This is a genomic window from Clostridium aromativorans, from assembly GCF_020908015.1.
GTDB classification, from domain to species: Bacteria; Bacillota; Clostridia; order Clostridiales; family Clostridiaceae; genus Clostridium_B; species Clostridium_B aromativorans.
In genome coordinates this window covers 115,343-173,013 of the sequence record NZ_JAJJPB010000004.1, presented here as the reverse complement: position 1 = coordinate 173,013, position 57,671 = coordinate 115,343, and the positions used below count along the sequence as shown (strand labels likewise).

Sequence of the window (57,671 nt, the reverse complement as noted above, 5' to 3'; positions counted from 1 at the left end):
AAAAAAGCACCTAATATTTATGCAGTATTGGCCGGCTTTTTAACTTTAATGGGAATAGGATTTTTGAGTCTGCAGCAAAATATATCCATAAGTTTTGGAGACAGCCTTACACTGCTTTTTACAGTTGTTTATTCTTTCCAGATAATTTTGATTGGAATCTATGCTAAGAGGGATATAAATCCTATACATTTAACAACGGTACAATTGTTATCCGCAGGTATATTTACGTTGATAAGTGCGTTGATATTCGAGCCCCATATGCATGTCCCGGATAGCAGAGGAATAGCTGGAATATTGTATCTCATAATATTTAATACGACTATTGCATTCTTAGTACAAAATGTAGCGCAGAAGTATACATCTGATACCCATGCTTCAATAATATTGTCACTGGAATCAGTCTTTGGATGTTTTTTATCTATACTTTTGATGGGGGAGGTATTTACAAAAAAAATGGTCATTGGATGCATAATCATATTTATTGCAGTAATTTTATCTAAGACAGATAGACTTCATTCTTTGCCAGGCAGGCAATCGAGTGATTCTTAGGTTCAGATTGTCGATCTGCAGAATTTTATGGAATATATATAATAGATATAAAAATATTGGGCAAATTATAAATGGGTATTTTTAAGATAGATTTAATAATAGTGCTATACTATCATTGTATTGAGAAAAAATTATAGATTCTGGAGGTGGAAATCAACTGTGTTGAATAAGGGTATAAAATTGGATTTAAGCAAAGTTGCTCCATACGTACAGGAAAAAGAAATTATGAACATGCAGTCAGATATATCAATTGCCCACAATATGATAGAAAATAAAAATGGAAGAGGAAATGATCAGCTGGGATGGGTTGACTTACCTGTATATTATGATGAAAATGAATTTAGAAGAATAAAAATTGCGGCACAAAAAATAAGGGAAAAATCTGATGCCTTAATAATTATAGGAATAGGGGGTTCATATTTAGGAGCTAGAGCAGCTATAGAAATGCTTTCACATAGTTTTAACAATATACTACCAAAGGATAAAAGAAGGAATTTGGCTGTATTTTATGCAGGTAATAATATGAGTTCAACCTATATGTATGATTTGATTCATATTGTAGAGGAAATGAATTTATCTATAAATGTTATTTCAAAATCTGGAACGACCACAGAGCCAGCAGTTGCATTTAGAATATTTAAAAAATTGCTTGAGAGAAAATATGGGAAAGAGGAAACTAGAAATAGAATATATGTAACTACAGACAGTAAAAAGGGTGTTTTAAGGGAAATAGCAGATAGAGAGGGATATGAGACATTCACCATACCAGATGATGTAGGTGGAAGATATTCTGTACTCACGGCAGTAGGACTTTTACCAATAGCGGCTTCAGGTATAGATATAGACGAAATGATTAGGGGTGCAGGAGATGCACGGTTGGAATGTAGAATAGAAGATCTTCAAAAAAATCCTGCATATCAATATGCAGCAGTTAGGAACATACTGTATAAAAAAGAAAAAATCATTGAAATGATAGTAAATTTTGAGCCCTGTCTTCACTATTTCGGAGAATGGTGGAAGCAGTTATTTGCGGAGAGTCAGGGTAAGGATAACAAAGGTATATTTCCCGCTTCGGTGGATTTTTCTACAGATCTCCATTCAATGGGTCAGTATATACAGCAGGGTTTGAGAATAATGTTTGAAACTTTCATAAATGTAGAAAAGCCTAGAAGGGAGATATTCATAGAAAAAGATAATGAAAATGTTGATGGAATTAATTTCCTGGATGGAAAATCTATAGATTTTATAAATCATCAAGCTTTTAAAGGAACAGTTTTAGCCCATAATAAGGGAAACGTACCGGTAATAGTTTTAAATGTACCTGAATTAACTGCCTATTACTTTGGGTATATGGTATATTTTTTTGAAAAATCTTGTGGAATTGGCGGTTATTTGATGGGAATAAATCCATTCGACCAGCCGGGAGTTGAGACCTATAAGAAAAATATGTTTGCCTTCCTCGGAAAACCAGGTTATGAATATAAAAAGAAGGAATTGGAAGGAATACTTGACTGACAATTTAAATTCACCTGCTTTACTGTGCTGTTGTACATAAGGCAGGATTATTTTTACTAAAGTGCAAACATGAAATAATAAATTTTTTCAGTGCCGATGAAAATATCCAGCCAAGTCTGAATTTTGATGCTTAGAAATGGTACTTATAATCTGCGTTGACAGCTGATTTCATCATGTCTATAATAATAGGTAAAATCGGGTTTTATTTACTTAATAGGAGGAAATTTTTATGAAGAAGGTGTTTATTAAGTCCTTAGTAATATATACGATCTTGTTTTGTTTGCTAAATTACGTCAATACTTCAGAGCTTAATCCCATATCAATAATAAAGATGTTGATTATTTCTATCTTGTGTGCGCTGGCACTTTCCGGCCTTACTGTTTTACTGAAAGCCAATTTTTTAAAAAATAATAAGGATAAATTGAAGAGCAATAAAAAAAGTCAAAAAAAATAGAGGAGATAGCAATTGTAAATATGAAAATATTAGTAGATGCGGATGCTTGTGCAGGTAAGGATATAATAGAAAATGTTGCCAGAAAAAACAATGTTCCGGTGAAAATGTACTGTGATTTAAATCATGTTTTAGATTCTGACTACAGCAGTGTGGAATATGTAGACAGTGGATTTCAAAGTGTGGATATGTATCTTATAAACAACACTGAAAAAGGAGATATAGTAGTAAGTCAGGATTATGGGGTGGCAGCCATGGCTCTTGGCAAAAATGCCTATGCCATAAGTCCTAAAGGATATATATACAGTAATGATAATATAGATAAGCTCCTTTTTGAAAGGCATATATCTTCTAAGGTGAGAAGATCAGGAGGAAAGACTTGCAATCCAAAAAAACGGACAAAAGAGGATGATCATAGACTTGAAAAAAATTTACTTGAGTTGATACATTCATTTCATTGATATTCAGTGATTATCTTAAATTATTCCCTTGTATAGAAATAAATACATAAAAAATACTATTACAAAATATGGAATTATAGTATAATATAAGTTAGAAAAATCTGATCAAAGGAATTATTATACGTAGGGGATGATTTAGATGAATGAGCTGGCTATAAACTGTAATTTAAAAAGTCCGCAGGCGAAAGAGTCAAAAGTTATTATCAATGTGGATAATAACTTAAAGCAAAAGCTTGTTTATAAGTATATGATAGGATGTAATGGTGTATGGGATATCTTGAAGGATTTTACGAACGAGGAAAAAATTGAGTGGATTCCTGAGAAAGATGGAAAATATATATTGATGGTGCAGGCTAAAAAAGTAGGAGGAAATAAGAGCTTTGATTATGTATCTAAGATGGATTATATAATAGGAAAGGCAGAGGAAAAGTTAATAAGCGGCATTTATATAGATAAGGACAAGCTTAAATTAGGAGACAAGCTTAATATAACAGTGGATACTACTAGATTTCCCCTTTTGTTCAGGTATTGGATAAGAATAGAAGATGAATGGGAAATGATAAAGGATTATTCGGCAGATAATGTACTTTCCTGGGTGGTTAAAGGCGAAGGAAAGGGTGAAATACTGGTAGAATGCAAGAATATAGATTCTAAAAATGATTTTGATGATTTTCAAAGTGCAAAATTTCAGGTATATTCTTTAAAAAATGTGGTAATAACTGATTTTAAATGCTTGACTTCGGACCTTCTCGAAGACTCAGAACTGATTTTTCAGATAGATTCAGATCATGATAGTGATAGGACAATACTCTATAAATTTTTTAAAATAAGTTCTAATGGAGAAACAGAGTGCATTCAAAATTATTCTACAAAAAGGATAGTAAGTTATGTAGAGAAAAAAAGTGGTGAATATAGACTTTTATGTCTGGCAAAAGATATATATTCCATGAATAAATTTGATGACAGGGCTGTTTTGAATTTTAGAGTCAAAAAATACAATAAAATCTATATAAAAAATTTTATTGCAGACATGAACTATCCTCAGTTGTGCGGAGTAAAGATAACTTTAAAAGCAGAGGTCATAGGTGGAAGGGAACTTTTATACAGGTATGTGATTGAGGGAAATTACAGTGAAGATTCCGGGTATACTACCTGTGACAGTTATGTATGGGAAAGCAAACAACCAGGCAGATATAAACTTATCCTAATGGTAAAAGATAGATCTTTTCAGGGAAATTATGAGGCTATAGAATATCTAAATTATATTATAGATGAAAGAAGTAGAGAACCAGTTAAAATTGAGGGAATGATCTTAAATGTAGATAATCCTGTATTAAAGGGTAAAACTATTAAGATGAAGGTGAATGCTTCTGGTGGAGTGGATCTCAAATATGGATTTTTAATAAGGAAAGAGGGGACTGAATTAAAAAATATAGATTATAGCAAAGATAATTTTATGGAATTTACTCCAGAGGAAAGTGGAAAGTATGAGCTGGAAGCGAGGGTAAAAGACCAATATTCCGATAGAGAATATGATTGTCATTCAATAAAAAGTATAGAGGTTTTTGACTATATTCCTGCCGTAATTGATTACATACTATATCCTGTGAAAGAGCTTTTCTTAGTAGGAGATGAAATTGTTATAAATTCTGTGGTGCAAAACACTAAAAATGTTGTTATAAAGTATGTACTCAATATAAATAACCATAAAGTGGAGGAAACAGATTTTGTTCCTCAGAAAATATATGCTTTTGTTCCCAAATACGGCGGTGTATACAGATTGGAAATTTTTGCAAAAAATGTTAAAAGTAAAAAAGAATTTGATTGTAAAAAAGAAGTATGTGTAGAAGTCAATGAAGCGCTCCCTATAACTAATACAAGAATAACCTGTGATAATTTGAAATTTAAATGTAGTATACCTGTGACCTTTACGGTTCATAAAGAAGGTGGAAAAGATGTTATGTATGAATTTTACGTCATGGAAAAGGGGGATTGGAATTTAGTACAGGACTACAGCAAAAAAAATTATTATACTTATATTCCTTTTAATAGAGGAGAGTATAAAATATTAGCCCTTTGTAAAAGTCAGCGCAGTAAAGTTTCCTATGAGGACTACAGCATATTCTCTTTTAAGACCGAATAGCGGCAGACTTAAGTTTATATACTTTAATACGATAAAAGAAGAGTAATAGAGTAATATATTTTTAGGCGGGTGAAATAATGAGTTTAAATAATATAAATTCTACAGATCAGGATAAGAATATCCAAAAAGTTTTACAGCTGGAGTTTATGACAGAAATATTCAAGCAGGCCTTTGAAAACCAGGATTCATTTCAACTTGTTATGGAAAGTTTGACAAAAGCATTGTCAGACAGCAGTGGAAATATAGATATATCCAAACTTTCTCTGGATGATGAGGACTTGAGCAAGCTGGGATATGGAGGCGGACAAAGACTGAATAATATCTACAATAGTGTAAGAGATGACGTAAAAAGTGGAAATTCGAGTATTGATGAAGCGGTGGAGAGTGCTTCCAGAAAATACGGTGTGGATAAAAATTTGATAATGGCAGTTATAAAACAGGAATCCGGTTTCAATCCGCAGGCCAAATCTTCTGCAGGAGCCATGGGACTCATGCAGCTTATGCCTGGGACGGCTAGTGAATTAGGTGTGACAAATCCCTATGATGTAGAACAAAATGTAGATGCTGGAACGGAGTATCTGAGAAATATGCTCAATATGTTTGGAAATTCCAAAGAACTAGCTCTTGCGGCATATAATGCGGGACCTGGAACTTTAAAAAATAGAGGCGTAGATAGCAGCTCGGATATTGTCAAGCTGCCCTATGAAACTAGAAATTATGTGCAAAAAGTTATGCAATATTATGGATAATTAAGTATATAGATTTAAATTTATAATTGTAGAATACAGAACTGCCGGATATACTGTGAAAAGCGTTCTGTATTTTTATGCATTAATTTATTCAATTATATGAATCTTTAATAGCTTGATTTTAAGTGGAAAATACTATAGTATTAACGAAAAAAGGAGTCAGTAAAGTGGATAGATTGGATAAGATATTGGCCAATTTGGGATATGGCACTAGAAAAGAAATAAAATCAATAATAAAAAATGGAGAAATTAAAATAAATGGGGCAGTTGTAAAAGATAATTCTGTGAAAATAAATCCCTATGAGTGCAGTATAGAAATTTCTGGAGAAAATGTAGATTATAAAAAATACATATATATTTTGATGAATAAGCCTTGTGGAGTTGTATCTGCAACTTTTGATAATTTTGATGAGACGGTTATAGATATTCTGGAGCCTAAATACCAGTCTTTTAAACCCTTTCCTGTAGGAAGACTTGATAAGGATACCAGGGGATTACTCATAATTACCAATGATGGAAAGTTAAATCATAGATTGATATCTCCAAGGAGCCATGTGGATAAAGTATATTATGCTGAAATAGATAGGCCTTTAAATGAGTCCGATGTTGATAAATTTGGAAAAGGTATAGTATTAAAAGACGGATATAAGTGTATGTCTGCTGCTTTGCACATCATGGAATCTACTCAGGACGGTTCCAGGGCAGAGGTGACTGTACAGGAAGGAAAATTTCATCAAGTTAAGAAGATGTTTAATTCTTTGGGCAAAAATGTAGTTTATTTGAGAAGAATACGGTTTGGCCCAATAAAATTGGAGGATAGTTTAGAGGAAGGGGAATATAGAGAATTGTCTAAAGAAGAAATAGAAAGTATAAAAAAAATTTAGCCGTGAAATTTTTTAATGCATATTTATGTAATTATATAGATGACCCCATATAAAATAATTCATATTCTACTTGATATTTTGTTTTAATTTTACTATAATGAATATGCAAGAATAAATAAAAGGAATAATAGCCCCCTTTTTATTTATGAGCAAACAGTCCATGCCCCAATGGACTGTTTTTATTTTATACAATTATACTTTTTTTACATATACTGAAATTTTATCAATAATAATTAATGGAATGTATTTATTTGAATAATAAATACAATATAATATGCTATATTGTAAAAATATCTACAGTTTTATAGATTAATATTTTAATACGTGATAAAATTAAATAAAAGATGTGTTTATAAACATACATGAATAAGGAGTGGCGTTCATGGGAGAATATAGATCCAAATTAGAAAGTAAGCAGATGGATTATCTATGTGAGGCGGTATTGTGCTTAAAAACAAAAGAGGAATGTTATAGATTTTTTGATGATATATGTACGATAAACGAAATAAAATCTTTGGAACAGAGACTTCAGGTAGCCAAAATGCTCAGCAATAAAAAGACATATTTAGATATTGCAGCTGCAACAGGAGCCAGCACTGCTACGATAAGCAGAGTGAATAGATGTCTTAATTATGGAAGTGATGGGTATAAAATAGTATTGGGAAGGCTTAAGTAAAATATTTTTAGTATAAGTAAAATTTTTAGATGTGTTGATGGGGGTCAGCACATTTTTTATGTCTTATATGATTAAAGTACTGCTAAAATGTTATAATATTAGACATGAAGCAGATATACGTATACAGTTTAGATTAAAGATATAGATCTATATCTATAAATAGGAGTGAATTTTATGGATTTGAAAAATCTTTTGAACCGGGAACAGTATGAAGCAGTAGCAGCGGTAGACGGTCCACTGCTGATCTTAGCTGGAGCAGGATCAGGTAAAACGAGAGTCCTTACCTATAGAGTGGCCCATATGATTAAAGATTTAAATATATATCCTTCAAAAATATTGGCCATAACTTTTACCAACAAGGCTGCCGGAGAGATGAAAGATAGGATAAAGGAACTTGTTGGAGATGAAGTGGAAGGTATGTGGATATCTACGTTTCATTCAAGCTGTGTGAGAATATTGAGAAGAGAAATAGATAAACTTGGATATAATAAAAATTTTGCCATATATGACAGCTATGATCAGAAGGTGCTTATAAAGCAGTGCATGGAGGAATTGAATATAAATGACAAGGATATAACAGATAGGGAGATAATAAATAAAATTAGTGGACAAAAGGATATTTTAGTATCTCCGGAGCAGTTCAAAAGAGAAAATGAGGGAAATTTTAGAATTAATAAAATTGCAGATGTCTATTTGTTGTATCAAAAAAAGTTAAAAGATAATAATGCTTTGGATTTTGATGATCTTATATATAAAACTGTGCAGCTTTTTAAGGAGCATCCGGATGTACTGGAGTTTTACCAGAGAAAATTTGAGTATATAATGGTGGATGAGTACCAGGATACTAACAGGTCCCAGTATGAATTTGTCAAATTATTGGCTCAGGGGCATAAAAATATATGTGTAGTTGGAGATGACGATCAATGTATTTATGCCTGGAGAGGAGCGGATGTGAGAAATATTTTGGATTTTGAACAGGATTATCCAAATGCGAAGGTGATAAAGTTAGAACAAAATTATAGATCAAAGGGGAATATATTAAAGGCGGCCAATGATGTTATAAGCAATAATTCCAATAGAAAGAAAAAAGTGCTTAGGACTGAAAGTGAAAATGGAGACAAGATAAAATTGTACAGGGCTTATTCTGATCTTGAGGAAGGAAGATATGTGGCATTTAAGATAAGAGATATGGTGAATAGAGATGAAAAAAGACAATATAAGGATTTTGCGGTGCTTTACAGAACCAATGCCCAGTCACGTATTTTTGAAGATGCTTTTATGAAATCCAATATACCTTATAGAATAATTGGAGGACTTAAGTTCTATGATAGAAAAGAAATAAAAGATATTATGGCATATCTGAAATTTATAAATAATCCACTGGATGATATAAGCTTGAGGAGGATAATAAATGTACCCAAGAGGAATATAGGAGATTCTACAGTACAAAAGATACAGGGTTTTGCCAATTCTATGGAAGAATCTCTGTACAATGTGATTTTGGATGTGGACGAAGTATCAAATTTATCCAAGAGAAGTATTAATTCTATAAAAAAATTTGTAAGTATAATAAACAGCTTTATCAAAAGTAGGGATAAAATACCTGTTTCCAGTCTCATAAGGGAAATACTGGATATAACAGGATATTTGGATGAACTCAAAGACAGCAAGGAGGCAGACAGTATAAGTAGGGTGGAAAATCTTAAAGAACTCGTATCGGCTGCTTCTGAGTTTGAAACTACTTCAGAAGATACTTCACTTTCTGCATTTTTGGAGAAAGTGACCCTTGTTTCAGATATAGATAATTTTGATGACAATGCTGATTCTGTTGTACTCATGACTGTACACAGCGCGAAAGGGCTGGAATTTCCGGTAGTATTTATGGTTGGGATGGAAAATGGAATATTTCCGGGAATGCAGTCGTTGGATAGTGCCAAGGAAATGGAGGAGTCCAGAAGGCTCTGCTACGTGGGTATAACCAGGGCAAAAGAACAGCTTTATATGACTTCTGCTGAAACAAGAAGGGTATTTGGCAGGACAGTTTCATATCAGCAGTCTGATTTTGTAGATGAAATATCCCGCGAACTGAAGGAATATGATACTGTAAAGGAAAATAATATTAATAGTTATTCAAATAGGGTTTTGAATAATAATGCTTTTTTATGGAAGAAAAAGGCGGTTTCTAGCAATTTATCAGAGGCTGCAGGAATTTCTGCTGAAAGAGATGTTCCTGGTGACAAGTATTTAAAGCCTGAAGGTATAAAAGAGGGTATAAAGGTAAGACATAGTAAATTTGGGGTAGGAACTATTGTCAGCATATCAAAAAGTGGAAGTGACATAAAGCTCACTATAGTTTTTGACAAAATGGGAATAAAAAATTTGATGTATGGGATAGTGCCATTGGAAGCTGTATAGGGTGTACTCCCAGTTTACTTATGAGGTGATCTGATGAATGATGATATTGTGCATAAGATGAATGAAATTATAAAAGAGTTAAATAGATATGCCTACGAATACTATGTTGAGGATAATCCGAGTATTTCCGATAAAGAGTATGATATGAAATACGATGAACTTGTAAAATTGGAAAGGGATACTGGAATTGTTTTTCCCTATTCTCCTACACAGAGGGTGGGGGATACTGTGCTGTCTCAGTTTCAAAAATACATACATAAAGGCAGATTGTGGAGTCTTGACAAAGCTCAGAGCGTAAATGCCATAGAAGAGTGGCACAGGAGAAATGAAAGAATTGTAAATAATTATAACTTAACTCATGAGGATAAATTGCCAGAGCTTAAATATGTGCTGACTAAAAAGTTTGATGGACTTACGATAAACTGCACCTATGATGAAAGAGGAATGCTGATAAAAGCAGCTACTAGAGGCACGGGTATTGTTGGAGAGGATATAACTGCCCAGGCAAAGACCATAAAGTCTCTTCCCCTTAAAATAGACAATAACAGTCTGGTTGAAATACACGGGGAAGCTGTTATGACTAAAAAAGCTTTTGAACAGTACAATAAAAAAGCGAAGACTCCACTTAAAAATCTCAGAAACGGTGCTGCGGGGGCTCTTAGAAACTTGAATATAAAAGAGACGGCCAGGAGAAATCTTTCAGCCTTTTTTTATGATGTGGGATATAATGAAGGCAGACCCTTTAAAAGTTATGTGGAGATGATGAATTTTATAAGGGAAATGGGACTACCGCAGGACAGCTATCTTAAGATATGTACCAATATGGATGAGATAAAAAATGAGCTGGAGTATGTACACAGTATAAGAAATGAACTTCAGTATGATATAGATGGAGTGGTAATAGTAATAGATGATATGAGAACAAGAGAAATTCTAGGATATACCATTAAGTTCCCAAAGTGGGCCATAGCTTATAAGTTTGAGGCAGAGGAGATTACCACACAGCTTTTAGATGTTGAGTGGAATGTAGGTCGCAGCGGGAGGGTGACCCCTACAGCCATTTTGGAGCCGGTGGAATTAGGCGGAGCTACAGTAAAAAGGGCTACTTTGAATAATATGGATGATATAAGGAGAAAGGGAATAAAAATAGGATGCAGGGTGTTTGTAAGAAGATCCAATGATGTGATTCCGGAAATTACGGCGGTGGTGGAAGATGGTGAAGCGGATAAGACTGTGGATATAGAAGTCCCTGAAAAGTGTCCATACTGTGGTAGTAAACTTATAAAGGATGGTGTGCATTATTTTTGTGAAAATACGCTTTCCTGCAAACCTCAGATGGTAAAAAGCATAGTTCATTTTGGAAGCAGAGAGGCAATGGATATAGAGGGATTCAGCGAAAAAACTGCAGGGCAGCTTTTCGAAAAATTAAATATAAAATCCATAGCTGATTTGTATAGAATTCAAAAAGAGGATCTAATGACCTTAGATAAATTTGGAGAAAAAAAATCCCAAAATCTTATAAATGCCATAGAAAAAAGTAAAAATTGTGATCTGTCCTCATTTATATATGCCCTTGGAATACCGAATGTGGGCAAAAAAACTGCCACTGATCTGTGTAAAAAATTTAATAGATTGAGAGATATCCGAAAGGCTGAACTGGAAGATCTTGTATCAATTCCGGATATAGGTGAAACGGTGGCAAAAGGTATAATAGAATTTTTTAAACAGGACAATATAATAGAGAGCATAGATGAATTATTGAAATTAGGTATTAAACCACATTTTGAGAGTATTAATGTAGAGGAAAATGTATTTAAGGGAAAAACGGTAGTGGTCACAGGAACTTTAAAAAACTATACGAGAATGGGCATAAAAGAAAAATTGGAATCTCTAGGAGCTAAGGTTTCCGGCAGTGTAAGTAAAAAGACAGATTATGTCATAGCAGGTGAATCTACTGGAAGTAAATATGAAAAGGCAATTCAATTTGGAGTAAAAATAATTGATGAAAATCAATTTGAAAATATGCTGTGAATATTTACAAAACAATCGAAGAGAGTTAATATAAAAATAGTTTTGATTTATGATAAAATTAAACTTCAGGTAAAGAACCTGTGGAGGAAAAAATGAAAAGAACAATAAGTTTACTAGGATGGATAGGTGTTATATTCACTATTATTGCATTGGTATTGACACTTCTTACTACATATCATTTTACATATGTAAAGTATTTTAATGATTATTATATGCTGCAGTGGAGTATATTTGGTACTATGATAATATGGGCTGTGAATATGATCATTTTTAGAAGTAATTTTAAAAATATAGTATATCCTATAACTTGCGTGATAATAGCTTGTGTGACTATGTTTTTTATGTACATGAAGGTATTTTGATGTTTTTAAATAAGACAATCTTAAAGATTGCCTTATTTTTTTGATGTAAGCATATGTACATATTGAGTTAATTTTTCCAGCAGGTAATTTTTATATTTTAGCTGTGATAAGACTTGTTTGACAGTTATAAATCCCCAGATTAAGACGAATATGACAGTACACATAGTCAAAATACCTAAAACTTCTATTACAAGTAACATTTTACACTCCTCCGTATAATTAAAATCTTAAGGATACAAAAGCGCTTAAAACATACGTGAACATTATATCATAAAAAATTTATATTAAAAATATTATAATATAATCTGATTATTTTTGTAATAACTGACAATAATTTAAACTGTATTTTATTATCGTGAAAATAAGGAGATATATATGAAGAAACTTATTTATATAATGTGTATTATATTAATAATTTCAGTGGTTTCAATAACATTGATAGGAGGATCTCTGGAAAAAAAAGTTCAGCAAACTGAGAGCAATGATTATAAAAATAGTTTGGTATATAATTTAGGTGAATCGCCTAAAAATTTAATAATGCTTGATTCTGATAATATAAGGCAAAAGGATATACTTGCAAATACATTTGAGGGTCTGGTGAGTAGTGATGAAGATGGGAAAATAATTCCCGGTATAGCGGAAAATTGGAGTGTAGATGAAAGTGGAACCAGCTATACTTTTAAGATAAGGAAAAATGCTAAATGGAGCAATGGATCTAATATTACCGCCTATGATTTTGTGGACTTTTTTTCTAATATACTAAGCAAGGACATGGACAATATATATGCCCAGCAGCTGAATTGTGTATTTGGAGCAGAAGAATACAGGCAGGGTAAATGTGATTTTGGAAATGTTGCCATAAATGCTCTAAATGACAGAACGTTATGCATAAGGCTAAATTATCCCTGTAACTATCTCCTGAATATACTTGCACAGCCTATATACTCTCTTAGAAATATTGATTATAAACTCGTAGATTGGAAAAAGGATTATAAATCCATATTGTATTCGGGAAGTTTTGTCATAGACAGCATATCTCAGAATGGTGATATTACTTTAAAGAAAAATACCTATTATTGGAATAGATCACAGGTGAAAAGCAGCAAGGTAATACTTACGTTTTTAAAAACCAGTGAAAATGCATTGGCAGCTTTTGAAGAAGATAGGGTAAATATATTTACTAATCCCCCACTGGGAGAAATAAAAAATATAAAAAATAAAGTAAATTACATGACTTCACCTAATTTAAGCGGTAAAGGCATAGCTTTCAATATGAAAAAAGAAAATGTAGTAAATGACGTCAAATTTAGAAATTTTGTATCCATGGCTGTTGATAGAGAAAATATAGTAGAAAACATACTGTGTAATACTGCTGTTACAGCTAACTCCTATGTACCGAATTATGTAAGTAATGGATTGAACGGTAAATTTATGAATAAAATATTTTTTCAGGATAAGTCACAGGGGGAAAATGCTGCAGATATGATTAAAGGTTTGAATTATGGTGAAAATGAATCCCTCAAATTAATATATGTGGATAGTGTGGAAAATAAAAAAGTATGTGAGGACATAGCTGAGCGTATTGAGAAGATCTCTGGAATAGCAGTAAATTGTCAGGGATATGAATTGTCTAAATTCAAAGAGCAGTTGAGGGAGGGGCATTATGATATGGCAGAAATAGACTATGCAGGAGACTATGATTATCCACTTGCATTTTTAAATATGTGGAATTCCTCCCGGGCTTATAATTTATACGGATATAGAAATTTGCAGATTGACAGTAAATTGATGAATTCGTCCTTTAAAAAGGATGGAAATCAAAAAATAGAGATATTTAGAGATATCGAGAATGACTTAGCACGGGATATGCCTATGGTACCTTTATATTTTGAAAATACGGTTATTGTCTCAAAAACTTATGTTTCGGGTGTCTATGCGAATATAATGGGAAATATAAAGCTGGATAGGGCCTATCTGAATTATTAAAGGTCAGATAAAAAGGGATTGTCTTAAAATTTTTTAAAACAATCCTTCAAGTTTTTATCCTTGTGAATTTAAGGGGAAAGACCTTTATCTTTTATCTGATTCTTTGGAGAAAAGTATATACAGTTTGTTTTTGGAGATGAAAGATCTGTAATTGCAGTAATATGATTTAAAGTACATTTCCCGTTTTTCTCATGTATGCATCTTTCAGAACAGTTAATATCCATCATTGCCTATCACCTTCCTTATAAAGAACCAGATTGATTTTTATGTTTAGCTGTAAAATGCTTGTACTGGAGTGATATTATTATATCCTAAAGATAAAAAATTTATCCTTGGAAAGAGATTGGAATTTTGGGGTTTAAAAAATGCAGTACAATGAAAAATATAAACATATTTTTATATGTGTCAAAAGAAACTTTTACAGATTTAAATTTTTTCTTTTTCATGCTGTAAGTTACATACTTACAAAAAACTGGTGCTATTTCACAGGATTCAGGAGAGGGAATTGAGGATGTCCTGAAATTTTGTTCCTCTATTAGATCTTCTGATCTAAGAGAAAAATTCCTATATCGCTCTACATTGTTTAAATCGGGAGCTTCAGGCCAGCTTAAGATCATACCTGAATCTATAAGTTGACGTTTGAATATATCCAATACTATTAAATTGTTTTTATCTCTATTTTTGTACACTTCTACATTTATCAGAAAAGCCATTAGATACAGCATGACTTCCAGACAGGTAAATTCTACATTCTTTTTAGAAGTATCCTTTATAAACAATCCTTTTTCTGAATCATAAAGTTTTAAAAGTTTTTCAAGTATAAAATTTGCATTTTCTTTATATTTTATAAAATTCGTATGCTTATATATCATAATAAAATTTATATAGTTTAAGGAATCATTTTCAACGTCTGTTTCTTTTGCCATGCCGGACTGAGAATTTGCATGGTAAAATTTTTCAAAAATAAGCTCCGATATGTCAAGTATCAGATCTTTGCATTTGTTATCTTTGGAATACTCGTAGAATATATTTAATGCAAAGCACAATCTTGTAAGCTCTTCAAAAGACAATTCATACAGATCATTTTTTGAATCAATAAGCATATTTAAAATATCAAAGGAAAAATTTTTAAAATCTTCTTTTCCCTCACCATCCATCAAAGTACTGCATCTATAGTATGCAGCCATTAATAGAGCTTGAGATGAAAATTTGAATTTCTTGTATTTGTCTACAAATTTAATTTCTCCTGGATTTGCTCCACTTTCACATTTTTTATCAATAAATACGCCTTCACTGTTTCTAAAATAAGATGCGTAAAACTCTAGTTGTTTTTTACTCAGGGCAATATAGAATTTTCCTAAATTGTATTTATTCTTATCTATGTTATGAAAAGAATTATAGTAATCTGAAAGTTCCATCAAGCATAATGTCATAAATGCATTGCTGTCTATGTTTATTTCTTTTTTAAATTTGTCATCGTTCCAGCATAACCTGTCATTTATATTTATGAGAACAGGATTTGCTTTTCTATAAATACATAAAAGTGGAGAAACATTTTTAAATGTGTTAATATCAAAATTGGATGTATTTTTTGAGATAATTCCTTTGACTGAAGTGAGAACTCCACATTTTGAGTGTAGTACAATGTCTCTTAAAGATTCTTTTGAAAAATAAAACAGCTGCTGCTTCACATTACTGGGTTTTATTTTATTGATTTTTAAGAAAGGTCCTATATATTTCAAAATATTTACACCTACCATAAATTAATCCCTATATAGATAATATGAAACAGGATGCAAAATGGTGCTTATTTATTTTAGAAAGGAAGGAAAGTTTTATGGAAATTGGAAAATTGGATTGGAATGACTTAAAGGAGATAATAGATAAAAATAGGGCAGTTAAGAGAGAAGATGTTAGGATAAGGGGTGATATAGGTGAGGACTGCAGTGTTATAAATTTTGGAGATAAAGAATGCGTTGTTTCTACAGATCCTATTACTGGTGCTGATCTGAATAGCGGTAGGCTTGCAGTACATATAAATTGCAATGATATAGCATCCTGTGGTGTAGAGCCAGTGGGAATTTTAGTTACAATTCTAGCTCCTGAGAATTCATGCCTGGAGGATATAAATAAAATTATGGAAGAAGTAAGTGAGGAGGCAGGAAAGCTAAATGTGGAAATATTAGGCGGTCATACAGAAGTGACTAAAGCTGTAAATAGGATGGTTATTTCCTGTACTGCTATAGGAAAGGGAGAAAAAGATAAAGCTGTGGCTACTTCAGGGGCAAAGAAAGATGATGATATAGTAGTGACAAAATATTTGTGCCTGGAAGGAACTAGTATTATAGTGAATGATTTTGAGGAAAAACTCAAAGACATACTTACAACGGAGGAAATAGAGAAAGCAAAGGGTTATATAAAGCATATAAGTGTAGTTAAAGAAGGTGTATTGTCCGGCAAATTTGGAGTGAATTCTATGCATGACGTAACTGAAGGAGGGCTTTTGGGAGCGCTTTGGGAAGTTGCTAAGGCAAGTAAAGTTGGATTTAAAGTGTATGATGATAGGATACCACTTACTGAAATAACGATGAAAATATGCAGAAAATATTCTGTAGATCCTTTGAGATTTGTATCTTCAGGTAGTATGCTCATTACTACTGAAGATGGAAAAGGATTGGTACATATGTTGAAAAGCAATGGAATTAAAGCCAGTATCATAGGGAAAGTTACTGAGGAATCATATAAACTGGTTTGCAGTGGAAAAGAGAAGAAGATAACACCTCCAAAAAGTGATGAATTGTTTATATTGGAGGAAAAATTGAAATAATTGATGTATAATTGATTTGATAAGATACAGTTTTGGTTTTGGAGGTAAAAAATGCGAATTGATGGTAGAAAATGTGATCAAATTAGGCCTATAAAAATAACGAGAAATTATACGAAATATGCAGAAGGATCTGTGCTTATGGAAACTGGGGATACGAAGGTAATATGTACTGCATCTATAGAGGATAAAGTTCCACCATTTTTGAAAGGAAAAGGTGAAGGTTGGATTACCTGTGAATACAATATGCTTCCCAGAGCTACTCAGGTCAGAAAAGTGAGGGATATAACCAAAGGGAAAATTGATGGAAGGACCATGGAAATACAGAGACTTATCGGCAGGGCACTCAGATCTGTAGTGGATTTAAAAGCCATAGGGGAGAAAACCATATGGATTGATTGTGATGTAATTCAGGCAGATGGTGGTACTAGAACAGCCTCTATATCTGGAGCATTTGTGTCATTGGTGGATGCTGTGAATGTGCTCCACAAAAGATCACCTTTTAAAATATATCCAATAAGAGATTTTGTAAGTGCCATAAGTGTGGGAATTGTAGATAATGAAAGAATGTTGGATTTGTGTTATATAGAGGATTCAAGAGCTAAAGTAGATATGAATATAGTGATGACAGATTCAGATGAAATTGTGGAGATACAGGGTACAGGAGAACAGAGCCCGTTTACAAAGGAGGACTTGAGAGAACTTATGATTCTGGGAGAAAAAGGAATAAAAAGTATGGTTCATGCCCAGAAAAACAGCCTGAAGATGGATTCACTGTGGATAGGGACAGGTGGCAAATAGTGAAAAAATTAGTGGTAGCCAGCAATAATTATAATAAAATAAGGGAGATTAAACAGATACTTGCCCAATACCCCCTGGAGATTTTATCTATGGGGGAAATTGGAGTGAATATAGATATCGATGAGAATGGAACTACATTCCTGGAGAATGCCTATAAGAAAGCCAAAACGGTATATGATTTTCTTGGACGAAAGTTTATGGTATTAGCAGATGATTCGGGTCTTATAGTAAAAGGATTAAACGGAGAACCAGGAGTGCATTCTGCAAGATTTGCAGGCGAACATGGGAATGATAAAAAAAATAATGAGAAACTCTTAAAACTTTTGGAGAATAAAAATAGAGAGAGTAGAAATGCAAGATTTTTGTGTACTATGGTATTGATATTGGGAGTTGATGAGGTACTTGAAGTACAGGGAGAAATAGAGGGTATAATATGTGAAGAAGAAAGGGGAAATAACAGATTTGGCTATGATCCCCTGTTTTATGTACCGGAATACAATATGACTTTTGGAGAAATGTCTGCTGAATTGAAGAACTCCATAAGTCATAGGGCGAGAGCCCTAAAAAAACTGAAAATTGAGATGGGAAAATATATTGAGAAGAAGGTATGAGATTTGCATATAGGAGTAATAAGTGATACCCACAGGGATAGAAAGTTTGTGGACAGAGTTAAAAGTATTTTTTCCGGCATGGATACAATTATTCATTTGGGGGATAATGTTCAGGATGTTTTGCAGATTGAAAAGTTTTATAGAGGACCCATTATCAATGTAAAGGGAAATTGTGATTTTTCTGTAAGTGTTCCCAGCGAAAGAGTTGAAGTCATAGGAGGCAAGAAATTTTTTATAACTCATGGTCACAGATATGATGTTAAATATGATCTTTCCAGACTAAAATATAAAGCTTTAGAGGAAGAAGCCGATGTAGTTTTATTTGGACATTCGCATGTGTCCAAGATAATTTATGAAAATGGAATATGGTTTATAAATCCAGGAAGTCCATCCGTTCCTAGAGATGGGTTTAACAGTGTGGCAGTGATAGAACTTAGTGATAAAATTATAAATCCCCAAATAAGGGGAGTATGAATAAAACAAAAAAATCTCAAATTGGGTATTGACGAATCCATATATATCGTGTAGAATAATTTATGTTGTCAAGAGTTTGAAAAAACTTCTAGTATGAATAAAGCCAATATTTTATGTCGGGGTGTGGCGCAGATGGGAGCGCGCGTGGTTTGGGACCATGAGGTCGCAGGTTCAATCCCTGTCACCCCGACCATTTGATTTCATGAAATTTTATGACAGGGATATTATCACTTAATATTAAACAATTATGCGGGTGTAACTCAATGGTAGAGTGCTAGCCTTCCAAGCTAGTTATGAGAGTTCGATTCTCTTCACCCGCTCCAAGCGTGCGTCTTTAGCTCAGTTGGATAGAGCAACGGCCTTCTAAGCCGTGGGCCGGGGGTTCGAATCCCTTAAGACGCACCAATATGCGCCATTAGCTCAGTTGGTAGAGCATCTGACTCTTAATCAGGTTGCCCGGGGTTCGAGTCCCCGATGGCGCACCAGAATATGGTGGACGTAGTTCAGCTGGTAGAGCGCCAGATTGTGGTTCTGGTTGTCGTGGGTTCGAATCCCATCGTTCACCCCAGTGTTGGGATGTAGCCAAGTGGTAAGGCAGTGGACTTTGACTCCATCATTCGTAGGTTCAAATCCTGCCATCCCAGCCATTTAATGGTTTACTAGCTCAGTTGGTAGAGCACATGACTTTTAATCATGGTGTCCGGGGTTCGATTCCCCGGTAAGCCACCATATGTTTATAATGATTTCTAATTTCATACATGCAGGTGTGGCGGAATTGGCAGACGCACTAGACTTAGGATCTAGCGCCTATGGCGTGGGGGTTCAAATCCCTTCACCTGCACCAAAATTATAGATAGGGAATTTGTTATTGTGCGGGAGTGGCTCAGTGGTAGAGCGTCACCTTGCCAAGGTGAACGTCGCGGGTTCAAATCCCGTCTTCCGCTCCAAGGGTGAAATAAAATTTATGGATTTGCGGGTGTAACTCAATGGTAGAGTGCTAGCCTTCCAAGCTAGTTATGAGAGTTCGATTCTCTTCACCCGCTCCAGCAATACGCGTCTTTAGCTCAGTTGGATAGAGCAACGGCCTTCTAAGCCGTGGGCCGGGGGTTCGAATCCCTTAAGACGCACCAGCATGCGCCATTAGCTCAGTTGGTAGAGCATCTGACTCTTAATCAGGTTGCCCGGGGTTCGAGTCCCCGATGGCGCACCATGTAAATAGCGGGGTGTGGCGCAGATGGTAGCGCGCGTGGTTAGGGATCATGAGGTCGCAGGTTCAAGCCCTGTCACCCCGACCATTTAGGATTAATGGGGAATTTAAAAATCCCTAGTGAGCTCATATATTTGTGTGATTGCTTAGCAATGGATTTGCGGGTGTAACTCAATGGTAGAGTGCTAGCCTTCCAAGCTAGTTATGAGAGTTCGATTCTCTTCACCCGCTCCATTTGTATTTTTAAAATAAGTGCAGTTTGCACCCATAGCTCAGCTGGATAGAGTGATGGACTTCGAATCCAGAGGCCGGGAGTTCGAATCTCCCTGGGTGCACCATTAAGTATTGATATGACTGGATTTCAGCAATTTAAAATTTGCTGATTTTTTTATTTTTCCCTCCATTTTCCCTCCAAAGTTTTCAATGAGCATTTATTTTATATTGAAAAGATTGTTTATTTTATCAACTGCTTTAAGCTTTTGCTCAGGCATGACATGAACATAAACATTCAGTGTAGTTTGAATATCCGCATGGCCTAGTAACATTTGAACTGTTTTTAAAGATACACCAGCTTCAAACAATCGGGTAGCATAAGTATGCCTTAAACTGTGAAATTTTTTATGAGGAATGTTATTTTTGGCTAGAATTTTGTTATACATTTTTCTTAGATTGCTGGGACCAGTTGGAGTCCCAAATTGTGTAGAAAACAAGTAGTCATTTTTAATATATGCATCCCCTGCCTTGAGCCTTTCTTTTTTCTGATTTAATTCACGTTTTTTTAATATTGGTATTACATTCTCAGGTATTGGAACAGACCTGACAGAGTTTTTAGTTTTGGGCGGTGTTTCTATCAGTTCATAATGTTTTTTATCACCATCAAATAAATATACGCCTCTTATTGCCCTTTTTACATGGAGTTCCTTTTTACTGAAATCTATGTCAGCCCATTTTAAGCCTAATAATTCACCCTGCCTTAAACCCGTGCTTAAAGCAAGAATAAATAAAGCCTCAAGCCTATGTCCTTTTATGCCTCTTATAAATTGGTTTTGTTCCTCTATTGTAAAAGCGACTATGTCATCTAATCCATCCTCATCATCCTCGTTCAACGAATTATCCTGAGGTATATCTACACCAGAGCAATAATTTCGGACAATATATCCCTGAGTAAGGCAGTAATTAAAAAAGTTCCTTAATAGCTTATTTAAGTTTTTAATAACATTGCTGCTTTTACCTGCATTAAATAAATCATTGTAATATCGTTGTAAATCGAGTGATTTTAAATCTTTGAGCTTTATAGGGTATAATTGTGAAGGTTCAATATAAAGCCTGTAAATGCCCTCATATCTTTCAAAAGTGCTAGGCTTGACGGTATTTTTAACTTTTTCAAATAGCCATAGTTTGCATACATTACCTAAAGTAAGAGTATCATAATTAGTGGCTAGGCCTGCATTTAACCCGTTCTTATATTGTTCTAATTTTGCCTCAGCATCTTTTTTATTTACACCATAAAATTCTTTACGTATTCTTTTACCATTAGAATCACGTCCCAAGTCCAGATATACCCTATAGTATTTTTTACCGTTTTTAACACAATTTGTTTTATTTGCCATAGGATCACCTCTATATATCTAACGTGTTAAAATCAATTTCCAAGTCTTTATATATGCCAACCTTTATTTTATCCGTAAATGAATAAGCTTTAGGAGCTCCATAATGCATTGTATCATCAAGTTTGTATATCAATATACTTTTCTCCATAGGATTTACTATCCAGTATTCACGTACCTTATATGAGCTGTATAAGCTTAATTTGCGTATATAATCATTGGATGGGTTAAAGGGTGATACTATCTCAATAATCAAGTCTGGGGAGCCAATACAACCCTTATCATTCAGTTTATTTTTATCACATATTACGGATATATCTGGCTGAACAATGTTTTTGCAGCTTTCAATGTTGTCATCAGTAAGAAATACATCAAAGGGTGAAGGGTATACCTTGCATGATCCATTGTTGGATTTAATATAGTTATTAAATATGGTTACTAGTTCAGTAATTAGTTCCTGGTGCATCCTTGATGGTGCAGGTGACATATCATATATTACACCGTCTATAAGCTCTATTCTGGCACCTTCAGGGTAGTTCATGTAGTCAGTGTAGGTATAAGTCTTATTCTTAGCTGTATTATCCATAATTCTTATCTCCTTTCATTTCATAATTTTGTGATATGAGGTAGGCGAAAAATTTCGCTGACCTTTTATTTAACAATTTTTAGTTTAAACGACATTTCAAATGTTACTTAAACCATTTTATGTAAGCACGGATTTTAAATCCGACCTTTGAGTTATCCAATATTTGCTACCCTATAATATCGGAGTACGAATATTATACAACGAATTTCGTCGAAAGCAGTTACATCTGAGTTTATCGGATAATTCCGAAAGACCTATAGCCAGAGCTTTTAACACCCTTGTTATGCAATTAGCCTTTAATGGCTAATACGATATTAGCGTAGTCGCATATTTGACGGTGGGAAATCCCTGGCTCAGAAGTCTGAATTTCGGACAGCGGGGATATTATTCATGCTGTGGTGTGTCTTTATTTTTTAAATATAATATCTCTTTTTCAATTTGAACTTTGATTTTAGGGAATATATCATCAGAGTAATTCTTTACATCATCATCAGAATAATCAAGCTGTTTCAATAGTTCCTTGAATGTCTTAAATGCTGCATAGTCTTTATCAGTGTAATTTTGTAAACCTCCAAAGGCATCAGAATTATTCATAAGCTCAAGCTGTTTATAATCTTCAATATCTTTTATATCTTCACCAGTTAGGGTATTATTTTTAGCTTTTTGATATAAATTCGATATGTGTTTAGAAGGACTTTCAGTATTTAATGCAGTTAGGTAATTTAAATAATTTAAATACTTAATATTTAGTTCTGAACATCTTTCAGTAACTATATCATATCTAGAAAAGATAAATTTTTTATTTTCTTTATAAAATTTTTGAAATGCGCCAGGACTATCTTTAAAAATAATATCTATCATAGATGTTAAATAGCTTTCAGATATATCCTCTTCATTTTCTAAAGCCTTATTTATAACTTCTTCATCAATATCTACTAATTCACATATTAATTCCAATGTGTTTTTAGCATCTCTTGAATTTTTACAAATTGTTTTTTCAAAAAGTTTAATTAATTTACTTGTAAGAGTTGTATCATTATCAATTAAATTGTAAACATTTGTGTCAAGAGCTGCTGCTATTTTGTTCAAGGTTTCTATATCTGGGCTTCTTCTGCCATTTTCATAGTTATATATAGCATTTCTTGATAAGCCACTATTTTTAGCTAATTGTTCTTGAGTTAAATTTAATTTTTTTCTAAAATATCTAATTTTTTCTCCTACCTTATTGCCTGTATTCATAGTAAACCTCCTAATAATAGAATATATTATTTTCATACATATGTAAACATAAATTTAAAGTAATTATGAAAAAACACTTGACTTCATACAAATGAATTCATATAATATAAATATAGAACAAATTCACACAAATGTAGGAAGGAGATTTGAGTAATGCTAGAAGTTAATCAAAATAAGTTTTTATTAGCATTAGCAAAAGCTGGAATGACAACCACAGATTTAGAAGCCAAGGCTAAAGTAGGAAGAACTACCATATCAAAGGTTGTAAACGGCAATACTAAAATAAGACCGGCATTAGTGGGCAAGCTTGCCAAGGCTTTGAATGTTGATGTAGAACAGATTGTTGATTTTAAATAATGAGGGAGGGATAAAGATGCTGGAGTTTATACCACCGGATGACCTGAAGAAAATAGACATGCAGATAAAAGCTATAAATGCAATTCTACCTAGGGATAATCCAAAAGATAAGGCAATACATCAGATGGCACTTGATAAGCTATTGAAGCAAAGAGACAGGCTGTTAAACAAATAGGGGGTGTGATATATGGACAAACTTGTATTTATAGATTCAAACGATTTACATGAAGAGCCGTTTACTACATCAAAGATTATCGCTAAATATGGAGGACAGACACACCATTCAATACAGGTATTAATTTCAACTTATGAAAAAGATATAAAAGAGTTTGGAGTTTTCTCATTTCAAATGAGTAAACCTAAATCTTCCAAAGGTGGCAGACCAGAGAAAATATATAAATTAAACGAACCACAAGCAAGTTTTTTAATAACTTTAATGAAAAATACAAGGCAAGTAGTTAATTTTAAAAAAGCTCTGGTAAAACAATTTTATGCCATGAGAGAGGAATTAATTAGAAGAAGGGTTGAAAGGCATCAAGGTATAAAAGAGAGGAACGCACTCACAGATGCTATAAAAAGACTTCCAGATGGTAAATATAAAGACCATTTATATAGCAATGTTACAAGATTGATTTATAAAATACTTTTTAATAAGACTGTAGCTCAATTAAAAAAGCAGTTCAGTGTCCCTGAAAAAGGTAATTTGCGAGATTACATTCCAAAGACAGAACTTGCCCAAGTAAAAAAACTAGAAAACCAAGCAGCAACTTTAATCAAGGCTAGATTACCATACAAGAAGATTAAAGAAGCATTACTTAATATTTATTCTACAACAGTTTAGGGGGAATTGTAAAGATGCAGGATTATAAGATAGTTTCAAGCGAACCAGACCCAGCTAAAATTATGACGGTAAGGCAGTTCTATGAATCTACACCGTTTGGACTAGAGAAGATTTATCAGCTATGTCATAGAAAGGATTTCCCAAGTTTAAAGGTGGGAAAAAGATATTATATTTTGAGGGATAGAGTAATGGAGTGGTTTGAGCAGCACACAAATGAGCAGATATAAAAGCAATATCCAGAACTTTCAATCAATAGTAGGCAGGTGATGCACATGAGTAGGAGAAAGAAAAATCTATATTTACAGTCATATCAATATGCAGGAGAACAGCATCCAAGGAATTTAGGCATATATGTAAGCTTGGTAACCAGTCCTGCATGGTATAGCCTAAAGGATAGTAGCAAACATTTATATATACAATTAATAGCAAAAATGAATGTAGGTGATCCGTTTGTATTCTTCTATAGAGCTGAGCTTAAAAAGATACATATACATCATACAACGTATCTAAAGTCAATAGATGAACTAATCAGCCGTGGATTTATTAAGGTTGTTGGATATATGTATGTGAACCAATATAAACCTACCATGTGCGTAAAGCCTATAGATACATGGAGAAATTGGACAGGCAATATCAGCGTTGATGATTTTGTAAGAAAATATATACCGCATGAGAATACCAGACAAGGTAATAAGGTTTTTGATTTAAAACCGTTTAAAGGAGGCAAAGTTATAGACCTGACTGAACAGTATAAAAAATAAAAAGTAGGCTACAAAATAGCCACACTAGTATGGCTAAGAAATAGCCACACTGGGCTTAAAAAAGTGGAAAAAAGTTACCAACTCTGAACTAAAATAGCCACACTGATTTTGAAGGTTAAGTTAGTTATATCAATGGTTATAGGGGTTATTAATAATGATTATTCATCAGCTCTAAAATAGCCACTTATTAATATATTACCATACCAGTATTTTTAAAATAGCACTTTTATTTTAGAACTTCTATAAACAGCAGACCTATTATTTACTACAGATTTAAGAATTAATTATAGATTAGGAGAGTGAAGAAATGACAAACAGAAGAATGTTTAGTTTAGATGTGATAGATACGGATAGGTTCTTAGAGCTACCGGCTACATCACAAAACCTATATTTTCACTTAGGGATGCGGGCTGATGATGATGGATTCGTTTCATCACCAAAGAAGATTGCGGCCATGATTGGATGCAACATTGACGATTTAAGAATACTAGCTGTTAAGGACTATATAATACCATTTAAAAGCGGTGTTGTAGTTATTACAGACTGGAATGTTAACAACTGGGTCAGGCCTGATAGAAAGCAAAACACAAGGTTCACAGAGGAACTATCAATGTTGCAGTTAGAAAACGGTGTATATAAGCTAACAGAATTATCAGATAAATGTCAACCAGATGACAACCAAGTGACAACCGAATGTCATACCGAGGTTAGGTTAGGTAAGTATAGTTTAGATAATAATAAAAAAAGAAAAAAGGGAACTGACCTGGATAAGATTGTTGATGATTATGATGATAGCATTAAAATGCGTGACACCCTTAAAGACTTCCTGAAGATGCGGAAGTCACTTAAAAAGCCAATGACAGAGAGAGCCTTGAAGCTGTTACTTACTAAGCTTGACGCACTATCTAATGACTATACGGAAAAGATAGATATACTTAATCAAAGTATACTCAATGGCTGGGCAAGTGTATATCCTTTAAAAGCGGATAAGCGACAGGAAAAGACACCAGGTTGGGAACCTTTTGACTATGACGATTTCTCAAGCGTTGAATAATTTATCAACAGAGTTATACACAATTTATCAACAAAAATAAAGGAGGAGTAAATAAATGTCAAACAAAGAGAGTCTCAGGAAGGCAATAAATGAAACGATTGACGTAATTACGGAAACCAATTCTAAAGTATGGGCATTACTGGAGCAGGCGAAAGATATGCCGGTGCGTTGCCCAAGTGCCTGGAAATCGTGGGGTAAGGATAGATATGACGAGGCAAAGTTTACCGCAGAAACAAGAGATGATTATATAGCACTTTTGGAGGGCATGAAGGAAAGAATAGATTACTGCGATTTTTCTGAAATGCATAATTTGTTTCTACAAATATCAAGGCATTTACTTGAGTTGGATAACTGGGATTCTAAAGATGTATTGGAATTTTATAAATTTATTAAAAAACATTAAGGAGGCTTATAATGCAGAAAATGTTACCAAGCAGTGAAGCCAAGGAACTGGCGGAAGAAGCAGTGAAGAGGATACAGAGGTCCACGAACTTTAAAGTTAAAATATGCCTGCCGGGTTCCATATCTGTAGAACTTGAAAAGGAAATGGCTGTACAAGCCTTAAAAAGGGGTTTTGATGTTGAAAAGGTATCAAAGGTATACCAGAAGGGTAAAAGTTCAAAAAAGTACTTCTATGCTTATTTAAAAGCTATTTTGTAAAAAGATAATAACAAAAGGCTTGTATAGAATTCCCATACAAGCCCTAAGCTAAACCCATGAAAAGTAAGGGTTTAGTTGAAAAAGAATTGAAGCAAAAGCTTGCAGATGCCTTTAAATCTAACAATCCCGACGATATAACACAGGCATTTGCAGACTTCGCGGAGAACGTACAGCAAAAACGTTCTGGAAAAATACTTCTACCATTTCTAAACAGTATTGTGTAAGATTGTGCAAGGTTTGTGCCCCTCCTACATAATTAGTGTACCATATCATTAATACTAAATCAAGGAGGTGTTAATATGTCAGTGCCAGTATTTTTAAGTTATATGGACTATTGCAGAATTAGGCATAAGAAAGCTACATTGCAGGAATTACACCGATGGGAAAAGAAATATAATCACAGATAGGGGGTAAATTGAGAATGGATAAAATTCATAAAAAAATATTTAGAAATTTAACAATACCGGTTAATTATATTGATGATTTAAAGGTAATCCTTGAGGAACATAAAAAGAGTTTTGGCAATATAGATGCTGGATATTTGGCTGCACTTTGTTTTAGTTATGGAATTGCTATAGGTAAAAGGCAGGACAGGAAAAGACGTAGAAAAGGTGATATTAAGTGAGCTTATCAATATTTATAGCTTATATGGATTACTGCAAATTCTTTATAAGGGGGGTTGATATTGAATTAATGTTATAGTACACTAGTATTATAGAAGAATATGTTAAGTACCCTACTTCTAGGAAGTGGAAGCTGTAAAAGGCACGGGAAGTTTGAAAACGGAGATATTCCGTTAGTAGATTTCTTGTGCCTTTTTTACGTTATGAAAGGAGAATATATGAACTTATTAAATAAATTGTTCCATAGAAATAGAAATCCATCAGATAAGCAGAATACTCAAAGAGTTGAAGTAATGAATGGCAGCCCTCCAATATTTACACCATTTTCGGGAGATGCCTATTCAAATGATTTATATAGAAGTGCAGTTGATAGTATAGCAAAGAATTTTTCCAAGTTAATTCCAAGTCATGTAATTATGAATGGAGAGCAGCGTAAAGATGGGGATTCAGTTTTAAACTACATACTGCAGTCAAGGCCTAATCCATACATGAGTACCTTTGATTTTCTATATAAAGTATCAACACATTATTTTTTATATAATAATGCATTTGCTTATTTGTCTTTTGATGATAAAGGGAGCCTTGAGGCTATATATCCATTGAGTCCCTTACAGGTAGAATTTCTTACGGATGCAACAGGGGCATTGTATTGTAAATTTTTATTTTCAAGAGGCAAGACATTTATATTCCGTTATGATGATGTGATGGTATTAAGGCGGTTCTATAATTCAAATGACCTGCTGGGTGACGATAACCGGGCAATAATGCCTACGCTTGATTTGGCACATACTCAAAACCAAGGTATGGAGAATTCAATAAAGAATTCAGCACAGATAAGAGGGTTATTAAAATACAACCAAGTTCTATCCGGTGAAAAACTAAAAGAGTCGAAAGAGGCGTTTATAAATGATTATTTGAGTATCGAAAACAACGGAGGTATTGCTGCACTGGATACTAAAATGGACTATCAGCCTATAGAAAACAAACCCGTATTTATAAACGGCCAGCAGTTAAATGAGATTAAAAACAGGATATACAGCTATTTGGGTGTAAGTGAAAATATCGTAAATTGCACATATTCAGAAGATGAATGGAGTGCGTTTTATGAATCCACGATTGAGCCACTGGCAACACAGATGGGCCAGGAGCTTACAAATAAGTTATTTACACAGCGTGAGCAGAGTTTTGGCAATAGTATAATGCTTGAAAGTGATAAACTTCAGTTTACATCAAATTCAACTAAGGTAACAGCATTAAAAGAATTGATGCCACTGGGATTACTTACTATAAACCAGGCATTAAAGATATTAAATTTACCAGGTATAGAAAATGGCGACACCCGTTACCAAACTTTAAATGTAGCTGATACAGATATTGTTAATCAATACCAGATGAAGGGAGGAAACAACAATGCAGGAGAACAGGGAAATCAGGTCAGCCGAAATCAGGACGGACAAGGCACAGGACAGCAAGAATAGTATACTTCTAGGTACTCCAATAGTGTTTGATAAGCCCACAACTATAAACGGGCGATATGGCAGTTATACGGAGATTATTAAAAGGGATGCTGTAAGTGAAAATTTGCTTAAAGATGTTCCACTTTTATACAACCATGATGTAAATTCAATCCCACTGGCAAGAAGTCCCGAAACCATGGAACTGAGAAAAAGCGGTGTAGGTATCGAAATGAGGGCTACACTTCCAGATACACCGAAGGCAAAGGAAATATATTCAAGTGTGTCACGTGGTGATATAAAGGGCATGAGTTTTGCTTTTAAGGTCCCTAAGGGCGGAGATGAGTATGATTCTAAGACCAATACCAGGACAATAAATAAGATTGAAAGATTATATGAGGTTTCAATAACTCCATTTCCAGCATATCAGGAAACAAGTATTGAAGCACGGATGGAAGATATATTCAAAAGAAATACATTAGTCCAGGAAGCAAGGGCCAAAGTAAATGACATTTTAAGGATACAGCTTAAAAGTAAAGTAAATCAAATTTTAGGAAAGGATGATAAATAATGAAATTTGCAACAGTACAGGAAGCATTTAATTATTATAATTCAAAAGATGTTGAGGAAATTGAGAAAAGGGCAGCAGAGATAGGAAAACTGATAGACGGTAATGAGGATGCAGATATTCAGTCATTGAACATTGAACTTGATGGATTAAAGCAGGCCAAAGAAAACATAATTGAAAAAAGGAGTAAATCAAATAAAGGTTTCAACCCTGTAACAGGAATGGAATTCAATAAAGGTGTTGATATTCCAGAGGGGACCGATTTATTTGCAACGAAGGAATATAGAAGTGCGTTCTTCAAGGAAATGTTAGGTCAGAAATTAACTGAAGCCGAAAAAAATATATATGAGCGTGCAAGAATGGAAAAAAGGGCAGATACTTTCAATGCAATGAATAATTCAGCGGCAGTACTTCCAACCCAAACATTAAATGAAATAATCGAGAAGGCAAGGAAACAGGGCGGATTGATGTCAGTATGCAGGCAGTTTAATATACCAAGTAATTTAGCAGTACCAATAGGAACACCAGGCACAAAGGCAAACTGGCATGTTGAAGGTGTAAATGTTGATGCCGAGAAAGTAGATACTGCATCAGTTAGTTTTTCAGCATATGAAATACTTAAAGTATTCAGTATGTCAGCAATAGCGAATAAAATGAGTATAGGAGCCTTTGAATCCTACCTTGAAACAGAACTGACTAATTGTGTGATGGATACACTTAATGAAGCTCTAGTTAGTGGCACAGGTTCAGGACAGGGTACTGGATTACTTACAGGTATTACATGGGATGCAACCAATAGTTTGACATATGCAGATAAGCCGGCATATACAGATTTTACTAAGATGCTTGCAATATTGAAAAGAGGATACGGGGCTAATGCAAAGTTCGCTATGAATAATGCTAGTCTATATAATCTTATATACAGCTTGACTGATGAGAATAAGAGACCTCTATTTATAGCAGACCCACAGCAACAGCAGATAGGATATATTCTAGGTAAGCCGATAATTGTAGATGATAACATACCAGATGATACTATAATCCTAGGTAACTTTGATTATATGGGATATAACATACCACAGGGTATATTGCTAGAGGTAAGCAGAGAGTCAAGCTTTAAGTCCGGGCTTATAGATTATAGAGCATTGGCAATAGCAGACTGCAAGCCACTTGTATCGGAGGCATTTCTCAAACTGTCAAAGACAGTAACACCTTAGTATATAGATGTAATGGTGTAGTACATAATACAGTGCTACACCTTTTTAATTAGGAGTGTGATGTATGTATGAATATACTTACAATGGATGAAGCACATAACATATTGAGGGTTGATGGTAATGAATTAGATATAGAGATACAGGCATTGATAGATGCTATACCACCATACTTAGAAGCGACAACAGGCAGGACATGGACAGATGACGATACAATACATCCAATGGCAAAGACAGCAGCACAGTTCATACTGATGTTGTGGTTTGATCCAATGGACAGGGATATAGATAAATTAAGAAAAGCAATAGATAGTTTACTGACTGCATTGGAAGCAGTGGGGAGAAGTATGAATAATGGCTAGAGAATTTAGTAAGGCATTTTATCATAGCAAGGAATGGGTTAGATGTAGGGATGGATATATAAGGAGCAGACATTATATATGTGAGAGGTGTGGGAAGCCTGCAACAATAGTTCATCATAAAAAATTCATAAATCCGGGGAATATAAATAATCCAGAAATAACATTAAATTGGAATAACCTAGAAGCCCTATGTATAGACTGCCATGACCAGATACACAATAGAAACCATCAAATAACCACAAAAGAAACTGTATTTGATGAAAATGGAAATCTTATAAAGTCCCCCCAGGTCAGTAAAAACAATGGCTGACGCGGAGACCACATGGGGGAGCTTTCTTTACCTCTCTCATGTATATCCACGCGAAAGGTATAATAAATCATATAAAGAGTTATTTAATACTATATAATAAGGAGATGGATTTTAATGGAAAAAGATAAAGTTATAGATATTTCAACTGATATGAAAAAACTTAGAACGATATTGAGAAAGTTACCAAAAGATAAGGTCACAGTTGTAGAGCCACTATTTAAAGAGTTGGAATTTATGCAAAGAACTCTTGAATCATTAAAGAAAGAAATTGAAACTATAGGAGTTGTAACTGAATTTAAAAACGGCAGACAGGATTTTTTAAAGGAGAATCCAGCATTAAAGAGTTACACGGCATTAATACAAAAATACGGGAATATATACAAGCAGGTTACCAGTTTATTGCCTAAGGATGATGGCAAGTCTGAAGATGAGTTAATAGAATTTATAAAGAAGTGATTACATGAATTATATACAGCAATATTATGAAAAAATTAAATCTGGAAAGTATATTGTATCCAGGAGAGTGGAAAAGCAATATAAAAGGCTTGTATATGATATTGAGCATCCAAGTAAATATATATTTGATGAAAATAAAAGCAGTAGACCTATAAAGTTTATAGAAGGGTTCTGCAGACATTCAAAAGGTGAATGGGCAGGAAGACCAGTTAAATTAGAGCTGTTTCAAAAGGCCTTTATATCGGCTTTATTTGGGTTCATTGATAAGGACACAGGGTTAAGGCGTTACCGTGAAGCTATGTTTTATGTGGCCAGGAAGAACGGTAAAACAACAATGCTGTCCGGTATAGCCTTGTATATGCTTATGGCAGATGGTGAAGGTGGTGCAGAGGTGTATTCCATAGCATCTAAAAAAGACCAGGCCAAGTTATGTTTTGATGAGGCTTTAAACATGGCAAGGCAGAGTCCTTATCTGTCAAAGCATTTAAAAAAGCGTAAAACTGACTTGTATTTTCCCCTTACAATGTCAAAGTTTCAAGCACTGGGGAAAAATTCAGATACCTTGGATGGATTAAACAGCCATTGTGTTATTATTGATGAACTTCATAGCATCAAAGACAGGAATATATATGAGGTTATGAAACAGTCACAGAGTGCCAGAAGAGAACCTTTATTAATCATGATAACTACAGCTGGAACAGTAAGAGAGAGTATATTTGACGATATGTATGAATATGGATGTAAAGTAGCTGACGGCACTATTGAAGATGATACATTTCTGCCTATATTATATGAATTGGATGATAAAGAGGAATGGAGAAATCCAAAGTGCTGGCCTAAGGCTAATCCAGGTTTAGGAGTAATTAAAAAAGTTGATGATTTAAAAATTAAAGTTAAAAGGGCAAAGAGTAATCCTAATGATGTTACAGGAGTTTTATGCAAGGATTTTAATGTAAGGTGTACCGTATCGACTGCATGGCTTACTTTTGATGATATAAACAATGAGGAAATTTTTAGTATAGATGACTTTAAAAATTGTTATGCCATAGGTGGGGCAGACCTATCAATTACTACAGACCTTACAGCGGCTACACTTTTAATGATGAATCCGGAAACTCAAAAAAGATATGTAACTCAGATGTACTGGCTCCCAAAAGAAAGCTTTAATGAGAGGGTTCACCATGACAAAATACCATATGATAAATGGCTTGAACGCGGCCTATTGAGGTTATGTGAAGGTAATAGTATTGATTATAGGGATATTACAGCGTGGTTTCTTGAAATGCTAAATGACAAGGAAATAACTCCATTATGGATATATTATGATTCTTACAGTGCTAAATACTGGGTTGAGGAAATGAAAAATAACGGTTTTAAGATGGAGAGGTGTATCCAGGGTGCAAAGACTTTATCACTTCCAATGCAGCAGTTAGGAGCAGATTTACAGGCTAAGAAAATCAACTATAACAATAATCCGATATTGAAATGGTGCATGACAAATACAGGAGTTGAAACAGATAGAAACGGGAATATAGTACCTATAAAAAATCAGGCCGCAAAGATGAGGATTGATGGACTAGCATCATTACTGGATAGTTATGTAGGATTGTATGAGCATTATGAGGAATTTTTAAGAGCTATACAATAGGAGCTGATTTTATGGATAATATGAAAAATAAAAAGATAGATATACTAAAGTGGTCAGATGATGCCTTAGATGGAGAGGGCGGGTATGAGCCATATATTAAAAACATATGGGCGTACTACAGACATGTATCAGGCAGGGAGTTTTATGCGGCCGCGGCATCTAATATAGAAGTTGAAGTTATATTTCAAATAAATTACAGGGATGATATTGATTTAGGTGAGGGACGTTACGGAGTCTTATACAAGGGCAAAGAATATGATATAACACAGATAGACGATTTTGAGGGAAATAAGACAGACTTAAAAATCTATGCTACCCGTGTTAATTAAAGGTATGGTTAAAATGACCATACCTTTTTTAGATGTCTTCAATTTTGAAAGGTTTGACATAATTTTGACATAATGTAGAACTAACTAACTATCAGTTAGTTAGTTTACCCCTTTAAAGGGGTATTGCATAAAATCAAGGGTTCAGCATCTACATGGGTAAGTTGAAAAATGGGAGATTGTCAGAATTCTGCTAAAGTCCCAAATACAAAAGAAATGATTTAACTTTCGTCAGGAATTTGATAAATGTTGAAAAGGAAAGTTCAGTATGTATATAGGTATCCCAGGAATCGCTTTTGCAGATTTCTGATGAAGCAATAGAAACGAAAAAGTAAATTCGCTTTTGCCAACATTGGCAGAAACGAAAACAGGTAATGAAAATACCGTTTTGTCAACATTGTCAAAACGGTGTGAAATTGGGCGTAAATAAAAAAGGTTTGCAGAAATCTGCTGAACGGAGTTTAGTGATTACATAGGTATTTCTTGGAAGGTTTGCCAAGGTTGGCAGAAGTTCCAATATCATCACAAAATACCGTTTTGCCAAAGTTGGCAGAACCTAAAAAACAATGAAGAACTGTTTCATCAGAATTCTGACAAAACGAAAAAACAAAATCGTTTTTGACAACATTGACAAAAACGAAAAATAATAAAGAACTGTTTCCGCAGAATTCGGCAAAAACGAAAAAATTTTCACAAAATGAACAACATCAAAAAGGTTTGACAAAGTTGTCAAACCTAAAAATAACGCAGAACTGTTTCCGCCAAAGTTGGCAAAAACAGAAAAAATTAGTTTAGTACTTGTATGATAGGCCCAAAAAGGTTTGGCAACCTTTTTTGAACTACTTATGAAGATTTTTCTAGTTGCAATATATTTTTTCTATAGGCGTTTTTATGACGGGTTTGAGGTTCGAAAAGCCTTAGACATGTAAATATACCTTGAAGGGATTTGATTACCCTGTGCCGCCTCTTTATGCGTGTCTGACGGAAAAATTCTGTTGTCCTCTTTTTTTATCTGTATAATTTTTAAATTCTATGGTATAATATCAGTAATAAGAAGGGTGGATTATGAATTTAGTCTGCTTGATTAAATTTGTATAAGTGTTAAATAATAGATAGTTTGAGCAAAGGGCTATCTATTATTTAATATTGACTTTAATGGTGTGTATTGTATAATTAACTTAAGAATAGAGATAATAAAAACAGGATGCTGGTAACATCCTGCAGTATACAATTCAGTTGCTAAGGCAACTAGTAAAGCGAACTTATAAAAAAGTAGCCATACCAATTGCGGCGGTGGGCTACTTTTTTATATTATTTATTAGCACGATAATTAGATTTATCAAAGCTATCAAAAACGATAGAGCAGCAAAAACTACTATAAACATTTCGTACATATGTATCACCTCCCTTCTTAAAGGGATGGCAATACCAGTTGCCCACACGCAACTTTATTGAATTGTACATTTCACATTATATCATAGAATATAGATGCTGAAAACGTAAATTTATTTATATAGGTGGGTGCAAAATGATACCTACCTTTAAAACAAACGTAGAGCCATTTTAAGATAGGTTTTATATTAAGATATAATTATACCTCTAGACATGTAAAAGTTAAAAATAGGGGCAATTTGAAGGCGTGGGATATATGTATCTATGATAAGATGATTTGGTTATAAAATTATTTTAAGTATAGGACAAAATGACCGGCACTGAAAAGTGTTGATATTACTGCAGTTATATATATAAAAATTTCCCTCCATTTTCCCTCCAAAGTTTTAGATAAGCATAAAAAACAATGATATTTGACAATATACTATAAGACGTAAACCATTGATATTAAGCCATTTTAAAAAATGGTAAAAAATAGACAAGCTCTGTTTTCGAATCCAGAGGCCGGGAGTTCGAATCTCCCTGGGTGCACCATTAAGTATTGATGACACTATATTCTAGTGTTTTTTATTTTGCCTAAAAATGAAATTTGCCCTCTTTTTGCCTCTTATAGATTTTCAAAAATAAAAAGGAACTATTTTATTCCCATAAATTTATACAGATCATTCAATTCCTTAGTTTATTGTGGTTACTATCAAATAATATAAAGTACCTACACATCTAAAGTATTAAAATCAATTTCTAAATCATCATATATCCCAACTTTTATTTTATCCGTAAATGAATAAGCTTTAGGAGCTCCATAATGCATGGTATCGTCAAGTTTGTATATCAATATACTTTTATCCATAGGATTTACTATCCAGTATTCACATACTCTAAAATGTTCATATAGGCCTAATTTACGTACATAGTCATTAGATTGATTAGAGGGTGATACTATCTCAATAATTAAGTCTGGTGTACCTATGCAACCTTTATCGGATAGTTTATTTTTATCACATATCGCGGATATATCAGGCTGGACAATATTTTTACAGTTATCAAGGTTTTCATCATCAGTGAGAAATACGTCAAAGGGTGCTATATCCACTTCACATGGCCCATTATTGGATTTCATATAATTGTTAAAGATGGTTGATATCTCTACAATTAACCTCTGATGTATTCTTGATGGTGCAGGTGACATATCGTATATAGTACCTTCTATAAGCTCTATTCTGGCACCTTCAGGGTAGTTCATATAGTCAGAGTAGGTATAAGTCTTATTTTTAGATGTATTATCCATAATTTTTATCTTCTTTCAATAAATTTTCAGTCATCCTCAAAGTGAGGTGGTACTGATAGAAAACTCGGTTCGTGATTATCCCGAATTGATATATAAATATAACTTAGTATGATTTTTACAAGCTCTCATTTGAAATGCAACCTTTAGTTTGCGGATTTTTAATCCGTAAATCTGCTCCTGTTTAAGGGGGTAATATACATTAAAAATCAATCTGTATTATCTTTACTTTTATCATCATTAGAATTGTTTGATTTAATATTGCCATAATGTCTTAATCTATTGAGAGTGACATCTTTAATTAAGCCTGAAATATCTAGTAGAGCATCGGTATTGATTATTTTGGATAAATCATATTTGTTTATAGTGTAATTTTCATTAACATACTCAATAACTGAATACATAGTATTAACTTCTTTTTTTGCAGTTTCTTTAGCCATTGATTTAATATATTCAGTTTGGTTTTCATCTCCTATTAATTCAGCAGTGGTTACTTCAAGAACTTTAGCTATTTTATCTATTATTTCTATATTTGGTTTTCTATCTCCACGTTCATAATTTCCAATTCCCTGCTCTGAAAGGCCAACTTTATTCCCCAGTTCTTTCATTGTTAGACCTTTAATTTTTCTTATTTTTCTTATGGACTCTCCAATATTCAAATAATATCACCTCTATTTTAATTATAATCAATATATAGTAAAAGTAAACAAAATGTTTAGAAATTTTTAAAATGCAGTTGACATTAAACAAAAAGGGGTGTAATTATGAATTGATTAAAATAAATCATATTAATTTTATTTATTAAAGACTAAGGCTGCAATATCAATGGTTTATAAAGTGATAAATTGTTAAATTATTTATATTTTTATATTTATTAATTTTATTTATTTCATTTATTTGATATAATAGAATTAATAAAAGGACATAATAAAAACAGGGTGTTACCAGCACCCTGTAGTATACAATTCAGTTGCTAAGGCAACTAGTAAAGCTGATTTATAAAAAAGTAGCTAAACCAATTGCACGGGTGGGCTACTTTTTTATATTATCTATAAGCACGATAATTAAATTTATTAAAGCTATCAAAAATGATAGAGCAGCAAAAACTACTATAAACATTTCGTACATATGTATCACCTCCCTTCTTAAAGGGGGCAATACCAGTTGCTCACACACAACTTATTGAATTGTACATTTTAGATTATATCATATACTTTGATTGCTGAAAACTTAGAAAAGGGGAATTTCCACTTATGCAGGTGAGTAGCAAAATGCTATTAAAACCAACATAGAGCCGTTTTAAGATAGGCTTTATATTAAGACGAATTAACCTTTAAACATGTAAAAGTTAAAATATGGAGCATGAAGGTATATGAATGTGAGATAATATATCTGGGGTTAAATATTTTAGGTGTATGGTGTTTTGCCACCCACCTAAAAGCATTGATATTATTAAAATTACATGTATAAAATTTGCCCCTCTTTTTGCCACCTATAGTTTAGGATAATCAAGTATGGACAGGCATATATTAAAAAATGAAATGATTATATATAAGGGATTGAGGGGTATTTAAAATTATCAAAATGTGCTCCTCGAAAATCCAGAGGCCGGGAGTTCGAATCTCCCTGGGTGCATCATTAAGTATTGAAATTAAAGGATTTGCAGAAATGCAGATCCTTTTTAAAAATTTTGTTATCATTCACTTGATCGTATATAATTATATTGAAGTGATGAGTATTCAAAACGTAGATGACTATGAAAAAAGTCAATAGTTACTACAGACTTTTGAGGTGATCAATATGAAATATTATGTTAGTGATGTGGCGCGTATACTTGGGTTGACACCAGGTGCATTACATTTTTTTGAGAGCAAAGATATTATTAATGCAAAAAAAGAAGATAATGGATACCGTTATTATGATGAAGAGGATGTTTTTAGGCTGCTGTCTTACTTCAAATATCATTCAATGGGTATTCCTCTCAAGGATATAGGAAGACATTTCAGCGGAAAAGTACCAGCAGAAATATATTCACAAGTGGGTCGATGCCATGCCTGCTACTCATCTTTCTGTTTTTTGCACCGGATGGAAAAATGAAACCGATGAATCAACGGCAGTTTTGGGTTATTCAATAAGACCTGAGGAAGCAGAAAAGTTAAATTTGCCGTTTGACAAAGGGAAAATGGTATCCTTGCATTCACTTCCCTGCTATCACACAATTGTTACTGCCGATTCAGATTTTGCCTATTTTCCCGGCAAAGTTTTTCATAAAACATTGGAAGCTATCCGCGAACGTAATCTGGTTCCTTCTTCGGCGCCTTTTGGCAATGTTTTGTTGGTAGATGTGGATAGCAATACAACGCATCCTATAGTGGAATTATGGTGCCCAATCCATTGATCTAATATTGAATTGTTATACACTTTTCTGTCCTGCATTTATGTATAGGAGACGAATGGTGTATTTTTTATTGAAAAATTATTATAACTCTTGACTTAATAGTTACTATTGGCATTATATTTACATTGACAATAATATAACGATTACATACAATGATTAATTAAATTTTATAAAAATGAGGTGAGCTAAATGGAGAAAGAATACCAAGTATTGTTCGAACCGATTAAAATCGGCGGAGTAGAATTAAAAAACAGATTTTGTCTTGCACCTATGGGCCCGCTTGGACTTGCCGATGTAGAAGGAGGCTTTAACCAGCGTGGAATTGACTATTATACGGAAAGAGCAAAGGGTGGAACGGGACTGATTATTACAGGAGTTACTTTTTCAGACTGCAAAGTTGAAACTCAAAGCATGCCAAACTGTCCGAATTCTACCTATAACCCCGTTCATTTTATAAGAACCAGCAGGGAAATGACAGAGCGCATACATGCTTACGGGAGCAAAGTTTTTCTTCAGATGTCTGCCGGCTTCGGTCGTGTGACGATCCCTACGAATTTGGGGGATTTTCCTCCGGTGGCACCTTCTCTTATCCAGCATAGGTGGCTGAACAAAACATGTCGCCCTTTGGAAGTAGAAGAGATTAAAAGCATTATAAAATCCTTTGGTGACGGTGCTTTTAATGCAAAGCGTGCCGGATTTGACGGTGTTCAGATCCATGCTGTCCATGAAGGATATCTGCTGGATCAATTTGCAATTTCGATGTTTAACCAAAGAACAGATGAATATGGCGGATCACTTGAGAACAGACTGCGCTTTGCAAAGGAAATTGTGGAAGAAATCAAGTCGTGCTGTGGAAGTCAATTCCCTGTTTCAATGCGTTTTAGCTTAAAGAGTATGATCAAGGACTGGCGAGAAGGTGCTCTGCCGGGAGAAGAATTTGATGAAAAGGGACGTGACATTGATGAAGGTATTGAAGCAGCAAGGCTTCTGGTTAAGTACGGCTGTGATGTTCTGGATGTAGATGTAGGAACATATGACTCATGGTGGTGGAATCATCCGCCGATGTATCAGAAAAAGGGACTTTATATTCCGTATGCAAAAATGGTAAAGGATGTGGTTGACGTCCCTGTAGCCTGTGCCGGCAGAATGGATGACCCGGATATGGCGTTAAAAGCAGTAAAAGAAGGTGCCTGCGATATAGTCAGCCTGGGAAGACCGCTTTTGGCCGATCCCCATTATGTCAATAAACTGAGAGCAGGTAAAGCAGATGAGATTCGTCCCTGCATTTCCTGCCAGGAAGGCTGTATGGGCCGAATCCAGGAGTATTCCGCAATTAACTGTGCGGTAAATCCTCAGGCCGCCCGTGAGCGTTTTACTGCTTATTCACCGATTGTAAAAGCTAAAAAGGTTCTCATCATCGGCGGTGGCGTAGCAGGCTGTGAGGCTGCCCGTGTTCTTGCCATACGAGGCCATAAGCCGGAAGTATTTGAGCAAACTTTAAAGCTGGGAGGAAATTTGATTCCCGGAGGTGCTCCAGACTTTAAAGAAGACGATTTGAGACTGGCAAAATGGTATTCACATCAATTGAAACTATTGAATGTTCCTGTGACATTTAACACCAAAATCACAAAGGAATTTGCACTTTCCAAAGATTACGATACTGTTATTGTTGCGACCGGTTCGACACCAAAAGTATTTTCTCTCGGAGACGATGCCCATGTTTATACAGCAGCTGATGTACTTAGCGGAAAAAAGGAGCCTGGAGAGTCCACAGTAGTAATAGGCGGCGGACTTGTTGGATGTGAAACTGCACTGTGGTTAGCACAAAATGGCAAGAAGGTCACAATCGTTGAAGCACTTGGCAAAATCCTGGCAGTAAATGCACCGCTTTGTCACGCAAACAGCGAGATGCTTGAACGTCTGATCCCCTATAACAACATCAAAATTATTACATCAGCCAAGGCTACCGGATACGAAAATGGTAGGCTCTTGATAAATTTAAACGGTGAGACGAAAGAACTGAATTGTGACAGCGTGATATTATCGGTAGGCTACAAATCAGAAAACTCACTGTACCAGCAGCTTCAATTTGATGTACCTGAAATCTATCTATTGGGAGATGCAAAAAATGTAGCAAACATCATGTATGCTATATGGGATGCTTTTGAGGTAGCTAACAGTATTTAATTGAATCTTTATCTATATTTGTTGATTTTTCAGATATCAAATATAGTACAATGAAAGGCCGGGGATAATGTGATTAGTAAAAAACATTTTGGCAGAATTATTAATATCTTCCTTAAATATTTTACAAAGAAAAAAACCAGGGGTGAAAATCCCTGGAATGAGGTTTAATACAACATGAGTTTAAACACCGGGGATTCATCATCCCCAGCATAAAGTAAGTATCAACGCACCAAGAAATAAATATTTTAGTTCATATGGAATTTAAATATTTTAACATCTTAAATACCTTGATATCCTTACACGAATAGTATGCGTTAAAATTGAAATATTATTCTGGTAATTTTAGGAAGATGATTATGTGGAAAAGTTGATAGCGTATAAAAGAAAATAAAGAAGAATTAAATAAAAGTGAATTATAGGGCACCAGAAAATCTAGTATTTATTGCCATTTTTTTATTTTAGCAGGATATTATCATTGCTTGTAGAAATTTATATAGACGTAAAAATTGAGGAGGAAATAATATATATGGATAAAGAGAATTTAAAGCAAGAAATATTAGACATACTAGAAAAACATAATTATATAAGCAGATTAAGTGAATGCCCAATGACTACTTTAAGATTTCTTTTAAAAATAGATGATGCTCATTTGGATGCTTCTCTAATTTATGATGCTTTATGTGAACTCCAAGAAGAAGATAAAGTAATAAAAAGTTTTGAACCATTTGCTGGTGATTTGAATATGAAAATTAATGCGTCAAGATGGTATTTAAAACAACAGGGAAAAGAGGAAAGCCCTAAGAAGAGTATAGATTAATTTCTATGCTCTTTTAGTTAAATAGTTAAAGTATCTTAGAGAGTATAACAGCCCCTTGTTTTAATACATATGGATGAGTTTATTATTAGGACAAACACTACTTATTTTGGATTTATAAAATGTGGTAAACCTGCAGCCATGATGTCTATATAAGATAAGTATATAGAAAAAGCTAAAAATAGCTTTTTTTATTTTTGTACCTCATATGTTAGAATTATGTTATTACGAATATTGGAGGTATCTATGAGAAGCAGAAATAAGATAAAATTAAGTAAAGAAACAAATTATTCATACAATAATTAGATTTGTTACAAATAGTTAACTAATACGACACTAAGCTGTAATAGAAACCACATATACTTATATATATCAGATATTTAAACGTTAATTAAAAATAAATTTAAAAACCATTTAAAATGGTAATTACCAAATTGGTGCCTGCGGTTGCAGGGTACTGTAAACTTAAATGCAACCACCACAAGATTCTTTATAAAATTTGGTCTCCCTTAATTATATTTTAAAATAAGCATTCGTCATTTAGGATGCTTATTTTTCTTTATATAAAGGAAAATGGGGGGCATGTAAACTGGAATGATCTCATGAGTGTAATGTATATGAGCATGTGAGGAATAAAGATACTATAGGAATAATACAATTAGAATATAGAGATCTATTGGAACAATTCAGTATATGTACAGGCCATTATATGGATATAACCAAGAATCCAACAGATTAAAGGCGTGTGTAAATACTTTAACTACTGTGAAGGGGATGGAGAAAGTTACATGGGATATAGGAATTCCGCAAACCTAAAAAACAAAATATATAAGGATTTATTTCTAATATTTATAATGGGTGCTCTATACATGGTATTTGAGGGGTTATGGCGTGGCTGGACACATATAAGTATGCTGGTAGTAGGTGGAACAGCGGCCTTCTTTATAGGAAGACTTAATGAGTATCCTAAATTTTATGATAGGAAAATGTGGCAGGAATGCGTAATTGGAACTTTCATAGCTCTCGCATTGGAATTTACTTCAGGGATTATATTAAACATATGGTTAGGACTTGATGTGTGGGATTATTCTGATGAGCCTTTTAATTTATATGGACAGATATGTTTGCCTTACGCTGTATTGTGGTTTGTGTTGATGCCACTTTGTATATATTTGGATGATTATTTGAGATATAAGCTATTTGGAGAGAAAAGGCCTGTGGGATTATTAAAAAATTATAGAGATCTATTTGCAGATAATTAAAAGTAAAATATATAAGTATAAAAGCCTAAAGGAGAAAAAGGGCTTTATTTTTTACATAAAATATTAATAATGTTGTAACAAAACTGTGACAGAAGAAATCTAAACTTATATTTAGTCTAGATAAAAAACAAATTTGATGGAAAGAAAGTGATTATATCGTGAAAAAGATACTTATTCCAATATTGGTAGTGGTAATAGCAGTAGTAAGCATTGTAGTATATAGAAATACTACAAAAAAATCCGAAAACAATAAATCACAATCTTCGCAGACTCAAGTAACCATCCAGAATATTGAAAGTACAGTTTCCGGCTCAGGAAGTGTTGTGCCCCTGAATAGTGGAACAATTAAAGCTGAAGGAAAAGATACTGTATCTCAGGTACTTGTAAGCAAAGATCAAACGGTAACTGCAGGGCAGGAACTTATTGCTTTTGAAGATGGAAGTGCCGCAATAACAGCTCCCTATGACGGAATAATAAGTCAGGTAAATGTAAGTGCAGGAGATAGTGTAAATCCAAATCAGGATCTTTTGAGTATATTTGATAACAAGAATTTCTATACCACAATATCCGTAGACGAGACAGATGTGCCGAATTTGAAAATTGGGCAAAAGGCCAATATAAAAGTCAATGCATTTCCAGATACCAGTTTCACAGGTACTGTCAAGGATATAAGTCAACAGGGAACATATTCCAATGGAGTGTCAACTTTTAACGTAATTATATATTTTGATAAAATAAATGACATAAAATCCGGAATGTCTACAGAGGCTTCCATAGTAACAGCATCAAAAAATAATGTACTTGCTGTACCTATAGAAGCAATAAGAGATATGGATGGTAAAAAATTTGTAATACTATCTTCTGACGATGGAAAAATGAAAATGCAGCAAGTTCAGGTAGGAATTAATAACGGCAAAATGGTTCAAATAGTTGAGGGGCTAACAGAAGGGCAAAAAGTTCAATTACCTCAGACTGAAAGTTCAAGCGGAAGTCAGTCCTCAGCAAAAAGCAGAAGCGGATTTGGAATGATGAGAAGCGGAGGAATAGGTAATTCTAGACAAAGTGGAAATGGTGGAAGCCAAAATAGAGGAACAAATTAATTATGGGATAAAATGAAATACGTGGGAAAGGAGAACTTTTATGATAGAAATTAAAAATCTGTGCAAGTACTATACTATGGGAGATACTAAAATAAAGGCACTGGATAATATCAATTTAAGTATATCTGATAATGAATTTGTTTCAATTGTAGGTCCCTCAGGTTCCGGCAAATCTACACTTATGAATATAATTGGATGCCTTGATGTCTGCGATTCTGGAGACTATATTCTAAATGGTATAAGTATAAATGAAATGAGTGAGTCTGAGTTAGCTGACGTAAGAAATAAACAGATAGGATTTATATTTCAAAATTTTAACCTGCTTTCTAAAATGAATGCTGTAGAAAATGTAGAAGTACCTCTCCTATATAGGGGGATAAGTGAGAAGAAATGCAGGGAGAGGGCCATGGAGTGCCTTGAAAAGGTGAAACTTAAAGGAAGAGAGTATCATAGGCCAAATCAACTTTCAGGAGGGCAGCAGCAAAGGGTAGCTATTGCAAGGGCACTGGCAGGAGGGCCGAAAATCATACTGGCAGACGAACCTACAGGTGCCCTGGACAGAAAGACAAGTGAGGAAATAATGAATACTATGAAAGAACTCCATAAAAGTGGTAAGACTATAATATTGATAACTCACGATTTGAAAATTGCAAGACAGGCAAAGAGGATTGTGAGCATGGAAGATGGAAAATTGAAGGATGGGAAATTATACATGGAGGAGGATTGATTAACATATGAGATTATTTCAGACTTTAAGGCTAGCTATAAAAAATATAATAAGCAATAAATTGAGGTCTATTCTCACCATGATAGGTATAATTATAGGAATTTCTTCCGTTATAGTATTGGTAGGTATGGGAAGCGGCTCCACAAAACAGATAACTTCCCAGGTTCAGGCTCTTGGAACTAATCTTATTATGGCAAATACCTCCAATAACAATGGAACCAAGCAATTTACCCTTGAGAATGTAAAAAATATTCAGGATTTGCAGGGAATTTCCGAGGCAGCACCTACTATTAGTGCCAGTGCTACGGTTAAAGTCAATACAAAATCTCAAAGTACTTCTGTAACCGGAACTACGCCGAATTTTATGGATGTGAGAAATATGACGCTTTCAGAAGGTAGATTTATAGCCGACCTGGATGTAGATTATAGAAATAAGGTTGCAGTTCTGGGATCTGATATTGCAACCCAGCTTTATGGATTTAATGATCCTGTAGGTCAGGATATCAGTATAAATGGAAATACTTATAGTGTTGTAGGAGTGTTGAAATCACAGGGAAGTTCCATGGGAAACAACACAGATGACATGGTGATTGTACCATCATCTACGGCTATAAGCCTTGCTGGCAGTAGAAATGTACAAAGTGTGTATATAAAATCTTCCAGCGATCAAAATGTAGAGATGGTTACAAATGAAGTAAATACCTACTTAAATAATTATTTCAAGTCCACAGATAATAGTATCAGCCGAGTCATGAGTCAGAAACAATTGCTGGATACCATGAGCTCAATAACCAGTACCATGACTTATTTGCTTGGGGGAATAGCTGCCATATCCCTTATAGTGGGAGGAATAGGAGTAATGAATGTCATGTTGGTATCTGTCTCAGAACGTACTAAGGAAATTGGAATAAGAAAGGCACTTGGGGGAACAAAAAAAGATATTCTGATTCAATTCTTGATAGAATCCCTGGTTCTGAGTTCACTGGGTGGTATAATAGGTGTAATATTTGGTATTTTAATTGGAAAGGCAATAGCTGCTTTTGGAGTTTCAGTAGCGTTTTCAATACCTGTAGTAATTTTTTCATTTTCTTTTTCCATGATTGTGGGCATTGTATTTGGCATATTTCCGGCATATAAGGCCTCTAACCTTAAACCAATAGATGCTCTTAGATTTGAATAATACTTTGTCTTATATAAAAATTGTATTTGTTATTTTGAATATGAGAGGTAAAATAATTATATTATATAAATTAAAGGGAGGAATTAAAGTGAATGAAGTTTATGAATACTTAAAAAGTATCGGCACTTATTATTTGGCAACGTCTGAAGGTGATCAGCCAAGGGTTCGACCTTTTGGAACAATAGACATCTTTGAGGGAAAGCTTTACATCCAGACTGGAAATGTTAAAAACGTTTTTGCTCAAATGAAAAAAAATCCTAAAATTGAAATCTGTGCTGTGGGAAAAGATAATACCTGGATACGTGTTACAGCAACTGCTGTTCAGGATGATAGAGTTGAAGCTAGACAACATATGCTTGATGAATATCCAAATCTTAAAAGTATGTATGCTGCTGATGATGGGAATTGTGAAGTCCTTTATCTAAAAAATGCAACTGCTACTGTCTATTCCTTTACAGAGAAACCTAAGACTATTAAATTTTAACATTGATTTTAAACTATTGATTTTTTCTGTTGTTATGGTAATATATAGTTATAGTGGTAATGATTCCTTTCTAAAAAGGTATGCGTTTTATTGTGCAGCATAAGGTTAATACTTGATTATTATGCCATTTGTAAGCTATGCCTCGCAAAAAAATTTTTGGAGCTCCTTAAAATAGGGGGCTCGTTTTCTTTTGCCGTCAAAAGTATTGTAAGCAATTTACTTTAACTCCATATTTCACAAAGGATATATTACTTCAACAGGGATAAAATATTAGTGAATTGAAAATATGTATTTTAGGAGGTAATATTTTATGAAAGGTTTATTTGACAATGTTTTAGGTAATGGCAGTGACGATGATGATAATAAGAAGAAAAGTAAAGATGGGGAAAGACTTACACTTCATAAGGAAGAGCTTGATATAAATAAAAGCAAAGTTCCAAAGGGTGAAGTTGAACTGAGCAAAGAAATTGTTGAAGAGCCAAAAACAGTTGATGTTCCAGTTACGCATGAAGAAGTTGTTATAGAAAGAAGACCAGTAGATAATAAATCCAGTGATACACCTATTAGTGATGAAAAAACCATACGTATTCCAGTCAGTGAAGAACAGGTTAATGTAGGTAAACACACTGTGGTAACTGGAGAGGTATCTGCTCATAAACGTGAAGTCAAAGAAACGAGGAAAGTGGATGAAAAACTAAAAAGAGAAAAAGCTCGTGTAAACGCAAATGGTGACGCAAAGATAGTGGATGATAATACAGATCATGACTTTCATTAAGAAATTTACCCCAAGGCTGTCATTGATATAATACTCCCGACTTCATAGAGTGGGAGGTAAGCACTGCCGTGCGCCTGGATAAGGTGATTCTTAGGTTTGCAGTGATTTGCTCATGGAAAATCTTCCCTATAAACAAATTTCATTTGAACCTAAGAATCACTTGATCAGTGCTTATTTTGCATATACAAGGCAATTAGCAGCAGGGTGCTAATTGAATGAAACACGGATACAAATGTAAATGTAAAGATAACTCTATAAGGAGTATTGCTTGAATTTATTTGCATGATATCTTATAATTATGATATATGTAAAATATAGTAATAAAAGGAGTTGATCTATGGTGGAGGAACCTTTACAAGTTTTAAAAACCAGAAGAAGTTGCAGAAAATATCAGCAGAAACAGATCAAAAAGGAAGAGCTGGATGCTATTCTAGAAGCCGGTACTTACGCACCAACGGGTATGGGTAAGCAATCTCCAATTATCATAGTTATACAGGACAGGGAAACGATTACGAAAATTTCTAAATTAAATGCAGCTATTATGGGAAATACGTCTGATCCATTTTATGGGGCACCAACTCTGCTTGTTGTCTTTGCTGACAGGAAAGCGGCAACTTATGTTGAGGACGGAGCTCTTGTTATAGGCAATATGCTGAATGCCGCTCATGCTATTGGTGTGGATTCCTGTTTTGTCTACAGAGCAAAAGAAGTGTTTGAAACTGAGGAAGGCAAAGCTTTGTTAAAGAAATGGGGAGTTCAGGAGGACTATGTTGGAGTCGGTAATTGTATTCTAGGATATGCTGCTGAGGGTGGTATTGCTCCAGCTGCGCCGAGAAAAAAGGATTATATTATCCGGGTCTAATTTTTTGTAACAACTGAAAGAATAAACAGAGTTCTTTGCTTCAGGTGGGGTTTTTGACATCACCTGAAGTTTAAAAATCGTTATCCAGGGGCGTAGCTGCCCTTATCTGTTACTTGTAGAAGTGGCAGTATTAGGGCAGGTAGCTATCGGATAAATTTGAGAACTAAATAGGCAAAGAGTTTCAGATAAAGCTGGGACTCTTTTTGTTTTATTGAAGCAATACGAATTTTGGAAAGACGATGGGCAATTACAAATGTAAAAGCCGGACAATTATTTGCGGAAGAAATTTTGGGAATGAAACCGGAGGTTTTAGTCGAATCAATGTATCCCTAATTTTTGAATTTATACCAATAGAATGAACTTAAAAATCCTACGAAAGATATAAATGCCATAAGGTAATATGCTAAACTCATATTATAATTATTTACAATTATTCCTGTAAAAATTGGAATAATAGTCATACCTAAGCCATAAATAGCCTGGAAATATCCCATAGCAGTAGACTTTTTCTTCTGATCTACATTTTTCATTGACTCGCTTGTACAAAAAGAAAACAAAATACCTGTAGACATGGCAATTAAAATTTGCGCAAAGTATATATGTAGTACGGAACTTGTATTTGGAACAATTATACAATATATGCAAATGCATATAAGTACGGTAGGGATCCAGAACTTAGCGCCCTGTTTCGCTGCCAATTTTGAAGCTGAAAAATAGGAAGTGATTACAGCTACTAATATATATATTATTGAATTTATACCAATTTGAAAACCAGAAGCTCCTAGTTGTTTAGCAATCTGATTGGTAAAAGACATTGCTGTAGACATAAGTATCCCCTGTTGTACCAGTGCAAGTAATGAAAATCCAATAAGTCTTTTATCCTTATATATGGTAATAAGCTCTTTAACAGGCAGTGGTTTAAAATCAATTTTAGGCTCTTTTATGAAAAATCCAATAAAAGTAGATGGGAATGCAGCTGCCAGACTTAATATACACAAGAAATTCATACCAAATTTATCGTAAAACATAGATCCCATAACAAATCCCACAAGAATTCCTATGTTGTTTGCACCTATAATAATTCCCATAGATTTCTGCATATCTTCTTTTTTAAAATAATTTGAATATAAAACCATAAAAGAGATCCACATTGCTGAGGCCAGTCCAGAAAATAAACTTCCAAGTAAAAAACCAATACCATTTGGGATAAATATTCTAAAAAGGGAAGCTAGTCCACTAGAACAAGCACCAATTATAATAAATAATTTATGATGGCCTTTTCTATCAGCCATTATTCCTATTGGCATTCTAAGTAACATCTGTGATAATCCATACGCTCCGACAACGGTTCCAACAAAACTGGTGGTTGCACCAATTGAAAGTAAGTATGGTGCTTGATAAGGCATATAAACGTATTGTGAAAACCAAAACATAACTACGATAATTAATATAATTCTTTTTTGCAACTTTACATTTAACTGATTAATTTCAATCATATGACTGTCCTCCCGTGATTTGCTTAGGTATCCTTATTATTATAATGGAAAGTAATAAAAAATGATATATTTGTTGAAATAATGTAATATTACAATATATGTGTTATAATACTGGGTATTATGTTGAACGTGGTACCTAAGGAAAATACAGGAGGGAGGATGTAAAATGATAGGCGTAATTGTTAATACTGTGGCTGTGATCATAGGGAGTATTGTCGGCCTGTTGTTTAAAAAGGGAATTTCTAAAAAGGTTACTGATGCGGTTATGGTTGGAATAGGTTTATGTACTGTCTATATTGGAATATCGGGAACGCTAAAGGGTAAAAATACCCTGATACTTATAATTTCCATTGTTATAGGCACTATCATAGGGACATGGATTGATATTGACAAACGAATAAACGCTTTAGGGGAGTGGATTGGAAAACGATTTAGAGCATCTTCTGACAATTCCATTTCAGTTGCGGAGGGTTTTGTTACAGCCAGCCTTTTATTTTGTATAGGGGCAATGACTATTGTAGGATCATTAAATGCAGGACTTATTGGAGATAATACGATGCTTTTTACAAAATCCGTGCTTGATTTGATATCATCTACGATACTATCTGTAAGCCTTGGCATTGGTGTATTGTTTTCTGCCTCTTTTGTTTTCATATTTCAGGGTGCCATTGTTTTGCTGGCACAGTTTTTACAGCCGATTTTAACTAATTCAGCTATTGGAGAAATTACCTGTACAGGCTCTCTGATGATTATAGCGCTTGGATTAAATATAATTGGTGTCACTAAAATTAAAGTGGCAAATTATTTACCAGCAATTATTGTGACTCCTATTTTATGTTGGATAGTGACATTAATATAGGATGTTGAAAATAACTGCGAAATCTATTAAAAAATTTTACTTGTACATATTATTCTATTTTTTGTAACTATTACACCCTTAATTATCAAAGATACTACGTATATTGGTATGTATATGACTATTTATTTTATAAATAGTTCCCCGCTTGAAACCCCAGTTAATTCTGGGGTATATTTTTTTGATGTAAAAGGGGAGAAAAGCCCTAGACGGATCCGGGGCTTTCATTATTACGCTATATTGACATAATAATATGCAGTTTTGTGAGTAAGGACTGTATCAGTTGTTTTATTATTATTAAATTGAATAATATCTACTTTATGTTTACCTGTTTTGATATCATTTCCCTTTAGTTCCATATTTGTCTTACTGTTGGATAATTGTTTTTTAGAGTTGAAAACACCATCTATGAATATATAGCTCATATATTTATTATTGAATTCACTTGGGGTTATTTCAACTTTTTGAGATGAAGTATTTTTCTTGATATTTATAATCGGAACATTTCCATCTTTAAAGGTGTTAGATGATGGAGATATATAAAATTTGCCTGGACCCATGTCAGTCTTCAAATTTTTAGGCAATTCTGCTAAGTCGTTTTTAGCTTTGTTCTCTATATTTTGTGTTTTGTTTTTAACATTGTTAGATTGTTGTTGAGTTCCACAGCCTATTAAGTTTATTGTAATCAGTAAGGATGCTGTAATCACATAAAAAGTTTTTTTCATCTATATCCACTCCTTGTAATTTATATGAATATTTGTTTGGTAATAATTAAAGTTTGTGCATTATAAAAATAGTTATACTAGAAAATTATAAAAGTCACATTTAAAATTTAAAATAGGAAACTGAATTGCATATCGACAATGTCAAAAAGTGCAGTTTAAAAATATATTGAAAATAAAGGAGGGGTTTTATGTTGAAAGGTGTTGATATAAGCAATCTCAATGGTTCAGTTAATATTCAGCTTGTCAAAAATACAGGACACAAATTTGTAATTGCAAAGGCCACTGAGGGAAGTACCTTTGTGGACAAATTTTATAACAGCAGCATTAAAGATGCCAGGGCACTGGAGCTTGTCACTGCAGCATATCATTTTGCCAGATTTACGACTAAAGAAAAAGCTATCCAGGAAGCCAGTTTTTTTAAATCCACTGTTGCAGGCACTGATCTTGACTTTGTAGTTCTGGATTTTGAACAGCAGTGCAGCGGGGACATGACGGATGCCTGCCTGGCATTTCTGGATGCCATATCTTCTATAGCGCCGGCGGTGATTTATTGCAATCCAAACTATATAAAATCACATCTAAATTCCAAAATAACAAAGTATCCTCTTTGGATTGCCAATTATGGGACAAGTTCTCCAGATTTTACGCTGTGGAGCAAATATGCTATATGGCAGTATACGAATAAAGGGCAGATATCGGGTATGTCCGGATATGTGGACCTTAATTATATGGCGGAGGATTTCTACAATTCTCTAAAAAGGGGTGAGAAAAAAGTGGATGCTATTGTGATATATAACTACGGTGCTGATATGCATTCTGCGGAATTACTGGCTGATTTTTTAAATTGTCCTACGATTTCTAATGCCAGAAAGTTTGATTATTCTCAAGTGAAAAATGTTTATGCTGTTGGAGGCAAGAAGGAACAGTATACAAGCTATTTAACAGAACTTATCAGCGGTACGGATAGATATGAAACAGCAGAACGTGTACTTGATTTTATAAAAAAAAGAAAAAAAGCCGTTGATTTGTAATAGAGTATTAAATGAGTAAGAAAAAAACCAGGGATGAAAATCCCTGGAATGAGGTTATTATAATATGAGTTTAATTGAAATTTAAACACCGGAAATTCATCATCCCCGGTGTAAAGTAAATACCAATGTACTGAATGACAAATATTTTGGATCATATGAAACTTTAAATATTTTATAATCTAAATACATTGATATTCTTATATAAATAGAATGTGCAAAAAGCAAATTATTATTCCGGTAATTTTAGGTATCGGTGATTTTACAATAGAGGTAACAAATATGATATAAAGAGATAGATGAAAATTCATATAGATATTATTCAATTGAACTCCTTAAGATTATAAATTGCAGAATAAGCATCCGTTTTTTTAGGATGCTTATTTTGTTTTGAATCAGCATATTCTGTATTAAAAGTATTTGTTTGGGGGTATTATATAATGAAAGAGCAATTGCTCAGTTTACTTGTGGAGTTTATTTTAGGTATAGTTGGAATTATAGGAGGTTATGTACTTAAGAAGATTTCTGATGTAGTGAAAGAACAAAGAGAATCTTTTATAGCTAGAAAAGGAATGGACAATTATAATCATGCTCTTACTGTAGCAAAGGGAATGTACTATGTTTTAGAAGACGAATTTAGTTCTGTACAAAAATCGGGAGATATTAAGAAAAGCGAAATGGATAAAAGATTGCTGCAGCTATTACCCTGTCTTACCCAAGATGAATTGAATGCTATAAATAAACAGGTATGTATCAGTGCTGATAGTAAAGTAAAACAGCAATCCTTTCAATTGGAGGAGCTTAAAGAGACACAATCTAAATTGTGGCAGCAGCTAATACAATTACAACAGGAGAATTTACGCTTAAAACAGATTATAGCTAATACACAAAATTTACGTCAACAGTAAAAATAAAGAGCTTATCCATAGAGATGAGAACATATTTGTGGTAGAATTAAATAAAGTGCTTGGAGGGAGTTGGTTTAATATGTATAGGGAATGGTTGGAGGTTCTAGAAGAAAATAGAGACAAAGTGGAAAATGGGCTCAATGAGTTATTTAGACAGGTGGTTTCAGGAAAACATGAAGAAGAAAGAGAAGGAATTCTAAGCATTGGTGCTGACGGTAATATTGATATATATTTCGAAAATAAGGAATATGTATTAAAGGAAGATTCAAATGAAGCTGAACTGGAAATTATAAGAATTGACTGTGACAAGTATAAAAATTTAAAAAGCAGAGATGATATTGAACAAAAAATGGAATATCTAAAAAGTAAAGTTATACCTGAAACTATAGATAAACTGTATGAAGATGTAAGAGGATGGGCATTGGAAGAGAGTTAAAAATGGCGTATTGTATATTTTTTATAAGCTATCTTGAAATTTTTTAAGATAGCTTATTTTAATGTCGAAATTAAAGCATCTGAGAAATATTTTATTCATTAACTTTAAAATATGATTCAAATAATTTAATTAAATTCTACAAAATTAAATTGTATAAAATAAAAAAATATGTTATTATAGACTTGAAATAATGATTCATATGTGCATAAATTACATTTTCATATATGTGTAAGAATTCGACAAACATATTGTAGATATGAAAACGTTTATCACATAAAATACCTAATCATATATATTTACAGGACTTTTTTAAATAAATGAATTTTTTTATGCATAAATTACATATATATGAAGGTACGTAAACAATTAAAATAATATTGACAGGGGGAATGAGTTATGGAACTAAATCTAGAAAGGATCAAAAAGGCTAAAGAAAATATTAAAGATGTAGTAAGGGAAACTCCTCTTTTTTACACCAGTACTTTTTCCAAAAAATGCGGCTGTAATCTGTACTTGAAATGTGAGAATAAACAGAAAACAGGAGCTTTTAAATTAAGAGGTGCATATAACAAGTTGGTTAATCTGAGTGAAGAGGATAAGAAAAAGGGAGTTATAGCTTCTTCGGCGGGTAATCATGCTCAGGGAGTTGCCTATGCTTCGACGGCTTTTGGAGTAAAATCTACAATTGTTATGCCTGCTACTGCACCTAAAGCAAAAGTTGAAGCTACTAAGGGTTATGGAGCTGAAGTAATTCAGGCAGGCCAGGTTTACGATGAATGTTATGCTAAGGCAGTAGAAGTTCAGAAGGAAACGGGAGCTACTTTTGTTCATCCGTATAATGATGTGGATGTAATGGCAGGTCAGGGAACTATAGGAATCGAAATATTGGATAAATTGCCTGAGGCGGATGTAGTGATAGTTCCAATAGGTGGAGGTGGATTGATATCAGGTGTTGCTACGGCAGTTAAATCCATAAAACCTTCCATAAGAGTTATAGGAGTGCAGCCTGAGATCATAGCTTCTACTAAAGTTTCAATGGAACAGAAAAAAGTAGTCACACTCCCTGGTGCAAAGTCCATAGCTGATGGTACATCTGTCTGTGCCCCTGGAGATAAATGTTTTGAATATATTCAAAAGTACGTAGATGAAGTTGTAGCTGTGAGTGAGGAAGAAATAGCATTTGGAATGTTTTCGTTAATGGAAAGAAACAAACTGATAGCTGAAGGTGCTGGTGCACTGCCCCTGGCAGCTTTACTGGCTGGAAAAGTAAGCGGAATAGAAGGCAAAAATGTAGTAGGGCTTGTAAGCGGTGGAAATGTAGATATAGCTACTGTTGCAAAAATAATAGAAAAAGAATTGGAGAAAAATAGTCGCTTATTGCAATATTCTTAGATTTGTTGGAATAAGTACTCTATATAGCATTTTATTTTAATTAAAGGCAGGTATGTAGACATCAGGAAAATTCTTTCCTGATGTCTTGTAGTTTATCAGGTGATCTTTGAGTACAGTAAAAAGCTAATAGTGAAAGTTGTATAGTTAACAAAAATTCGACATAATTAAAATTAATGATCAATGATATGTCTATAATATAATATGATAAATGCAGATGATTATTTATGATACCATAAAAGTGTACCGAATTATATCCAGTAAGACATCGGGAGATACCTGGTGAAGAAGTTAGTTTATATTAAATAGAGGAGGGAATAAATATTGGCTGATTATAGGGAACTTTGGAGCAAACTTGGGGTCGATTTGGAAAAGCATGATGAGTTGTGTGCTGTGCTGCCAAAATTATATGAGGGAACATATCTCACTCAAGAAAATAGACCTGAGAGGATGAATTATTTTAATTCTGTATTGGCTGAAATACATGGATTTAGAATTAAAGAGTTGGACGAGCATAAGAAAAATGGCGGGAAAGTAGTCGGAACCTTTTGTGTATTTGTACCAGATGAAGTTATACTTGCAGCAAATGCAATAGGAGTAGGGCTTTGTTCAGGATCTCAATTTTGGGTTGAAGACGGTGAAAAGGTTTTACCTAGGAATATGTGTCCTTTGATCAAAGCATTCATGGGGGCAAAAGTGGGAGGAACATGTCCTTATTTTCAATCCTGCGATATGGTAATTGGAGAGACAACCTGTGATGGAAAAAAGAAAGCCTGGGAAGTATTGAATGATTATGTGCCGGTACATGTTATGGAACTTCCCCAGATGAAAAGGGAAAAGAATTATGATCAGTGGATAGGGGAAATAAAGGATTTTATAGGCAAGATGGAAGAACTTACCGGAAATAAGGTTACTGTTGAGAGCCTAAGAGAAGGCATAAAAATTATCAATTTAAAGAGAAGGGCATTGAAGAGATTGTATGGCTTGAGAAAATATAAACCTTCTCCAATAAGCGGACTAGATGCACTTTTGATATCTCAGGTTGCATTTTTTGATGATCCACAGAGATTCACAGAAAAATTAAATGAGCTTTGCGATGAATTGGACGAGAGAGTAAAAAGTGGGATGAAGGATGAAGGTAAAAAGAGGGTTATGATAACAGGAACTCCTATGGGACTTCCCAACTGGAAACTTCATTCCATTGTAGAGAGCTTAAATGCGCAGATAGTAGTTGAAGAGACCTGTACCGGCACAAGATATTTCGAAAATGAAGTGGACGAAAAGGGAGAAACCCTGGAAGATTTGATTAAAAATATAGCAGACAGGTATATGAAGATAAATTGTGCCTGTTTTACGCCCAATACGGGCAGAATTGATGATATAATAAAATATGCAGGTGAATACAATGCAGATGGAGTAATAGATGCCAATCTTTCTTTCTGTCATACTTATGCTGTAGAACACAGGGATGTGGAAAGAGCATTAAAAGAGAAAAACATACCTGTTATGCAGATAGAAACAGATTATTCCACAGAGGATTCCGGACAGATAAAGACCAGAGTTGAGGCATTTTTGGAAATGATTTAGATTGACTGCGCGGTGTAGCTGAAAGATCAAGTGATTCTTAGGTTCAGATAGAGTTTGCTTATAAGGAATGCTTACTCCATCTGAACCTTATTAACAGTATTCTTAGTGTCTTCAGCACTTAGAATACGTTATCCTTTAGGGGAAGAACTTATCCAGGCGCGTAGCAGTACTTATCGTAAGCTTTAAGAAGTTGGAGTATTAGCAATGGTAGCGTTCGGATAAAAAAATGCCTGAAGCTTTTTAAAAGAGAATCTTCAGGCATTTTTTGAATTTTTTAATAAAGGAGTTGATGGGGTGGATACTGTAAGATATTATATACTGTTTCCCTGCCATACAGAAGGTATAAAAATGGAAAAATTGTTAAAGAAAAATAAAATTAGATATACAATTGTACCTACTCCAAGAGAGATTTCATCTTGCTGTGGAATATCTATAATGTATAATAAAGAAGACGAAGAAAAAATAAAGGAATTGATATACAATTATAATGTGAAAACCCTTGGATTACATTCTGTAAATAAAAAAATAGTAAATCCTTATTTATAGCTGTGAAGGTTACTGTAAAATGATATTCT

The 57,671-nt window shown here is 33.9% G+C and carries 61 protein-coding genes, 15 tRNA genes and 1 pseudogene (1 of these 77 cut by a window edge); 67 read left to right on the top strand and 10 right to left on the bottom strand.

Going from position 1 to position 57,671, the window contains the following annotated elements; translation table 11 throughout:
- From LN736_RS19105 to LN736_RS05920, 11 genes are all read left to right on the top strand, one after another.
- Positions 1 to 549, top strand: partial view of a DMT family transporter gene (locus tag LN736_RS19105; protein ID WP_229981191.1) — the 3' portion only. 354 nt of this gene lie to the left of the window's left edge; only the last 549 of its 903 coding nucleotides appear in the window; its start codon lies beyond the left edge, outside the window; its stop codon occupies positions 547 to 549.
- A gap of 162 nt (positions 550 to 711) precedes the next feature.
- On the top strand, positions 712 to 2,064 hold the full coding sequence (locus LN736_RS05965; RefSeq protein WP_229981196.1) for a glucose-6-phosphate isomerase: 1,353 nt from the start codon (positions 712 to 714) through the stop codon (positions 2,062 to 2,064).
- 229 nt (positions 2,065 to 2,293) lie between these two features.
- Positions 2,294 to 2,518, top strand: a complete 225-nt coding sequence (locus LN736_RS05960) for a hypothetical protein (RefSeq protein ID WP_150358344.1) — start codon at positions 2,294 to 2,296, stop codon at positions 2,516 to 2,518.
- A 20-nt stretch (positions 2,519 to 2,538) separates the two neighbouring features.
- The gene (locus LN736_RS05955; RefSeq protein WP_150358343.1) at positions 2,539 to 2,976 is read left to right on the top strand and encodes a YaiI/YqxD family protein; all 438 of its coding nucleotides are present in this window, start codon (positions 2,539 to 2,541) and stop codon (positions 2,974 to 2,976) included.
- A 139-nt stretch (positions 2,977 to 3,115) separates the two neighbouring features.
- The gene (locus LN736_RS05950) at positions 3,116 to 5,119 is read left to right on the top strand and encodes a triple tyrosine motif-containing protein (RefSeq protein ID WP_150358342.1); all 2,004 of its coding nucleotides are present in this window, start codon (positions 3,116 to 3,118) and stop codon (positions 5,117 to 5,119) included.
- 77 nt (positions 5,120 to 5,196) lie between these two features.
- Complete coding sequence (locus LN736_RS05945; protein ID WP_229981190.1) at positions 5,197 to 5,868, top strand: lytic transglycosylase domain-containing protein; 672 nt, start codon at positions 5,197 to 5,199, stop codon at positions 5,866 to 5,868.
- 167 nt (positions 5,869 to 6,035) lie between these two features.
- Positions 6,036 to 6,752, top strand: coding sequence for a pseudouridine synthase (locus LN736_RS05940; RefSeq protein WP_229981189.1), 717 nt, complete (start codon positions 6,036 to 6,038; stop codon positions 6,750 to 6,752).
- 382 nt (positions 6,753 to 7,134) lie between these two features.
- Positions 7,135 to 7,428, top strand: coding sequence for a YerC/YecD family TrpR-related protein (locus LN736_RS05935; RefSeq protein WP_150358897.1), 294 nt, complete (start codon positions 7,135 to 7,137; stop codon positions 7,426 to 7,428).
- 174 nt (positions 7,429 to 7,602) lie between these two features.
- A complete protein-coding gene (pcrA, locus tag LN736_RS05930) occupies positions 7,603 to 9,843 on the top strand; it encodes a DNA helicase PcrA (protein WP_150358896.1) in 2,241 nt (746 codons plus the stop codon).
- A 33-nt stretch (positions 9,844 to 9,876) separates the two neighbouring features.
- A complete protein-coding gene (gene ligA / locus LN736_RS05925) occupies positions 9,877 to 11,874 on the top strand; it encodes an NAD-dependent DNA ligase LigA (RefSeq protein WP_179978448.1) in 1,998 nt (665 codons plus the stop codon).
- A gap of 92 nt (positions 11,875 to 11,966) precedes the next feature.
- The gene (locus LN736_RS05920; protein WP_150358894.1) at positions 11,967 to 12,236 is read left to right on the top strand and encodes a hypothetical protein; all 270 of its coding nucleotides are present in this window, start codon (positions 11,967 to 11,969) and stop codon (positions 12,234 to 12,236) included.
- A gap of 32 nt (positions 12,237 to 12,268) precedes the next feature.
- Here LN736_RS05920 and LN736_RS05915 read toward each other — a convergent pair whose 3' ends face one another.
- Complete coding sequence (locus tag LN736_RS05915) at positions 12,269 to 12,436, bottom strand: hypothetical protein (protein WP_179978449.1); 168 nt, start codon at positions 12,434 to 12,436, stop codon at positions 12,269 to 12,271.
- Positions 12,437 to 12,611: 175 nt separating this feature from the next.
- Between LN736_RS05915 and LN736_RS05910 the strand changes: the two genes are divergently transcribed.
- Complete coding sequence (locus tag LN736_RS05910) at positions 12,612 to 14,222, top strand: peptide ABC transporter substrate-binding protein (protein WP_150358623.1); 1,611 nt, start codon at positions 12,612 to 12,614, stop codon at positions 14,220 to 14,222.
- Between the two features lie 68 nt (positions 14,223 to 14,290).
- Here the strand turns inward: LN736_RS05910 and LN736_RS05905 are convergent, their stop codons facing one another.
- Both LN736_RS05905 and LN736_RS05900 read right to left on the bottom strand, forming a co-directional pair.
- A complete protein-coding gene (locus LN736_RS05905) occupies positions 14,291 to 14,449 on the bottom strand; it encodes a hydroxymyristoyl-ACP dehydratase (protein ID WP_150358622.1) in 159 nt (52 codons plus the stop codon).
- A 99-nt stretch (positions 14,450 to 14,548) separates the two neighbouring features.
- Entirely contained in the window at positions 14,549 to 15,982 is a 1,434-nt protein-coding gene (locus tag LN736_RS05900; protein WP_179978450.1) for a hypothetical protein, read from the bottom strand.
- A 77-nt stretch (positions 15,983 to 16,059) separates the two neighbouring features.
- Between LN736_RS05900 and LN736_RS05895 the strand changes: the two genes are divergently transcribed.
- The 19 genes from LN736_RS05895 to LN736_RS05805 all read left to right on the top strand — a co-directional run bounded on the left by LN736_RS05895 (position 16,060) and on the right by LN736_RS05805 (position 20,477).
- The gene (locus LN736_RS05895) at positions 16,060 to 17,049 is read left to right on the top strand and encodes an AIR synthase family protein (protein WP_150358620.1); all 990 of its coding nucleotides are present in this window, start codon (positions 16,060 to 16,062) and stop codon (positions 17,047 to 17,049) included.
- Positions 17,050 to 17,100: 51 nt separating this feature from the next.
- Positions 17,101 to 17,847 carry a ribonuclease PH gene (gene rph / locus LN736_RS05890; protein ID WP_179978452.1) on the top strand — a complete coding sequence of 249 codons (747 nt, stop codon included), beginning with the start codon at positions 17,101 to 17,103 and terminating at the stop codon, positions 17,845 to 17,847.
- Positions 17,844 to 18,458 carry an XTP/dITP diphosphatase gene (locus LN736_RS05885; RefSeq protein ID WP_190972262.1) on the top strand — a complete coding sequence of 205 codons (615 nt, stop codon included), beginning with the start codon at positions 17,844 to 17,846 and terminating at the stop codon, positions 18,456 to 18,458. The genes rph and LN736_RS05885 overlap by 4 nt, the downstream gene beginning before the upstream one ends.
- A gap of 3 nt (positions 18,459 to 18,461) precedes the next feature.
- Entirely contained in the window at positions 18,462 to 18,932 is a 471-nt protein-coding gene (locus LN736_RS05880; RefSeq protein ID WP_150358617.1) for a metallophosphoesterase, read from the top strand.
- 117 nt (positions 18,933 to 19,049) lie between these two features.
- Positions 19,050 to 19,125, top strand: a tRNA-Pro gene (locus LN736_RS05875).
- 56 nt (positions 19,126 to 19,181) lie between these two features.
- Positions 19,182 to 19,255: transfer RNA gene (locus tag LN736_RS05870), tRNA-Gly, on the top strand.
- Positions 19,256 to 19,260: 5 nt separating this feature from the next.
- Positions 19,261 to 19,337 (top strand) — tRNA-Arg (locus LN736_RS05865).
- Between the two features lie 4 nt (positions 19,338 to 19,341).
- Positions 19,342 to 19,417: transfer RNA gene (locus LN736_RS05860), tRNA-Lys, on the top strand.
- Positions 19,418 to 19,424: 7 nt separating this feature from the next.
- Positions 19,425 to 19,500 (top strand) — tRNA-His (locus LN736_RS05855).
- A gap of 4 nt (positions 19,501 to 19,504) precedes the next feature.
- Positions 19,505 to 19,579 (top strand) — tRNA-Gln (locus LN736_RS05850).
- A 6-nt stretch (positions 19,580 to 19,585) separates the two neighbouring features.
- A tRNA-Lys gene (locus tag LN736_RS05845) sits at positions 19,586 to 19,661 on the top strand.
- A gap of 31 nt (positions 19,662 to 19,692) precedes the next feature.
- Positions 19,693 to 19,776, top strand: a tRNA-Leu gene (locus LN736_RS05840).
- A gap of 28 nt (positions 19,777 to 19,804) precedes the next feature.
- Positions 19,805 to 19,879 (top strand) — tRNA-Gly (locus tag LN736_RS05835).
- 25 nt (positions 19,880 to 19,904) lie between these two features.
- Positions 19,905 to 19,978, top strand: a tRNA-Gly gene (locus LN736_RS05830).
- A 7-nt stretch (positions 19,979 to 19,985) separates the two neighbouring features.
- Positions 19,986 to 20,062 (top strand) — tRNA-Arg (locus tag LN736_RS05825).
- A gap of 4 nt (positions 20,063 to 20,066) precedes the next feature.
- Positions 20,067 to 20,142, top strand: a tRNA-Lys gene (locus tag LN736_RS05820).
- A gap of 9 nt (positions 20,143 to 20,151) precedes the next feature.
- Positions 20,152 to 20,227 (top strand) — tRNA-Pro (locus LN736_RS05815).
- Positions 20,228 to 20,299: 72 nt separating this feature from the next.
- Positions 20,300 to 20,373 (top strand) — tRNA-Gly (locus LN736_RS05810).
- A gap of 27 nt (positions 20,374 to 20,400) precedes the next feature.
- Positions 20,401 to 20,477 (top strand) — tRNA-Arg (locus tag LN736_RS05805).
- A gap of 93 nt (positions 20,478 to 20,570) precedes the next feature.
- Here the strand turns inward: LN736_RS05805 and LN736_RS05800 are convergent.
- The 3 genes from LN736_RS05800 to LN736_RS05790 all read right to left on the bottom strand — a co-directional run bounded on the left by LN736_RS05800 (position 20,571) and on the right by LN736_RS05790 (position 23,571).
- The gene (locus LN736_RS05800) at positions 20,571 to 21,749 is read right to left on the bottom strand and encodes a tyrosine-type recombinase/integrase (RefSeq protein ID WP_229981188.1); all 1,179 of its coding nucleotides are present in this window, start codon (positions 21,747 to 21,749) and stop codon (positions 20,571 to 20,573) included.
- A 10-nt stretch (positions 21,750 to 21,759) separates the two neighbouring features.
- On the bottom strand, positions 21,760 to 22,332 hold the full coding sequence (locus tag LN736_RS05795; protein ID WP_229981187.1) for a Uma2 family endonuclease: 573 nt from the start codon (positions 22,330 to 22,332) through the stop codon (positions 21,760 to 21,762).
- Between the two features lie 384 nt (positions 22,333 to 22,716).
- Positions 22,717 to 23,571, bottom strand: a complete 855-nt coding sequence (locus LN736_RS05790; RefSeq protein WP_229981186.1) for a helix-turn-helix domain-containing protein — start codon at positions 23,569 to 23,571, stop codon at positions 22,717 to 22,719.
- A 153-nt stretch (positions 23,572 to 23,724) separates the two neighbouring features.
- On the opposite strand from LN736_RS05790, the gene LN736_RS05785 reads away from it, so the two are divergent.
- From LN736_RS05785 to LN736_RS05700, 18 genes are all read left to right on the top strand, one after another.
- Positions 23,725 to 23,928 carry a helix-turn-helix domain-containing protein gene (locus LN736_RS05785; RefSeq protein WP_229981185.1) on the top strand — a complete coding sequence of 68 codons (204 nt, stop codon included), beginning with the start codon at positions 23,725 to 23,727 and terminating at the stop codon, positions 23,926 to 23,928.
- A 16-nt stretch (positions 23,929 to 23,944) separates the two neighbouring features.
- Positions 23,945 to 24,103, top strand: a complete 159-nt coding sequence (locus LN736_RS05780; RefSeq protein WP_229981184.1) for a hypothetical protein — start codon at positions 23,945 to 23,947, stop codon at positions 24,101 to 24,103.
- A gap of 12 nt (positions 24,104 to 24,115) precedes the next feature.
- Complete coding sequence (locus LN736_RS05775) at positions 24,116 to 24,769, top strand: Rha family transcriptional regulator (RefSeq protein ID WP_229981183.1); 654 nt, start codon at positions 24,116 to 24,118, stop codon at positions 24,767 to 24,769.
- A 14-nt stretch (positions 24,770 to 24,783) separates the two neighbouring features.
- Complete coding sequence (locus LN736_RS05770; RefSeq protein WP_229981182.1) at positions 24,784 to 24,996, top strand: helix-turn-helix domain-containing protein; 213 nt, start codon at positions 24,784 to 24,786, stop codon at positions 24,994 to 24,996.
- A 45-nt stretch (positions 24,997 to 25,041) separates the two neighbouring features.
- Positions 25,042 to 25,530 carry a hypothetical protein gene (locus tag LN736_RS05765; RefSeq protein ID WP_229981181.1) on the top strand — a complete coding sequence of 163 codons (489 nt, stop codon included), beginning with the start codon at positions 25,042 to 25,044 and terminating at the stop codon, positions 25,528 to 25,530.
- Positions 25,531 to 25,837: 307 nt separating this feature from the next.
- On the top strand, positions 25,838 to 26,584 hold the full coding sequence (locus LN736_RS05760) for a phage replication initiation protein (protein ID WP_229981180.1): 747 nt from the start codon (positions 25,838 to 25,840) through the stop codon (positions 26,582 to 26,584).
- A 55-nt stretch (positions 26,585 to 26,639) separates the two neighbouring features.
- Positions 26,640 to 26,987 carry a hypothetical protein gene (locus LN736_RS05755; protein ID WP_229981179.1) on the top strand — a complete coding sequence of 116 codons (348 nt, stop codon included), beginning with the start codon at positions 26,640 to 26,642 and terminating at the stop codon, positions 26,985 to 26,987.
- 11 nt (positions 26,988 to 26,998) lie between these two features.
- Positions 26,999 to 27,244, top strand: a complete 246-nt coding sequence (locus tag LN736_RS05750) for a hypothetical protein (protein WP_229981178.1) — start codon at positions 26,999 to 27,001, stop codon at positions 27,242 to 27,244.
- A 56-nt stretch (positions 27,245 to 27,300) separates the two neighbouring features.
- Positions 27,301 to 27,468 (top strand): hypothetical protein, encoded by a 168-nt coding sequence (locus LN736_RS05745; RefSeq protein WP_229981177.1) that lies wholly within the window; start codon positions 27,301 to 27,303, stop codon positions 27,466 to 27,468.
- Positions 27,469 to 27,665: 197 nt separating this feature from the next.
- Positions 27,666 to 27,869, top strand: coding sequence for a hypothetical protein (locus LN736_RS05740; protein WP_229981176.1), 204 nt, complete (start codon positions 27,666 to 27,668; stop codon positions 27,867 to 27,869).
- 216 nt (positions 27,870 to 28,085) lie between these two features.
- A complete protein-coding gene (locus tag LN736_RS05735) occupies positions 28,086 to 29,345 on the top strand; it encodes a phage portal protein (RefSeq protein ID WP_229981175.1) in 1,260 nt (419 codons plus the stop codon).
- Positions 29,278 to 29,892, top strand: coding sequence for an HK97 family phage prohead protease (locus LN736_RS05730; protein ID WP_229981174.1), 615 nt, complete (start codon positions 29,278 to 29,280; stop codon positions 29,890 to 29,892). The genes LN736_RS05735 and LN736_RS05730 overlap by 68 nt, the downstream gene beginning before the upstream one ends.
- Entirely contained in the window at positions 29,892 to 31,106 is a 1,215-nt protein-coding gene (locus LN736_RS05725) for a phage major capsid protein (RefSeq protein ID WP_229981173.1), read from the top strand. The genes LN736_RS05730 and LN736_RS05725 overlap by 1 nt, the downstream gene beginning before the upstream one ends.
- A gap of 68 nt (positions 31,107 to 31,174) precedes the next feature.
- A complete protein-coding gene (locus LN736_RS05720; RefSeq protein WP_229981172.1) occupies positions 31,175 to 31,465 on the top strand; it encodes a head-tail connector protein in 291 nt (96 codons plus the stop codon).
- On the top strand, positions 31,458 to 31,775 hold the full coding sequence (locus LN736_RS05715; RefSeq protein WP_229981171.1) for an HNH endonuclease: 318 nt from the start codon (positions 31,458 to 31,460) through the stop codon (positions 31,773 to 31,775). The genes LN736_RS05720 and LN736_RS05715 overlap by 8 nt, the downstream gene beginning before the upstream one ends.
- Before the next feature lie 114 nt (positions 31,776 to 31,889).
- Positions 31,890 to 32,231 (top strand): hypothetical protein, encoded by a 342-nt coding sequence (locus LN736_RS05710; RefSeq protein WP_229981170.1) that lies wholly within the window; start codon positions 31,890 to 31,892, stop codon positions 32,229 to 32,231.
- A gap of 4 nt (positions 32,232 to 32,235) precedes the next feature.
- Positions 32,236 to 33,879 carry a terminase large subunit gene (locus LN736_RS05705; RefSeq protein ID WP_229981169.1) on the top strand — a complete coding sequence of 548 codons (1,644 nt, stop codon included), beginning with the start codon at positions 32,236 to 32,238 and terminating at the stop codon, positions 33,877 to 33,879.
- Positions 33,880 to 33,890: 11 nt separating this feature from the next.
- A complete protein-coding gene (locus tag LN736_RS05700) occupies positions 33,891 to 34,208 on the top strand; it encodes a phage head closure protein (RefSeq protein WP_229981168.1) in 318 nt (105 codons plus the stop codon).
- Between the two features lie 2,101 nt (positions 34,209 to 36,309).
- On the opposite strand, the gene LN736_RS05695 is transcribed toward LN736_RS05700, so the two are convergent.
- Together LN736_RS05695 and LN736_RS05690 are read right to left on the bottom strand one after the other, a co-directional pair.
- Positions 36,310 to 36,885 carry a Uma2 family endonuclease gene (locus LN736_RS05695; protein ID WP_150358616.1) on the bottom strand — a complete coding sequence of 192 codons (576 nt, stop codon included), beginning with the start codon at positions 36,883 to 36,885 and terminating at the stop codon, positions 36,310 to 36,312.
- Between the two features lie 206 nt (positions 36,886 to 37,091).
- Entirely contained in the window at positions 37,092 to 37,541 is a 450-nt protein-coding gene (locus tag LN736_RS05690; protein WP_150358615.1) for a helix-turn-helix domain-containing protein, read from the bottom strand.
- Positions 37,542 to 38,682: 1,141 nt separating this feature from the next.
- Here LN736_RS05690 and LN736_RS05685 point away from each other — a divergent pair.
- The 11 genes from LN736_RS05685 (at position 38,683) to LN736_RS05635 (ending at position 48,671) form a co-directional block, all read left to right on the top strand.
- Complete coding sequence (locus LN736_RS05685; protein ID WP_150357392.1) at positions 38,683 to 38,979, top strand: MerR family transcriptional regulator; 297 nt, start codon at positions 38,683 to 38,685, stop codon at positions 38,977 to 38,979.
- On the top strand, positions 38,933 to 39,280 hold the full coding sequence (locus LN736_RS05680; protein WP_150357394.1) for a hypothetical protein: 348 nt from the start codon (positions 38,933 to 38,935) through the stop codon (positions 39,278 to 39,280). Before LN736_RS05685 ends, LN736_RS05680 begins: the two co-directional genes overlap by 47 nt.
- A gap of 189 nt (positions 39,281 to 39,469) precedes the next feature.
- Positions 39,470 to 41,467, top strand: a complete 1,998-nt coding sequence (locus LN736_RS05675; RefSeq protein WP_179978453.1) for an oxidoreductase — start codon at positions 39,470 to 39,472, stop codon at positions 41,465 to 41,467.
- 526 nt (positions 41,468 to 41,993) lie between these two features.
- On the top strand, positions 41,994 to 42,284 hold the full coding sequence (locus LN736_RS05670; protein ID WP_229981167.1) for a hypothetical protein: 291 nt from the start codon (positions 41,994 to 41,996) through the stop codon (positions 42,282 to 42,284).
- A 785-nt stretch (positions 42,285 to 43,069) separates the two neighbouring features.
- Positions 43,070 to 43,543: a putative ABC transporter permease gene (locus tag LN736_RS05665; RefSeq protein ID WP_150357400.1), complete on the top strand. Its 474-nt coding sequence runs from the start codon at positions 43,070 to 43,072 to the stop codon at positions 43,541 to 43,543.
- 158 nt (positions 43,544 to 43,701) lie between these two features.
- The gene (locus LN736_RS05660; RefSeq protein WP_229981166.1) at positions 43,702 to 44,643 is read left to right on the top strand and encodes an efflux RND transporter periplasmic adaptor subunit; all 942 of its coding nucleotides are present in this window, start codon (positions 43,702 to 43,704) and stop codon (positions 44,641 to 44,643) included.
- A gap of 40 nt (positions 44,644 to 44,683) precedes the next feature.
- On the top strand, positions 44,684 to 45,370 hold the full coding sequence (locus LN736_RS05655) for an ABC transporter ATP-binding protein (RefSeq protein ID WP_179978455.1): 687 nt from the start codon (positions 44,684 to 44,686) through the stop codon (positions 45,368 to 45,370).
- A 7-nt stretch (positions 45,371 to 45,377) separates the two neighbouring features.
- Positions 45,378 to 46,550, top strand: coding sequence for an ABC transporter permease (locus tag LN736_RS05650; RefSeq protein ID WP_229981165.1), 1,173 nt, complete (start codon positions 45,378 to 45,380; stop codon positions 46,548 to 46,550).
- Between the two features lie 88 nt (positions 46,551 to 46,638).
- Positions 46,639 to 47,034, top strand: coding sequence for a pyridoxamine 5'-phosphate oxidase family protein (locus tag LN736_RS05645; protein ID WP_229981164.1), 396 nt, complete (start codon positions 46,639 to 46,641; stop codon positions 47,032 to 47,034).
- Positions 47,035 to 47,344: 310 nt separating this feature from the next.
- A complete protein-coding gene (locus tag LN736_RS05640) occupies positions 47,345 to 47,809 on the top strand; it encodes a YsnF/AvaK domain-containing protein (protein ID WP_229981163.1) in 465 nt (154 codons plus the stop codon).
- 337 nt (positions 47,810 to 48,146) lie between these two features.
- Positions 48,147 to 48,671: a nitroreductase gene (locus LN736_RS05635; RefSeq protein WP_150357412.1), complete on the top strand. Its 525-nt coding sequence runs from the start codon at positions 48,147 to 48,149 to the stop codon at positions 48,669 to 48,671.
- Between the two features lie 329 nt (positions 48,672 to 49,000).
- On the opposite strand, the gene LN736_RS05630 is transcribed toward LN736_RS05635, so the two are convergent.
- Complete coding sequence (locus LN736_RS05630) at positions 49,001 to 50,167, bottom strand: MFS transporter (protein WP_207708007.1); 1,167 nt, start codon at positions 50,165 to 50,167, stop codon at positions 49,001 to 49,003.
- Between the two features lie 166 nt (positions 50,168 to 50,333).
- On the opposite strand from LN736_RS05630, the gene LN736_RS05625 reads away from it, so the two are divergent.
- Complete coding sequence (locus LN736_RS05625; protein ID WP_150357414.1) at positions 50,334 to 51,026, top strand: DUF554 domain-containing protein; 693 nt, start codon at positions 50,334 to 50,336, stop codon at positions 51,024 to 51,026.
- A 227-nt stretch (positions 51,027 to 51,253) separates the two neighbouring features.
- On the opposite strand, the gene LN736_RS05620 is transcribed toward LN736_RS05625, so the two are convergent.
- Positions 51,254 to 51,748: a hypothetical protein gene (locus LN736_RS05620; protein WP_150357415.1), complete on the bottom strand. Its 495-nt coding sequence runs from the start codon at positions 51,746 to 51,748 to the stop codon at positions 51,254 to 51,256.
- Positions 51,749 to 51,936: 188 nt separating this feature from the next.
- Here LN736_RS05620 and LN736_RS05615 point away from each other — a divergent pair, with 188 nt between their 5' ends.
- The 6 genes and pseudogenes from LN736_RS05615 (at position 51,937) to LN736_RS05590 (ending at position 57,642) form a co-directional block, all read left to right on the top strand.
- Positions 51,937 to 52,779 (top strand): glycoside hydrolase family 25 protein, encoded by an 843-nt coding sequence (locus tag LN736_RS05615; protein ID WP_150357417.1) that lies wholly within the window; start codon positions 51,937 to 51,939, stop codon positions 52,777 to 52,779.
- Between the two features lie 437 nt (positions 52,780 to 53,216).
- Positions 53,217 to 53,684, top strand: a complete 468-nt coding sequence (locus tag LN736_RS05610; RefSeq protein WP_190972217.1) for a hypothetical protein — start codon at positions 53,217 to 53,219, stop codon at positions 53,682 to 53,684.
- A 79-nt stretch (positions 53,685 to 53,763) separates the two neighbouring features.
- Positions 53,764 to 54,120 (top strand): hypothetical protein, encoded by a 357-nt coding sequence (locus LN736_RS05605; RefSeq protein ID WP_150357419.1) that lies wholly within the window; start codon positions 53,764 to 53,766, stop codon positions 54,118 to 54,120.
- A gap of 396 nt (positions 54,121 to 54,516) precedes the next feature.
- Positions 54,517 to 55,506 (top strand): annotated as a pseudogene (ilvA, locus tag LN736_RS05600) (threonine ammonia-lyase); the annotation flags it as partial.
- 327 nt (positions 55,507 to 55,833) lie between these two features.
- The gene (locus tag LN736_RS05595; protein ID WP_150357423.1) at positions 55,834 to 57,096 is read left to right on the top strand and encodes a double-cubane-cluster-containing anaerobic reductase; all 1,263 of its coding nucleotides are present in this window, start codon (positions 55,834 to 55,836) and stop codon (positions 57,094 to 57,096) included.
- Positions 57,097 to 57,390: 294 nt separating this feature from the next.
- The gene (locus LN736_RS05590; RefSeq protein WP_150357425.1) at positions 57,391 to 57,642 is read left to right on the top strand and encodes a DUF3343 domain-containing protein; all 252 of its coding nucleotides are present in this window, start codon (positions 57,391 to 57,393) and stop codon (positions 57,640 to 57,642) included.
- The last annotated feature ends 29 nt before the right edge of the window (positions 57,643 to 57,671 follow it).

Bases quoted from the DNA above. Each gene is read 5' to 3' on its own strand.
- LN736_RS05735 (WP_229981175.1), top strand. From the start codon at position 28,086: ATGAACTTATTAAATAAATTGTTCCATAGAAATAGAAATCCATCAGAT.
- LN736_RS05630 (WP_207708007.1), bottom strand. From the start codon at position 50,167: ATGATTGAAATTAATCAGTTAAATGTAAAGTTGCAAAAAAGAATTATA.
- LN736_RS05705 (WP_229981169.1), top strand. From the start codon at position 32,236: ATGAATTATATACAGCAATATTATGAAAAAATTAAATCTGGAAAGTAT.
- LN736_RS05785 (WP_229981185.1), top strand. From the start codon at position 23,725: ATGCTAGAAGTTAATCAAAATAAGTTTTTATTAGCATTAGCAAAAGCT.
- LN736_RS05670 (WP_229981167.1), top strand. From the start codon at position 41,994: ATGGATAAAGAGAATTTAAAGCAAGAAATATTAGACATACTAGAAAAA.
- LN736_RS05675 (WP_179978453.1), top strand. From the start codon at position 39,470: ATGGAGAAAGAATACCAAGTATTGTTCGAACCGATTAAAATCGGCGGA.
- LN736_RS05760 (WP_229981180.1), top strand. From the start codon at position 25,838: ATGACAAACAGAAGAATGTTTAGTTTAGATGTGATAGATACGGATAGG.
- LN736_RS05795 (WP_229981187.1), bottom strand. From the start codon at position 22,332: ATGGATAATACAGCTAAGAATAAGACTTATACCTACACTGACTACATG.
- LN736_RS05730 (WP_229981174.1), top strand. From the start codon at position 29,278: ATGCAGGAGAACAGGGAAATCAGGTCAGCCGAAATCAGGACGGACAAG.
- LN736_RS05775 (WP_229981183.1), top strand. From the start codon at position 24,116: ATGGACAAACTTGTATTTATAGATTCAAACGATTTACATGAAGAGCCG.
- rph (WP_179978452.1), top strand. From the start codon at position 17,101: ATGCGAATTGATGGTAGAAAATGTGATCAAATTAGGCCTATAAAAATA.
- LN736_RS05755 (WP_229981179.1), top strand. From the start codon at position 26,640: ATGTCAAACAAAGAGAGTCTCAGGAAGGCAATAAATGAAACGATTGAC.
- LN736_RS05750 (WP_229981178.1), top strand. From the start codon at position 26,999: ATGCAGAAAATGTTACCAAGCAGTGAAGCCAAGGAACTGGCGGAAGAA.
- LN736_RS05625 (WP_150357414.1), top strand. From the start codon at position 50,334: ATGATAGGCGTAATTGTTAATACTGTGGCTGTGATCATAGGGAGTATT.
- LN736_RS05635 (WP_150357412.1), top strand. From the start codon at position 48,147: ATGGTGGAGGAACCTTTACAAGTTTTAAAAACCAGAAGAAGTTGCAGA.
- LN736_RS05910 (WP_150358623.1), top strand. From the start codon at position 12,612: ATGAAGAAACTTATTTATATAATGTGTATTATATTAATAATTTCAGTG.
- LN736_RS05780 (WP_229981184.1), top strand. From the start codon at position 23,945: ATGCTGGAGTTTATACCACCGGATGACCTGAAGAAAATAGACATGCAG.
- LN736_RS05605 (WP_150357419.1), top strand. From the start codon at position 53,764: ATGTATAGGGAATGGTTGGAGGTTCTAGAAGAAAATAGAGACAAAGTG.
- LN736_RS05895 (WP_150358620.1), top strand. From the start codon at position 16,060: ATGGAAATTGGAAAATTGGATTGGAATGACTTAAAGGAGATAATAGAT.
- LN736_RS05765 (WP_229981181.1), top strand. From the start codon at position 25,042: ATGAGTAGGAGAAAGAAAAATCTATATTTACAGTCATATCAATATGCA.
- LN736_RS05710 (WP_229981170.1), top strand. From the start codon at position 31,890: ATGGAAAAAGATAAAGTTATAGATATTTCAACTGATATGAAAAAACTT.
- LN736_RS05740 (WP_229981176.1), top strand. From the start codon at position 27,666: ATGGATAAAATTCATAAAAAAATATTTAGAAATTTAACAATACCGGTT.
- LN736_RS05650 (WP_229981165.1), top strand. From the start codon at position 45,378: ATGAGATTATTTCAGACTTTAAGGCTAGCTATAAAAAATATAATAAGC.
- ligA (WP_179978448.1), top strand. From the start codon at position 9,877: ATGAATGATGATATTGTGCATAAGATGAATGAAATTATAAAAGAGTTA.
- LN736_RS05655 (WP_179978455.1), top strand. From the start codon at position 44,684: ATGATAGAAATTAAAAATCTGTGCAAGTACTATACTATGGGAGATACT.
- LN736_RS05745 (WP_229981177.1), top strand. From the start codon at position 27,301: ATGAAAAGTAAGGGTTTAGTTGAAAAAGAATTGAAGCAAAAGCTTGCA.
- LN736_RS05640 (WP_229981163.1), top strand. From the start codon at position 47,345: ATGAAAGGTTTATTTGACAATGTTTTAGGTAATGGCAGTGACGATGAT.
- LN736_RS05950 (WP_150358342.1), top strand. From the start codon at position 3,116: ATGAATGAGCTGGCTATAAACTGTAATTTAAAAAGTCCGCAGGCGAAA.
- LN736_RS05685 (WP_150357392.1), top strand. From the start codon at position 38,683: ATGAAATATTATGTTAGTGATGTGGCGCGTATACTTGGGTTGACACCA.
- LN736_RS05905 (WP_150358622.1), bottom strand. From the start codon at position 14,449: ATGATGGATATTAACTGTTCTGAAAGATGCATACATGAGAAAAACGGG.
- LN736_RS05945 (WP_229981190.1), top strand. From the start codon at position 5,197: ATGAGTTTAAATAATATAAATTCTACAGATCAGGATAAGAATATCCAA.
- LN736_RS05720 (WP_229981172.1), top strand. From the start codon at position 31,175: ATGAATATACTTACAATGGATGAAGCACATAACATATTGAGGGTTGAT.
- pcrA (WP_150358896.1), top strand. From the start codon at position 7,603: ATGGATTTGAAAAATCTTTTGAACCGGGAACAGTATGAAGCAGTAGCA.
- LN736_RS05700 (WP_229981168.1), top strand. From the start codon at position 33,891: ATGGATAATATGAAAAATAAAAAGATAGATATACTAAAGTGGTCAGAT.
- LN736_RS05615 (WP_150357417.1), top strand. From the start codon at position 51,937: ATGTTGAAAGGTGTTGATATAAGCAATCTCAATGGTTCAGTTAATATT.
- LN736_RS05610 (WP_190972217.1), top strand. From the start codon at position 53,217: ATGAAAGAGCAATTGCTCAGTTTACTTGTGGAGTTTATTTTAGGTATA.
- LN736_RS05770 (WP_229981182.1), top strand. From the start codon at position 24,784: ATGCAGGATTATAAGATAGTTTCAAGCGAACCAGACCCAGCTAAAATT.
- LN736_RS05695 (WP_150358616.1), bottom strand. From the start codon at position 36,885: ATGGATAATACATCTAAAAATAAGACTTATACCTACTCTGACTATATG.
- LN736_RS05715 (WP_229981171.1), top strand. From the start codon at position 31,458: ATGGCTAGAGAATTTAGTAAGGCATTTTATCATAGCAAGGAATGGGTT.
- LN736_RS05960 (WP_150358344.1), top strand. From the start codon at position 2,294: ATGAAGAAGGTGTTTATTAAGTCCTTAGTAATATATACGATCTTGTTT.
- LN736_RS05620 (WP_150357415.1), bottom strand. From the start codon at position 51,748: ATGAAAAAAACTTTTTATGTGATTACAGCATCCTTACTGATTACAATA.
- LN736_RS05915 (WP_179978449.1), bottom strand. From the start codon at position 12,436: ATGTTACTTGTAATAGAAGTTTTAGGTATTTTGACTATGTGTACTGTC.
- LN736_RS05920 (WP_150358894.1), top strand. From the start codon at position 11,967: ATGAAAAGAACAATAAGTTTACTAGGATGGATAGGTGTTATATTCACT.
- LN736_RS05725 (WP_229981173.1), top strand. From the start codon at position 29,892: ATGAAATTTGCAACAGTACAGGAAGCATTTAATTATTATAATTCAAAA.
- LN736_RS05935 (WP_150358897.1), top strand. From the start codon at position 7,135: ATGGGAGAATATAGATCCAAATTAGAAAGTAAGCAGATGGATTATCTA.
- LN736_RS05900 (WP_179978450.1), bottom strand. From the start codon at position 15,982: ATGGTAGGTGTAAATATTTTGAAATATATAGGACCTTTCTTAAAAATC.
- LN736_RS05955 (WP_150358343.1), top strand. From the start codon at position 2,539: ATGAAAATATTAGTAGATGCGGATGCTTGTGCAGGTAAGGATATAATA.
- LN736_RS05790 (WP_229981186.1), bottom strand. From the start codon at position 23,571: ATGAATACAGGCAATAAGGTAGGAGAAAAAATTAGATATTTTAGAAAA.
- LN736_RS05680 (WP_150357394.1), top strand. From the start codon at position 38,933: ATGCCTGCTACTCATCTTTCTGTTTTTTGCACCGGATGGAAAAATGAA.
- LN736_RS05665 (WP_150357400.1), top strand. From the start codon at position 43,070: ATGGGATATAGGAATTCCGCAAACCTAAAAAACAAAATATATAAGGAT.
- LN736_RS05800 (WP_229981188.1), bottom strand. From the start codon at position 21,749: ATGGCAAATAAAACAAATTGTGTTAAAAACGGTAAAAAATACTATAGG.